50 protein-coding genes (1 of these 50 running past the window's edge) are annotated in these 57,671 nt (G+C 43.1%); all 50 read left to right on the top strand.

Annotation, left to right across the window (positions count from 1 at the left end; all coding sequences use genetic code 11):
* On the top strand, positions 1 to 295 hold the end of the coding sequence (locus tag BLV00_RS14945) for a proline--tRNA ligase (RefSeq protein ID WP_093045776.1). Its footprint begins 1,409 nt before the window's first position; only the last 295 of its 1,704 coding nucleotides appear in the window; the start codon falls outside the window, past its left edge; the stop codon is at positions 293 to 295.
* A gap of 154 nt (positions 296 to 449) precedes the next feature.
* On the top strand, positions 450 to 4,745 hold the full coding sequence (locus tag BLV00_RS14940) for a PolC-type DNA polymerase III (protein WP_093045775.1): 4,296 nt from the start codon (positions 450 to 452) through the stop codon (positions 4,743 to 4,745).
* A gap of 306 nt (positions 4,746 to 5,051) precedes the next feature.
* On the top strand, positions 5,052 to 5,525 hold the full coding sequence (gene rimP, locus BLV00_RS14935; protein ID WP_093045774.1) for a ribosome maturation factor RimP: 474 nt from the start codon (positions 5,052 to 5,054) through the stop codon (positions 5,523 to 5,525).
* Positions 5,526 to 5,540: 15 nt separating this feature from the next.
* Positions 5,541 to 6,665 (top strand): transcription termination factor NusA, encoded by a 1,125-nt coding sequence (nusA, locus tag BLV00_RS14930; protein ID WP_093045773.1) that lies wholly within the window; start codon positions 5,541 to 5,543, stop codon positions 6,663 to 6,665.
* A 12-nt stretch (positions 6,666 to 6,677) separates the two neighbouring features.
* Complete coding sequence (gene rnpM / locus BLV00_RS14925; protein WP_093045772.1) at positions 6,678 to 6,944, top strand: RNase P modulator RnpM; 267 nt, start codon at positions 6,678 to 6,680, stop codon at positions 6,942 to 6,944.
* A 4-nt stretch (positions 6,945 to 6,948) separates the two neighbouring features.
* The gene (locus tag BLV00_RS14920) at positions 6,949 to 7,260 is read left to right on the top strand and encodes a L7Ae/L30e/S12e/Gadd45 family ribosomal protein (protein WP_093045771.1); all 312 of its coding nucleotides are present in this window, start codon (positions 6,949 to 6,951) and stop codon (positions 7,258 to 7,260) included.
* A 4-nt stretch (positions 7,261 to 7,264) separates the two neighbouring features.
* Complete coding sequence (gene infB, locus BLV00_RS14915; protein ID WP_093045770.1) at positions 7,265 to 9,385, top strand: translation initiation factor IF-2; 2,121 nt, start codon at positions 7,265 to 7,267, stop codon at positions 9,383 to 9,385.
* Positions 9,382 to 9,660, top strand: a complete 279-nt coding sequence (locus BLV00_RS14910) for a DUF503 domain-containing protein (protein WP_093045769.1) — start codon at positions 9,382 to 9,384, stop codon at positions 9,658 to 9,660. Before infB ends, BLV00_RS14910 begins: the two co-directional genes overlap by 4 nt.
* Positions 9,661 to 9,689: 29 nt before the next feature.
* The gene (gene rbfA, locus BLV00_RS14905; protein ID WP_093045768.1) at positions 9,690 to 10,043 is read left to right on the top strand and encodes a 30S ribosome-binding factor RbfA; all 354 of its coding nucleotides are present in this window, start codon (positions 9,690 to 9,692) and stop codon (positions 10,041 to 10,043) included.
* 129 nt (positions 10,044 to 10,172) lie between these two features.
* Positions 10,173 to 11,078 (top strand): tRNA pseudouridine(55) synthase TruB, encoded by a 906-nt coding sequence (truB, locus tag BLV00_RS14900; RefSeq protein ID WP_342722837.1) that lies wholly within the window; start codon positions 10,173 to 10,175, stop codon positions 11,076 to 11,078.
* Positions 11,079 to 11,114: 36 nt separating this feature from the next.
* A complete protein-coding gene (locus BLV00_RS14895) occupies positions 11,115 to 12,062 on the top strand; it encodes a bifunctional riboflavin kinase/FAD synthetase (protein ID WP_093045766.1) in 948 nt (315 codons plus the stop codon).
* Between the two features lie 121 nt (positions 12,063 to 12,183).
* Positions 12,184 to 12,453, top strand: coding sequence for a 30S ribosomal protein S15 (gene rpsO / locus BLV00_RS14890; RefSeq protein ID WP_028782826.1), 270 nt, complete (start codon positions 12,184 to 12,186; stop codon positions 12,451 to 12,453).
* Between the two features lie 207 nt (positions 12,454 to 12,660).
* Positions 12,661 to 14,790 carry a polyribonucleotide nucleotidyltransferase gene (pnp, locus tag BLV00_RS14885; RefSeq protein ID WP_093045765.1) on the top strand — a complete coding sequence of 710 codons (2,130 nt, stop codon included), beginning with the start codon at positions 12,661 to 12,663 and terminating at the stop codon, positions 14,788 to 14,790.
* A gap of 108 nt (positions 14,791 to 14,898) precedes the next feature.
* Entirely contained in the window at positions 14,899 to 15,843 is a 945-nt protein-coding gene (locus BLV00_RS14880; protein ID WP_245728984.1) for a polysaccharide deacetylase family protein, read from the top strand.
* A gap of 16 nt (positions 15,844 to 15,859) precedes the next feature.
* Positions 15,860 to 16,099, top strand: a complete 240-nt coding sequence (locus BLV00_RS14875; protein ID WP_176791592.1) for a YlmC/YmxH family sporulation protein — start codon at positions 15,860 to 15,862, stop codon at positions 16,097 to 16,099.
* 818 nt (positions 16,100 to 16,917) lie between these two features.
* On the top strand, positions 16,918 to 17,817 hold the full coding sequence (gene dpaA, locus BLV00_RS14870; protein ID WP_093045764.1) for a dipicolinic acid synthetase subunit A: 900 nt from the start codon (positions 16,918 to 16,920) through the stop codon (positions 17,815 to 17,817).
* Entirely contained in the window at positions 17,814 to 18,413 is a 600-nt protein-coding gene (locus tag BLV00_RS14865) for a dipicolinate synthase subunit B (RefSeq protein WP_093045763.1), read from the top strand. Before dpaA ends, BLV00_RS14865 begins: the two co-directional genes overlap by 4 nt.
* A 100-nt stretch (positions 18,414 to 18,513) precedes the next feature.
* Positions 18,514 to 19,560, top strand: coding sequence for an aspartate-semialdehyde dehydrogenase (gene asd, locus BLV00_RS14860; RefSeq protein ID WP_093045762.1), 1,047 nt, complete (start codon positions 18,514 to 18,516; stop codon positions 19,558 to 19,560).
* A 24-nt stretch (positions 19,561 to 19,584) separates the two neighbouring features.
* Entirely contained in the window at positions 19,585 to 20,802 is a 1,218-nt protein-coding gene (dapG, locus tag BLV00_RS14855; protein ID WP_093045761.1) for an aspartate kinase, read from the top strand.
* A 28-nt stretch (positions 20,803 to 20,830) separates the two neighbouring features.
* On the top strand, positions 20,831 to 21,703 hold the full coding sequence (gene dapA, locus BLV00_RS14850; RefSeq protein WP_093045760.1) for a 4-hydroxy-tetrahydrodipicolinate synthase: 873 nt from the start codon (positions 20,831 to 20,833) through the stop codon (positions 21,701 to 21,703).
* 291 nt (positions 21,704 to 21,994) lie between these two features.
* A complete protein-coding gene (locus BLV00_RS14840) occupies positions 21,995 to 22,741 on the top strand; it encodes a ClpP family protease (RefSeq protein WP_093045758.1) in 747 nt (248 codons plus the stop codon).
* Entirely contained in the window at positions 22,741 to 22,950 is a 210-nt protein-coding gene (locus tag BLV00_RS14835; protein ID WP_093045757.1) for a YlzJ-like family protein, read from the top strand. Before BLV00_RS14840 ends, BLV00_RS14835 begins: the two co-directional genes overlap by 1 nt.
* Positions 22,951 to 23,082: 132 nt before the next feature.
* Complete coding sequence (locus BLV00_RS14830) at positions 23,083 to 25,398, top strand: DNA translocase FtsK (RefSeq protein WP_093045756.1); 2,316 nt, start codon at positions 23,083 to 23,085, stop codon at positions 25,396 to 25,398.
* 256 nt (positions 25,399 to 25,654) lie between these two features.
* Positions 25,655 to 26,380 (top strand): GntR family transcriptional regulator, encoded by a 726-nt coding sequence (locus BLV00_RS14825; RefSeq protein ID WP_093045755.1) that lies wholly within the window; start codon positions 25,655 to 25,657, stop codon positions 26,378 to 26,380.
* Positions 26,381 to 26,506: 126 nt separating this feature from the next.
* On the top strand, positions 26,507 to 27,628 hold the full coding sequence (locus BLV00_RS14820) for a BMP family lipoprotein (protein WP_093045754.1): 1,122 nt from the start codon (positions 26,507 to 26,509) through the stop codon (positions 27,626 to 27,628).
* A gap of 164 nt (positions 27,629 to 27,792) precedes the next feature.
* Positions 27,793 to 29,319, top strand: coding sequence for an ABC transporter ATP-binding protein (locus BLV00_RS14815; protein WP_093045753.1), 1,527 nt, complete (start codon positions 27,793 to 27,795; stop codon positions 29,317 to 29,319).
* Positions 29,319 to 30,365, top strand: coding sequence for an ABC transporter permease (locus BLV00_RS14810; protein WP_093045752.1), 1,047 nt, complete (start codon positions 29,319 to 29,321; stop codon positions 30,363 to 30,365). The genes BLV00_RS14815 and BLV00_RS14810 overlap by 1 nt, the downstream gene beginning before the upstream one ends.
* Position 30,366: 1 nt before the next feature.
* Entirely contained in the window at positions 30,367 to 31,326 is a 960-nt protein-coding gene (locus BLV00_RS14805) for an ABC transporter permease (RefSeq protein WP_093045751.1), read from the top strand.
* 157 nt (positions 31,327 to 31,483) lie between these two features.
* Positions 31,484 to 32,773, top strand: a complete 1,290-nt coding sequence (gene yfmF / locus BLV00_RS14800) for an EF-P 5-aminopentanol modification-associated protein YfmF (protein WP_093045750.1) — start codon at positions 31,484 to 31,486, stop codon at positions 32,771 to 32,773.
* Positions 32,773 to 34,065: an EF-P 5-aminopentanol modification-associated protein YfmH gene (yfmH, locus tag BLV00_RS14795; RefSeq protein WP_093045749.1), complete on the top strand. Its 1,293-nt coding sequence runs from the start codon at positions 32,773 to 32,775 to the stop codon at positions 34,063 to 34,065. The genes yfmF and yfmH overlap by 1 nt, the downstream gene beginning before the upstream one ends.
* Before the next feature lie 7 nt (positions 34,066 to 34,072).
* Positions 34,073 to 34,792: an elongation factor P 5-aminopentanone reductase gene (ymfI, locus tag BLV00_RS14790; protein ID WP_093045748.1), complete on the top strand. Its 720-nt coding sequence runs from the start codon at positions 34,073 to 34,075 to the stop codon at positions 34,790 to 34,792.
* A 98-nt stretch (positions 34,793 to 34,890) separates the two neighbouring features.
* Entirely contained in the window at positions 34,891 to 35,151 is a 261-nt protein-coding gene (locus BLV00_RS14785; protein ID WP_093045747.1) for a DUF3243 domain-containing protein, read from the top strand.
* 221 nt (positions 35,152 to 35,372) lie between these two features.
* Positions 35,373 to 36,164 (top strand): DUF3388 domain-containing protein, encoded by a 792-nt coding sequence (locus BLV00_RS14780; protein WP_093045746.1) that lies wholly within the window; start codon positions 35,373 to 35,375, stop codon positions 36,162 to 36,164.
* A gap of 21 nt (positions 36,165 to 36,185) precedes the next feature.
* Complete coding sequence (locus BLV00_RS14775) at positions 36,186 to 37,106, top strand: helix-turn-helix domain-containing protein (protein WP_176791590.1); 921 nt, start codon at positions 36,186 to 36,188, stop codon at positions 37,104 to 37,106.
* A gap of 115 nt (positions 37,107 to 37,221) precedes the next feature.
* Positions 37,222 to 37,800 carry a CDP-diacylglycerol--glycerol-3-phosphate 3-phosphatidyltransferase gene (gene pgsA, locus BLV00_RS14770; protein ID WP_093045744.1) on the top strand — a complete coding sequence of 193 codons (579 nt, stop codon included), beginning with the start codon at positions 37,222 to 37,224 and terminating at the stop codon, positions 37,798 to 37,800.
* Entirely contained in the window at positions 37,800 to 39,074 is a 1,275-nt protein-coding gene (locus BLV00_RS14765) for a competence/damage-inducible protein A (protein ID WP_093045743.1), read from the top strand. Before pgsA ends, BLV00_RS14765 begins: the two co-directional genes overlap by 1 nt.
* A gap of 136 nt (positions 39,075 to 39,210) precedes the next feature.
* Positions 39,211 to 40,254 carry a recombinase RecA gene (gene recA, locus BLV00_RS14760; protein ID WP_093045742.1) on the top strand — a complete coding sequence of 348 codons (1,044 nt, stop codon included), beginning with the start codon at positions 39,211 to 39,213 and terminating at the stop codon, positions 40,252 to 40,254.
* 319 nt (positions 40,255 to 40,573) lie between these two features.
* The gene (gene rny / locus BLV00_RS14755; protein ID WP_093045741.1) at positions 40,574 to 42,139 is read left to right on the top strand and encodes a ribonuclease Y; all 1,566 of its coding nucleotides are present in this window, start codon (positions 40,574 to 40,576) and stop codon (positions 42,137 to 42,139) included.
* Positions 42,140 to 42,233: 94 nt separating this feature from the next.
* The gene (locus BLV00_RS14750; protein WP_093045740.1) at positions 42,234 to 43,031 is read left to right on the top strand and encodes a TIGR00282 family metallophosphoesterase; all 798 of its coding nucleotides are present in this window, start codon (positions 42,234 to 42,236) and stop codon (positions 43,029 to 43,031) included.
* A gap of 107 nt (positions 43,032 to 43,138) precedes the next feature.
* A complete protein-coding gene (gene spoVS, locus BLV00_RS14745) occupies positions 43,139 to 43,399 on the top strand; it encodes a stage V sporulation protein SpoVS (protein ID WP_028782854.1) in 261 nt (86 codons plus the stop codon).
* A 96-nt stretch (positions 43,400 to 43,495) separates the two neighbouring features.
* Positions 43,496 to 44,419 (top strand): dipeptidase, encoded by a 924-nt coding sequence (locus BLV00_RS14740; RefSeq protein WP_176791587.1) that lies wholly within the window; start codon positions 43,496 to 43,498, stop codon positions 44,417 to 44,419.
* A gap of 227 nt (positions 44,420 to 44,646) precedes the next feature.
* Positions 44,647 to 46,392 (top strand): 2-oxoacid:acceptor oxidoreductase subunit alpha, encoded by a 1,746-nt coding sequence (locus BLV00_RS14735; RefSeq protein ID WP_093045738.1) that lies wholly within the window; start codon positions 44,647 to 44,649, stop codon positions 46,390 to 46,392.
* A complete protein-coding gene (locus BLV00_RS14730; RefSeq protein ID WP_093045737.1) occupies positions 46,393 to 47,259 on the top strand; it encodes a 2-oxoacid:ferredoxin oxidoreductase subunit beta in 867 nt (288 codons plus the stop codon).
* A gap of 223 nt (positions 47,260 to 47,482) precedes the next feature.
* Positions 47,483 to 48,523 (top strand): L-threonine 3-dehydrogenase, encoded by a 1,041-nt coding sequence (gene tdh, locus BLV00_RS14725; RefSeq protein WP_176791584.1) that lies wholly within the window; start codon positions 47,483 to 47,485, stop codon positions 48,521 to 48,523.
* 142 nt (positions 48,524 to 48,665) lie between these two features.
* Entirely contained in the window at positions 48,666 to 49,844 is a 1,179-nt protein-coding gene (locus BLV00_RS14720) for a glycine C-acetyltransferase (protein ID WP_093045735.1), read from the top strand.
* A gap of 147 nt (positions 49,845 to 49,991) precedes the next feature.
* Positions 49,992 to 51,563, top strand: a complete 1,572-nt coding sequence (miaB, locus tag BLV00_RS14715; protein ID WP_093045734.1) for a tRNA (N6-isopentenyl adenosine(37)-C2)-methylthiotransferase MiaB — start codon at positions 49,992 to 49,994, stop codon at positions 51,561 to 51,563.
* A 2-nt stretch (positions 51,564 to 51,565) separates the two neighbouring features.
* Positions 51,566 to 51,991, top strand: coding sequence for a YlbF/YmcA family competence regulator (locus BLV00_RS14710; protein WP_093045733.1), 426 nt, complete (start codon positions 51,566 to 51,568; stop codon positions 51,989 to 51,991).
* 184 nt (positions 51,992 to 52,175) lie between these two features.
* Positions 52,176 to 52,736: an outer spore coat protein CotE gene (locus tag BLV00_RS14705; protein WP_093045732.1), complete on the top strand. Its 561-nt coding sequence runs from the start codon at positions 52,176 to 52,178 to the stop codon at positions 52,734 to 52,736.
* Between the two features lie 157 nt (positions 52,737 to 52,893).
* Entirely contained in the window at positions 52,894 to 55,470 is a 2,577-nt protein-coding gene (gene mutS / locus BLV00_RS14700) for a DNA mismatch repair protein MutS (RefSeq protein WP_093045731.1), read from the top strand.
* A gap of 15 nt (positions 55,471 to 55,485) precedes the next feature.
* Positions 55,486 to 57,345 carry a DNA mismatch repair endonuclease MutL gene (mutL, locus tag BLV00_RS14695; protein WP_093045730.1) on the top strand — a complete coding sequence of 620 codons (1,860 nt, stop codon included), beginning with the start codon at positions 55,486 to 55,488 and terminating at the stop codon, positions 57,343 to 57,345.
* The last annotated feature ends 326 nt before the right edge of the window (positions 57,346 to 57,671 follow it).

Genomic DNA, 57,671 nt, shown 5'->3' with positions numbered 1-57,671 from the left:
TTACCAGGTACATGTATTGACATTGAACCCTAAAAAAGAAGAGCAGGCAGCACTTGGAGAAGAGTTGTACCAGAAGCTTTTAGCTCAAGGGGTTGAGGTTTTATATGATGACCGAAAAGAACGTCCAGGAGTGAAATTTGCAGATAGTGACTTGATCGGTATCCCGCTTCGTGTGACAATTGGAAAACGTGCAGGAGAAGGCATCGTCGAATTTAAAGATAGGGCTACCAAGGAACAAATCGAGCTTGAATCAGATCAGGTTATCGATCATGTGAAACAGTTCCTGAACAAATAAACGCTTCAATTGTATCTTGATTTAACGGATATACCCTTGCTACATTAATTATGCGAGGGTATATTTTATTGTTTGGATGAAGTTGTTATTGGTCTGCCAAAATCGAAGGCTGTAACTCAGCCGCGAGGGCTACGATTTATTGGGAGGAATCATCGTGGGAGTTTCAAGTAGAGAAAAGATGGAGCTGTTGTTAAAGCAAATTCAGTTTCCCGAAGAAATAGCAGAACAGCATTTGAGCAAAAGCTCATTAAAAAAATTGGAAGTATATAAACAGACGAAAACATGGCATTTTCACTTTCAACTGGAGTCTCCGATGCCTCCATCAGTCTATCAATTGTTCATAACTAAATTGCAGGAAGGGTTCCGCCATATCGCTCCTGTGGTGGATTGGACATTCCACACAGAACAGCAAACCATCCAGGAAAGTGACTTGCTGGATTATTGGAAGTGTTTCGTACAGACAGTGCCTCAGTTATCTCCTGCCTACAAGGATCTAGTGTTGGAACAGCAGCCGGAGATAAACGGGAATAAGATTATGTTAACCTGCCGCAACGAAGCAGAAAGTCATGCCGTCCAGAAACGCCTGCATGAACCACTGCTTTCCTTCTGCAAAAAGGTGGGAATTACTCCATGTACAGTTGCGACACAAGTGAAAAGCCAGGAAGAGGAAATCAAAAAGTTTCAGGAAGCGCGGCAAAAAGAAGATCAGTTATTCGTCCAGCAGGCAGTCAAAGAGAAAGAAGAACGGGCTAAGCAGCAGGAGGATAAAGAGCATGAAGGTCCTGTCATGATTGGGTATAACATCCAGGAGGACCCTGATAAGATGTGCGATATTCTTGAAGAAGAACGGAGAAAAATCGTACAAGGTCATGTGTTTGATGCCGAAGTGAAAGAATTACGTTCCGGCCGCCATTTGCTTTTGTTGAAAGTTACGGATTATACGGATTCTTTCTCCATCAAGATGTTCTCTCGCGGTGATGATCATGCCGAACAGTTCAAGGCCATTAAAAAAGGAATGTGGATCAAAGCACGGGGAAGTATCCAAACAGACAATTTCACATCCGAACTGACCATGATGGCGAATGACATCAATGAAGTCAAACCGCTTCAACGCGTCGATGAAGCACCAGAAGGTGAAAAGCGGATAGAGCTGCATGCGCACACTACCATGAGCCAAATGGATGCTCCTGTTGCTCCCGGACGTCTTATTGAAACTGCAGCAAGATGGGGACACGAAGCAATTGCCATTACCGACCATGCGGTTGTGCAAGCCTACCCAGAGGCACATTCGGCAGGAAATAAACACGGCATCAAGATTATTTATGGTGTAGAAGCGAACCTGGTCGATGATGGGGTGCCGATAGCTTATGAAGAACAGGACCGCGACTTGGCCAGCGATACTTATGTAGTATTTGACGTCGAGACGACCGGTTTATCAGCTGTCTATGATAAAATCATTGAACTTGCCGCTGTTAAAGTAAAAGACGGGGATATCATTGATCGTTTTGAATCATTTGCAAACCCGCATCACCCGTTATCACAAACTACTACTGATTTGACGGGAATTACCGATGATATGGTAAAAGATGCTCCAGAAATTGAGGATGTGTTAAAGGAGTTCCATGAATGGACAGGAGATTCCATTTTAGTCGCTCATAACGCAAGCTTTGACATGGGCTTTTTGAATGCCGGTTATAAAAACATAGGTATCGGTAAATCAACATTGCCTGTCATCGATACGCTCGAGCTCGCTCGGCTGCTTGTTCCAGAATTGAAAAATCACCGTTTGAATACGTTATGTAAGTTTTTTGACATTGAACTTACCCAGCATCACCGGGCAATCTATGATGCTGAGGCAACTGGATATTTGCTTTGGAAGTTAATTAAAAAAGCTTTAGAAAGAGGAATCACCAACCATAAGAACTTGAATGATTATATGGGAGAAGGAAACGCGTATCAGCGTTCACGTCCCTTCCATTGCACATTGCTTGCCACCAATCTTACAGGCCTGAAAAATATCTATCGTCTTGTTTCTCATGCTCATGTCGATTATTTTTACCGGGTGCCCAGAATACCGCGTTCTAAATTGACAAAGCTGCGGGAAGGAATCCTTATCGGATCCGGATGCGACAAAGGTGAAGTGTTCGAAACGATGATGCAAAAGTCTGAAGAGGAAGCAGAGAAAACAGCTGAATTTTATGACTATATTGAGATCCAGCCGCCTGGAAACTACTACCACTTGATAGAGAAAGAACTGGTACAGAACGAAGCACAGATTTACGATATTTTAAAAAAGCTGATTGCGATGGCGGATCGTCTTGGCAAAAAAGCGGTGGTAACCGGGAATACTCATTACATCGAACCGCATGAAAAAATGTACCGCCAAATTCTTATTTCTTCCCAAAACGGTAATCCGTTGAATCGCCAGACACTACCGGAAGTCCACTTCAAAACGACCAATGAACTTTTAAAAGAATTCGCTTTTCTTGGACAAGACACAGCTAAGGAAGTAGTGGTGACCAACACGCAGGCAATAGCCAATGAGATAGAAGAAATTTCTCCGGTCAAAGATGACCTGTTCACACCTAATATCGAAGGTGCTGACCAGGAAATCCGTGAAATGTCCTACAATAAAGCAAAAAGTCTTTATGGCGATGTGCTGCCTGAGTTGGTTGAAAAACGGTTGGAAAAAGAATTGGACAGTATTATTGGACACGGGTTTGCCGTCATCTATTTGATTTCACAAAAGCTGGTTAAAAAATCACTGGACGATGGCTACCTTGTCGGTTCGCGTGGTTCTGTCGGTTCCTCTTTCGTAGCAACGATGACCGGAATCACCGAAGTCAATCCATTGCCTCCGCATTATGTCTGTAAACATTGCCGTGACCCGGAATTTTTCACAGACGGTTCCGTCGGAAGCGGGTTTGACCTCCCTGAGAAGGATTGTCCAAAGTGTGGAGAACCGATGAATAAAGATGGGCAGGACATTCCGTTTGAAACTTTCCTTGGTTTCAAAGGAGATAAGGTCCCTGATATCGATTTGAACTTCTCTGGGGAATATCAGCCGCAGGCTCATAATTATACAAAAGTACTTTTCGGAGAAGAAAAAGTGTATCGTGCGGGAACGATCGGTACGATTGCAGAAAAAACGGCTTACGGTTACGTAAAAGGATATGCAGGAGACCACCAATTACAAATTAAAAATGCCGAAGTTGATCGACTCGTCCACGGATGTACCGGGGTGAAGCGTACCTCAGGGCAGCACCCTGGTGGTATCATCGTTGTTCCGGATGATATGGAAATTTACGATTTTACCCCGATACAATATCCGGCGGACGATACGAAATCAGAGTGGCGTACGACTCACTTCGACTTCCATTCCATTCACGACAACCTGCTTAAACTTGATATACTCGGTCACGATGACCCAACCGTCATCCGTATGCTGCAGGATTTGAGTGGCATCGACCAAAAAGAAATCCCCGTCGATGACCCGGAAGTCATGAAGATTTTCAGTGGTCCAGAGACTCTGGGAGTCACCGCCGACGAGATTTTATGTAAAACCGGTACACTTGGTGTTCCGGAATTCGGGACACGCTTTGTCCGTCAGATGCTTGAAGACACGAGGCCGAAGACATTTGCGGAACTAGTCATCATTTCAGGCCTGTCACACGGTACGGATGTATGGCTCGGTAATGCTCAGGAACTGATCAACGATGGCATCTGTACATTACCGGAAGTAATCGGCTGCCGTGACGACATCATGGTTTATTTGATGCACAAGGGGCTTGAGCCATCGCTTGCCTTTAAAATCATGGAATTTGTCCGTAAGGGACGTGGCCTCCAGGACGAATGGATTGAAGAAATGAAGAAACACGGAGTCCCTGACTGGTACATTGATTCCTGTAAGAAAATCAAATACATGTTCCCGAAAGCCCACGCAGCTGCTTATGTATTAATGGCAGTGCGGATCGCCTACTTCAAGGTCCACTACCCGATCTATTTCTATGCTGCTTACTTTACCGTCAGAGCAAGCGATTATGAATTGGAAACGATGGTCAAAGGGGCAGATGCGATCAAGAAGCGCATTGAAGAGATTCTTGCTAAGGGAAATGATGCTTCACCGAAAGAAAAAAGTTTATTGACTGTGCTGGAACTATCTCTGGAAATGTGCCAGCGAGGCTATTCTTTCCAGACAGTCGACCTTTATAAATCAAGTGCTGCCGAGTTCCTCGTCGATGGAAATAAACTGATTCCACCTTTCAATGCCATTGACGGCCTTGGAACGAATGCTGCCATCAACATAGTGAAAGCACGTGAAAATGGCGAATTTTTATCCAAGCAGGACTTGCGAGAGAGAAGCCGGATTTCCAAGACAGTGCTTGAATATTTGGACCAGCAGGGCTGTTTAGAAGGGATGCCGGAAGAAAACCAGCTTTCTTTATTCTGATGGTTAGGAATGGCCTTTCTTGCAATAAATAGGAACGTATGGTATATTTTTATTGGTTAGAAAAGTGATACGAAGGACGGCGAAAGAGTGGGGCAACCCGCTCTTTCGTTTATCTTTACGGTTATTTTTCTGTGTCGAATTGGCTTAGCACCTGTTGCGCACTACATATGCTGTAGTGCCGTATTTTTGTAGAGATACATTACTTGACACTACAGAATTAAATGGAATGAAGAATAGCCCGTCAATCCTGCATGATAGGAATGATTATATTAGAAATACTAAGGGTAAGAAGAAGGAGGGAACGACATGGGTGAAAATGTTATACGCTTGACAGAAGAGCTGGTTCAGCCGGTACTGGAAGACATGAACCTGGAGCTCGTCGATGTTGAATTCAAAAAAGAAGGGAAGAACTGGTTCCTTCGTGTGTTTGTAGATAAAGAAAATGGCGTAGATATCGAGGAATGCGGGTATGTCTCTGAACAGCTTAGTGAAAAGCTGGATGACGTGGATCCGATTGAATTCCCTTATTTTCTCGAAGTAGCCTCACCAGGAGCGGAACGACCGTTGAAAAACAAGGAAGCACTTCAAAAGCATGTCGGCCGCCGCGTTCATGTGAAACTATATGAACCGATAGATGGTGACAAAGAATACGAAGGTGACTTGAAATCCTTTGATAATGATGTCGCTGAAATTGAATTCCGAATTAAAACGAAAACAAAAACAGTTGAAATTCCTTATGATAAAATCGCCAAAGCCCGTCTGGCAGTGAGTTTCAATTAAAGGGGGAGAAGATAGTTGAGCAACGAACTTTTTGATGCAATCCATTATCTAGAAAAGGAAAAAGGCATCGATAAAGATGTATTGATTGATGCACTTGAAGCTGCATTGATTTCTGCTTACAAGAAAAACTTCAATTCAGCTACTAACGTGCGGGTGGATTTGAATGAAGAGGAAGGATCCATGCGGGTATATGCAAGAAAAAAAGTAGTTGAGGAAGTAATGGACCCTCAGCAGGAGGTTTCAACGGAAGAAGCAAAAGAAATCAATCCAAATTATGAGCTGGAAGATGTCATCGAAGTAGAAGTTACACCGAAGGACTTCGGGCGTATCGCAGCCCAGGCAGCTAAACAAGTGGTGACCCAGCGTGTCCGGGAAGCAGAACGTGGTATTATCTATGGCGAATACAGCGACCGCGAAGAAGATGTCATGACGGGGATTATCCAGCGGAAAGATCCACGGTTCATATATGTGAACCTTGGTAAAATCGAAGCACGTCTTCCTGAAGCTGAACAAATGCCGACAGAAACATATGAAATCCACGACCGCCTGAAAGTATTGGTCACAAAAGTGGAAAACACCAATAAAGGTCCGCAGATCTATGTATCACGGACCCACCCGGGCCTTCTGAAGCGCCTGTTTGAAATGGAAGTTCCTGAGATTTTTGACGGAACCGTAGAAGTGAAGTCAGTAGCACGGGAAGCTGGAGACCGTTCTAAAATTTCGGTCTTTGCGGAAGATCCGGAAATTGATCCGGTCGGTTCCTGTGTTGGCCAGCGAGGTCAGCGTGTTCAGGCTATTGTCAATGAATTAAAAGGCGAGAAAATAGATATCGTCCAATGGTCTGAAGATCCGGTAACCTATGTTTCCAACGCCTTGAGCCCTTCCAAAGTGGTGAAAGTGCTTGTGAACGAGGAAGAAAAAGCAACCACCGTCATCGTACCAGATTACCAGCTATCCTTAGCGATCGGTAAACGTGGTCAGAATGCACGTCTTGCTGCCAAATTGACTGGCTGGAAGATCGACATCAAGAGTGAATCAGAGGCTGAAGAAGAAGGCTTATTGGATGATAATGCCGATGATTTAAAAGAAAACGATACAGATGAAGCTTTTTCTGACACAGACGAAGAACGCTTTGAATAAGGAGTGGTAGCTATGGCTGCTTCCAGAAAAGTACCATTACGTAAATGTGTAGTAACGAAGGAAATGAAACCGAAACAGCAGCTGATACGTGTCGTACGCAACAAAGAAGGAGAAGTTTTTGTTGATCCGACTGGAAAGAAAAATGGCAGAGGCGCTTATGTTTCCAAAGACACAAAAGTGATCGAAACAGCCCATGACCAGGATGTTCTCAGCCGGCAGTTGAATACAAAAGTCGATGATTCCATTTACGAAGAACTGAAAGAAATTGCTGGAGATTGACGAAATGCAAAAAGCATTGAATTTACTAGGACTTGCCTTTCGAGCTGGCAAGTGTACACTCGGTGAAGAATCGATTACAAGAGATATCCAGAAAAAAAGAGCTAAACTTGTATGGATAGCGGAAGATACTGGCTACCAGACAAAAAAAAAGCTGATAGACAAATGCAGCTTTTACAATATACCCTACTATCTTGCAGCCGACAGGGATACACTTTCCCAGGCTATTGGTAAGGAGGGGAGAGTCGCGATCGCAGTTCTTGACCAAGGATTTGCGAAAAAGTTGCAATCGCTGCTCGATGAATCTATTCGGGGGTGAACGTATGAGTAAGATGAGAGTATATGAATATGCGAAAAAGAATGAAATGACAAGTAAGAAAGTTATCAATAAATTGGAGGCCTTGAATATTGAGGTATCCAACCATATGTCAACAATTTCAGACGAGACGAAATCTAAGTTGGACCAGGAGTTCGGCTTTGGAAAAAAGGAACAAAAGCCAGAAAAACAGCAGAAAAACGATTCCAACAAAAAGGATGCTCAAAAACAAAACAATATGAATAATCAACCAGGTAAGCAGGGAAACAACAAGAAAAAATCCAATCAAAATAAAAAGAAAAGCAACAATCAGAAGAAGAACCAAAAACAAGAACGAAACCAGCAGCAAAACCAAAAGCCTGCTAAAAAAGGTACTCCGGAGAAGATTTTATTCTCTGGCACGCTTACAGTAGCTGAGTTGGCGGAAAAACTGAACAAAGACACTTCTGAAATCATCAAAAAATTGATGATGTTAGGTGTCATGGCAACGAAAAACCAGGATCTTGATGTTGATGCGATCGAATTGATCTGTTCGGAGTATGGGGTAGAAGTCGAAGAAGAGGTACAAGTCGATGAGACCGATATCGAAAACTACCAGTTCGAGGATGCAGCAGAAGATTTAGAAGAACGCCCTGCAGTGGTCACTATCATGGGGCACGTCGACCATGGTAAAACAACATTACTTGACTCTATTCGTGATACCAAAGTGACTGAAGGAGAAGCAGGCGGCATCACCCAGCACATCGGTGCTTACCAGGTAGAGGAAAATGGCAAGAAAATCACTTTCCTTGATACCCCAGGTCACGCTGCTTTTACCAGCATGCGATCCCGTGGTGCCCAGGTAACAGATATTGCTATCTTAGTTGTAGCAGCAGATGACGGTGTCATGCCACAGACAGTGGAAGCGATCAACCATGCAAAAGCTGCTGATGTACCGATTATCGTAGCTGTCAACAAAATGGATAAAGAAGGCGCAAACCCTAACCGTGTCATGCAGGAACTGATGGAATATGAGTTGATTTCCGAAGATTTCGGCGGCGAGACCATCTTCGTCAAGATGGCTGCAGTCAAGCATGAGGGCATCGATGATTTATTAGAAATGATCGTACTAGTAACGGAAATGGAAGAATTGAAAGCTAACCCGAACCGTCCTGCATATGGTACAGTCATTGAAGCAGAGCTTGATAAAGGCCGCGGCTCCGTAGCTACCTTGCTTGTACAAAATGGTACATTACGTGTCGGTGATGCACTCGTGGTCGGAAATACGTTTGGCAGGGTCCGTGCAATGGTTAATGACCTTGGCCGTCGAGTAAAGTCGGCTGGACCTTCTACTCCAGTAGAAATCACGGGCTTAAATGAAGTTCCACAAGCGGGAGATCGTTTCCTTGCCTTTGAAGATGAGAAGAAAGCCCGTGCAATCGGAGAGGCCCGTCAGCAGAAGCAAATCGAAGCACAACGTAGCGATAGAACGAAAGTAAGTCTTGATGACTTGTTTGAACAGATCAAACAAGGGGATATTAAAGATATCAATCTGATTTTGAAAGCTGACGTTCAAGGTTCAGTTGAAGCTCTTGCTTCTTCTCTGGAAAAGATTGATGTCGAAGGTGTCAAAGTCAACATCATACACACCGGTGTAGGTGCCATCAATGAATCAGATATCAACTTAGCATCTGCATCTAATGGGATTGTGATCGGGTTCAATGTCCGTCCTGACGCCAACGCTAAAAAAGCGGCTGAATCTGAAGACGTAGAAATCCGTTTACACCGCGTCATTTATAAAGTAATGGAAGAAATTGAAGCGGCTATGAAAGGGATGCTTGATCCTGAATATGAAGAAAAAATCATCGGTCAAGTGGAAGTCCGTGAAACATTCAAAGTTTCAAAAATCGGTACGATTGCCGGCGGTTATGTAACAGATGGTAAGATAACAAGAAATTCCGGTGTACGGGTTGTCCGTGACGGCGTCGTCATTTTCGAAGGGGAAATTGATACGTTGAAGCGTTTCAAAGACGACGTGAAAGAAGTAGCACAAAACTATGAGTGTGGTATTACAATCAAAAATTATAATGATATCAAGGAAGGCGACATCATCGAAGCATATGTCATGGAGGAAGTAGAACGTACATGATCCTCAGTGCTGAAGTAGAATGCTTCATCTATGACGCTCAGTCGTTGAAGGAGAAACGTTCTGTCATTAAACGGATTACTACCCGGCTGCAAAACGAATACAACGTTGCTGTAAGTGAACTGGATTACCAGGACTTATGGCAGCGTACTGTAATCGGCATCGTGACGATTTCAAGTGACCGGGTTCAGGCAGAACGGCTGATCCAACAAGCGTTAGCCTTCATTGACTCATTTCCTGAAATTGAAAGGGCAGAGACGACATTGGATTGGTGTTAACCTGCCTTAGCATAGAAGAGGTGGATGACATGAGTGATTTACGTGCCAATCGCGTAGCAGAACAAATGAAGAAAGAGCTTGGAGATATTATCAGCAAAAAGATCAAAGACCCTCGTGTAGGTTTTGTGACGGTCACAGATGTAAGTGTTACCGGTGACCTTCAACAAGCGAAAGTTTATATCTCCGTTTTAGGCGACGATAAACAACAGCAGGATACATTGCTCGGTTTGGCAAAGGCAAAAGGATTCATACGTTCTGAGATAGGAAAAAGAATCCGCCTGCGCAAAACACCAGAAATATCTTTTGAATTCGATGAAGCGATTGAACGAGGCAATCGTATCGAAGAGATACTTCGTGATTTGAATGATACGCATAGCAATTAATCCAGACTAAGACTGTCCTCTTTTTGCCTGCTCTTGTGCCCGAGTATATACAGCTGCTGAATTCCGACTGTATCCGAAAGGGCATAGAGAGGGCTCCGAAGGGAGACGGTCTTTTCTTTTGATTAGGAGGTGTGTAGTTTGGATGGTATACTGCCGGTTTGGAAACCAAAGGGTTGGACTTCCCATGATTGTGTTATGAAGGTGAGAAAAATCCTGCATACCAGGAAAGTCGGCCATACAGGTACCCTTGATCCAGATGTCGAAGGAGTACTTCCATTATGTATCGGGCGTGCTACCAAGATCGTACCGTTTTTGACGGATACAGTGAAAGTCTATGAAGCTGTCGTGACTCTCGGATATGCCACGGATACAGAAGACAGCTCCGGGGAAGTAGTTGAAACCCTGGAAGTGTCCGAGCCGTTTGATGAGAAGGCTGTCAGGGAAATTTTGCACTCCTTTCAAGGAAAGATTAAACAAATTCCCCCGATGTACTCTGCAGTTAAAGTAAAAGGAAAAAAACTTTATGAATATGCAAGAGAAGGGAAAATAGTTGAACGTCCTGTCCGTGAGGTTTATATTCATAATATAGAAAAGCTGGACTCCATACGATATGAGGATGGAAAAGCCAGTTTTCCATTTCAAGTCATTTGTTCCAAAGGCACCTATATCCGAACTTTATGCGTGGACATCGGGAGGGAACTTGGCTACCCTGCCCATATGTCATTTCTTGAACGTACGCGAACAGGTGATATCAGCAAAGAGGATTGTTTCTCATTAGAAGAGATCCAAAAGCTGGCTGACGATGAAGCTTATGACAAACTGTTGCTGCCGCTTGTAAGAGGTTTAAATCATTTGGATGCCTGGCAGGTAGATGAAGAAACACGTGTAAGAATTAAGCATGGACAAGTGCTGCCTTCACCATCTCAAACCTTTACCAGTGATGTTTTTTGTGTCAAATTTCAAGATGAAGTTCTGGCAATCTATCAATTCCATCCGGAAAAACAAGGGAAAGTTAAACCGGTAAGAGTTCTCTGATGGAGGCTTTATCTGTAGTAAAAGTAGGTGAACACCGTGAAAATTACCGAATTGAAATATCCCCATGATTTTGATACCGATGATTTTCCTCCTTCCGCACTAGCGCTCGGATTTTTTGATGGCGTCCACAAAGGCCATCAGAAGCTGATCAATACCGCTGTGGCTAAAGCACGGGAGGATAAGCTTCAAAGTGCTGTGATGACATTTTATCCTCATCCTTCTGTTGTATTGAAAAAACAGGAGCAGCATGCTAAATATATTACACCGCTGCGGGAGAAACAGCAGATATTGGAGCGTCTTGGGGTGGAACAATTGTTCATCGTCAATTTTGATGAATGGTTAGCGGATCTCTTACCCCAGGAATTTGTCGATCAATTTCTTATCCAGTTGAACGTCCGACATGTCATAGCGGGATTCGATTATAGCTATGGGAGGATGGGTAGAGGCAACATGGAGACACTGCCATTTCATTCCCGGGGAAAATTTGACCAGACTGTTATCGAAAAAGTAGAAGATCATGATGAGAAAATCAGTTCGACCCGTATTCGTCATGAACTGAAACAGGGTAATATGCAAGAGGTATCCAGGCTGCTTGATCGTCCCTTTTCTACTTATGGAAGAGTGGTGGAAGGCGATCAACGCGGAAGGACGATTGGATTTCCTACCGCAAATATCCAGTTGCACGAGGACTATTTATTGCCGCGTGTAGGAGTGTATGCCGTCAGTGTCAAACACAACGGACAAGTCTATACTGGGATGGCCAATCTTGGATATAAACCGACCTTTCAGGATGATGCTGAAAAACCAAACCTCGAAGTGTATATTTTTGACTTTTCTGGAGATATTTATAATGATTGGCTGGAAGTCTATTGGCATGCTTTCATTCGAAAGGAAGAAAAGTTCAATGGAGTCGAAGCTCTGATTGAACAACTGAAGCTGGATGAACTGGAAATCCGTCGTTTTTTCTCTGATCACCAGAACTAATCCTTGCATTTTTTATGCAAAAGTTGTACCCTTAAATACGGAACCTTCGCTTGGCAATGCGTTCCTCCAACGCTTGCTAGGGGAAAGGGAATTTTTATAGAAATCTAGGAGGTGTAGCCGTATGGCCATCACACAAGAACGTAAAAACGAAATCATTAATGAGTATAAGACTCATGACAACGACACTGGATCTCCAGAAGTACAAGTTGCTGTATTGACTGAGCAGATCACCAGCTTGAATGAACATTTGCGCACGCATAAGAAAGACCATCATTCTCGCCGTGGTTTGTTGAAAATGGTAGGTAAGCGTCGTAACCTATTGAACTACCTACGTAATAATGACGTTACACGTTACCGCGAGTTGATCAAGAGTCTTGGCTTGCGTCGTTAATGTAAAGACAAAAAGCGGGAGTTTATCCCGCTTTTTCTGTATGTTTGAATACATAAAGATGCAGCCTTTGGTTGCATACTTTTATAAACGCATATCTCTTCAGCTTTTTACTAAAAGCGTAAACATCCAAGATCAACTGCTGAGTAAAGGCGATAAGGAGAGATTGTTTCACTTTATCAGTGAGTATTGAGAGGAGTATAGAAATTTATGGCAGATGAAAAACAAATTTTTTCGATCGAAGTCGGCGGTCGAACCTTCTCCATTGAAGTGGGAGAATTAGCTAAGCAGGCCAATGGTGCTTGCATGGTACGTTATGGCGATACTTCTGTATTGTCCACTGCGACTGGATCAAAGGAACCGAAAGACCTACCTTTCTTTCCGTTGACTGTCAATTATGAAGAACGCCTATATGCTGTCGGGAAAATTCCTGGTGGGTTCATTAAAAGGGAAGGGCGTCCAAGTGATAAAGCAGTTCTTGCTTCCCGTCTAATTGACCGTCCTATCCGTCCAATGTTCCCGGATGGATTTCGTAACGATGTACAAGTTATCAGCACCGTTATGAGTGTTGATCAGGACTGTACATCTGAAATGGCAGCCATGCTTGGTTCATCTTTGTCTCTGGGTATTTCAGATATCCCATTCGCAGGCCCTATTGCCGGAGTTATTGTCGGACGCATCGATGGTGAGTTTGTAATCAACCCGACAACAGAACAACAGGATAAAAGTGATATCAACTTAACGGTTGCTGGAACAAAAGATGCTGTCAACATGGTAGAAGCGGGAGCTTTGGAAGTTCCTGAAGAAGACATGCTGGAAGCAATCATGTTCGGTCACGAAGAAATCAAACGCCTGGTAGCATTCCAGGAAGAAGTTATCGAAGCAGTCGGTAAAGAAAAGATGGAAGTGACCTTGGTTGACCTTGATCAGGAATTAAAGCAGCAGCTGGAAGCTGACGCAAAAGAGACAATGGTTAATGCTATTCAGACACACGAAAAGAAAGCCCGTGAAGCAGCCATCGATACGGCTAAGAAAGATATTATCGCCAGATACGAAGAACAGGAAGCGGATGAAGAAACAATCAAAAAAGTCAAAGCTATTTTGGATGACATGGTGAAGGAAGAAGTACGCCGCTTGATCACCAAGGAAAAAGTACGTCCAGACGGCCGTAGTCCAGAAGAAATCCGTCCATTATCTTCCCGTGTCGGTGTCTTGCCTCGTACACATGGGTCAGGATTGTTCACTCGTGGACAGACACAGGCACTTAGCATTTGTACCCTTGGACCGCTTGGTGACGTTCAGATACTCGATGGTCTGGATCTGGAAGAGTCAAAGCGCTTTATGCACCACTACAACTTCCCGCATTTTTCTGTCGGTGAGACTGGACCGATTCGTGGACCAGGACGTCGTGAAATTGGTCACGGGGCATTAGGCGAGCGAGCGCTTGAAGTGGTTGTACCATCTGAGAAGGATTTCCCATATACAATTCGTCTTGTCTCTGAAGTATTGGAGTCCAATGGTTCTACATCCCAGGCAAGTATTTGCGCGAGTACGTTAGCGATGATGGATGCAGGTGTTCCAATCAAGGCTCCTGTTGCCGGTATCGCGATGGGACTTGTTAAATCCGGAGAAGATTACACAATCTTAAGTGATATCCAGGGCATGGAAGATTTCCTTGGAGACATGGATTTCAAAGTAGCCGGTACAGCCGAAGGTGTCACCGCACTGCAAATGGATATCAAAATCGAAGGGCTTTCCCGTGAAATTTTGGAAGAAGCATTGACCCAGGCGAAAAAAGGTCGTATGCACATTTTAGAAAGCATGCTGGCTACGATTCCTGAATCCCGTCAGGAACTATCCCAATATGCACCTAAGATTTTGACGATGCAGATCAAACCAGACAAAATCCGTGATGTCATTGGACCGAGCGGAAAGCAGATTAACAAAATCATTGAAGACACTGGGGTTAAAATCGATATCGAGCAGGATGGAAAAGTTTTCATCTCTTCCACAGATTCAGAGATGAACTTAAAAGCGAAGCAGATTATTGAAGATATCGTCCGTGAAGTAGAAGTCGGAGAAATTTACGAAGGGAAAGTTAAACGTATCGAGAAATTCGGTGCCTTTGTAGAACTCTTTAAAGGCAAAGACGGTCTGGTCCATATTTCTGAAATGGCAGAAGAACGGATCGGTAAAGTGGAAGATGTCGCAAAAATTGGTGATATCCTGAAGGTCAAGGTTAAAGAAATCGATAACCAAGGCAGGGTCAACCTTTCACGCAAAGCCGTATTGCTTGATGAAAAGAAAAAGCAAGAAGCAGCAAATAATAACGAAGCATAACGAAAAAGAAGCTGGGCAGCCAGTTTCTTTTTTTATAACTTCATTTATTTGTGCAGTTCTACCTCGTCCTCCTTCTCCATAAGTTAATAATAGAGGGGAGGGATAAATGTGAAACCACGCTACATATGGTCAACTGCATTAGCTATTTTAATCACCTTTATTGGATTTTTTGCTATGAACAGTATGTACGGCCTTACTACAAATGTTTATCTCCCGCTCACAGCTTCTATAGAAACAACTCCTCTCTATCAAGAGATCAAAGAAAGACGTACTGAATTCGAAGTTGCTCCGGAGGATGCTTACATTGATCAAGTGTGGAAAAAAACCCCGGGATTGAACGGAAAAAAAGTTAATATTAAAAAATCCTTTGACAAAATGAAAAAAGAAGGGGTTTTTAATGAAAAAAAGTTAGTGTTTGATCCTGTTCGTCCAAAGAAATCACTGGAAGATCTCCCTGCTTCTCCTATTTACCGAGGTCATCCTGATAAGGAAATGGTAACCTTTTTAGTCAATGTATCCTGGGGAGCTGAGCATATTCCTTCCATGTTAAAAACCCTGAAGGAGAAAAAGGTAAAAGCCAATTTTTTCATTGAGGGAAAATTTGCGGAAAAAAATCCTGATTTGGTAAAAATGATCAAAGAAGAGGGACATATAATAGGAAACCATGCATATAACCACCCTGATATGAGTAGAATGAACAGCGGAGAAATTCAGGAACAAATAGAACGAACAAACCAAATCTTAGCCTCGTTGACGGATGAAAATCCAAAATGGTTTGCTCCGCCTTCTGGCAGCTATAATGATGCTGTCATAGAAACTGCCGCAGCATTGAAGATGGAGACTGTACTATGGACAGTCGACACCGTAGATTGGAAAAAGCCCACAAAACAAGTGATGGTCCAACGGGTAGTTTCCAAAATTCACCCCGGAGCCATGGTATTAATGCACCCAACAGCAGTAACAGCTCAGAGTCTCGGGGAAATGATCGAGCAAATAAGTGAAAAAGGATTGAAAATAAATAATATTGAGGCATTGATGAGTGAATCGAGGTAAAAGAAGGAGGCAGATCATGCGATTCAGAAGCCTTAGCGGGAAAGAAATCGTGGATGTAGCCAGTGGCACCAAACTTGGCATCTTAGGTCAGACCGATTTAGAGATAGATGAAAAAACAGGGCAAATTAAATCGTTTGTCATTCCTGAATATAAATGGTTCGGTGTGAAGTCAGGTAACGAGGGTCACCGGATTACCTGGAATGAAATCATCCGGGTCGGGGAAGATATGATTTTGATCCAGCCTAAAAAAGAATAGAGGCACGAATCGTCCATCGATTCGTGCCTCGTTTTTTTGATTTCCGCTTTGTTCATAAGAAGTTTATTCAACTAAAGGGCCGAAAAGTCGAAGACTTGATTTCGAGATGTTTGGTAATGTCTAGGGGGCGTTGGGGAAGGATTCGCTTTCCGCGGGGAAGCCGGCAAGCCTCCTCGAGCTAAAGCTCTGTGGGGTCTTGCCAGTCTATCCTTTCCCGCAGGAGTCTCAACCTTCCCCCACGCCTCTTACCACATAAGATTATCGAAATCGCTCTTAAATTTACTTACCCTAAATTGTTAGGAGAATACTATTACAATGCCAGATTGATCCGTTCTTATTGCTTCAAAAGTATGCCATTCATAACAGAAGTTTCGAGATTTTTACAACCATATGGTGGCTGGAAAAACGGTGAGACTCCTCGAAAATGCTACGCATTTCCTTCGTGCGGTGTTTCTTCAAGATGCTTATTACAAAGTCCTGTGGGATGAACATGGTCGGTGAGATCCCGCAAGGCGAAGCCTGAGGAAGCTCACCACATGCCCACGGAAAGCGATCCGTTTTCCCAACCACCATCATTGCAACCTAAAGTCTCGAAACTGAGTCTTCAGCAAAAGGGAACTTAACTGTTAGATCCAGCAACAGCTCTTAAGATAGCGAATAAAATAAATGATTACGCTGCAGGTTGCTCAGATTAAACGCTGAGCTTTTTTTGATTTACATAATTAAATGACCTGGTAATGATACAAGGAACGAACATACCGCTCCCACATAGGATAGAGGGAGAACATAAAGCACCCATGCAAAAGGAGGTGTCCGGTATGCTGACCGGATGGAATGTGGCAATCCTCGGCGGTGACGCCAGACAGATCGAAATGATACGCAAGCTGAGTGAATGGGATGCTACACTTCACTTAGTTGGATTCGATCAATTGGATTATGGCTTTACCGGAGCAAATCATATCGATATGGATGATGATGAAGTAGAAAAATTTGATGTCGTAATTCTGCCTGTAGCCGGGACAGATGAAAGCGGCAATATTGATAGTATTTTTTCCAACCAAAACATGGTGCTGGATGAAAAATGGGTGGAGCGGACGAAGGAAGGTTGTATTTTCTTAACCGGAATAGCCAATGGTTATTTAACCAAGTTGCTAGAAACCTCTGATCGCTTGTTGATTCCATTGCTCTCCAGAGATGATGTAGCAATTTACAATTCAGTCCCTACCGTAGAAGGCGCGATCATGATGGTCATCCAAAATACAGATTTCACCATTCATTCATCAAGAGTTCATGTACTGGGTCTAGGCAGAGTCGGTATGAGTGTCGCCAGGGCGTTCCAAGGCCTGGGGGCAAAGGTCTTTGTAGGTGTAAGAAAACCAGCTCATTATGCCAGAGTACAGGAAATGGGGCTCGAACCATTTTATTTGAACAGACTGGATGAAGTTGCAGAGAACACAGATATCATGATTAATACGATTCCCGCCCCGATTATAAATGCCTCAGTCATTAGAAAAATGCCTAGTCATACGTTCATTTTGGATCTTGCATCCAAACCTGGGGGCACCGACTTCCGTTATGCCGAAAAACGTGGCATCAAGGCCCTGATTGCTCCAAGTCTGCCTGGTATTGTCGCACCGAAAACTGCTGGCAGGATTTTGGCAAATACTGTTTTACAGATTTTAAAGGATCAACAGAGAAAGGAAGGAAAAACCAAATGAGTCTAGCTGGTAAAACAATTGGTTTCGGATTGACTGGATCACATTGTACGTATGATGCGGTATTTCCAGAGATTAAACGTCTGATAGATATGAAAGCCAACGTGATACCCATTCTTTCTTATACGGTACAAAAAACCGATACGAGGTTTGGAGATGCAGAAGACCACTTGAAAAAGCTGAAAGAGCTGACCGGAGAAGAGTTGATCATGACCATTCCGGATGCGGAACCCTTAGGACCCAAACGTCCGCTTGATTGTATGGTAATCGCCCCACTAACGGGCAACTCGATGAGTAAAATGGCCAATGCTTTGACTGATTCTCCTGTATTGATGGCAGCCAAAGCAACATTAAGAAATGGCGGCCCAGTTGTTCTTGGTATATCAACGAATGATGCGCTTGGTTTGAACGGGGTTAACCTAATGAGGCTGATGGCCACTAAAAATATCTACTTTATTCCATATGGTCAGGATAACCCATATAAAAAACCGAATTCCCTGGTCTCTGATATGACAAAGCTGCCGGAAACCGTTGAAGCAGCCATTGAGGGCAAGCAGAAACAACCCGTACTCATTCAGCGCCATTTCGAAGAAGCTTAGATATGATTAACATTGTCTCCCCTTAATATGATAGAATACAAGAATAGTGACTCTATTTCAGAGAATTTACAATTATTCAAACGAGAAAGGGGACACAGATATGAGTCAAACTAAACAATACAATGTAGCAGTAGTAGGTGCCACAGGCGCTGTAGGACAGAAAATGATCGAAACATTAGCGGATAGAGACTTTCCAATCAAAAGTCTGAAGCTTCTTTCTTCCTCCCGTTCAGCGGGAAAGAAAATAAAATATAAAGGGGAAGAAATCACGGTAGAAGAAGCAACGCCTGAAAGCTTTGAAGGAATTGATATTGCTTTGTTTTCCGCCGGGGGATCCATTTCCAAGAAACTCGCTCCTGAAGCAGTAAAAAGAGGAGCTGTTGTTGTAGATAACACAAGTGCATACCGTATGGATCCAGAAGTACCGCTAGTCGTGCCTGAAGTAAACAAAGAAGACATCAAGGAACATAAAGGGATCATTGCCAACCCGAATTGCTCTACCATCCAAATGGTAGCCGCGCTTGAACCGATTAAAAAGGCTTTTGGATTAAAGCGTATCATCGTTTCCACTTACCAGGCTGTATCAGGTTCCGGTACGGAGGCAATCGATGAATTACGTGAGCAATCTCAGTCTTTTCTTGATGGAGAAGATATGAAAGCAGAAATCCTGCCAGTAAAAGGCGACAAAAAACATTTTCCTATCGCATTCAATGCTTTACCGCAAATTGATACCTTCGAGGAAAATGGTTACACCTTTGAAGAAATGAAAATGATCAATGAAACAAAAAAAATCATGCATGCAGAAGATTTATCAGTGTCGGCAACTTGTGTAAGACTTCCGATTTTCACATCTCATGCGGAAAGTGTATATATTGAAACAGAGAAAGATGGTTTATCAGTCAAAGACCTTCATCAATCCCTTACAAATGCTCCTGGTATTGTTTTAGAAGACGATCCGGCAACCCAAACGTATCCTACTCCATTGAGCGCTGCCGAAAAGCGGGAAGTGTTTGTAGGCAGGGTACGTAAGGACTTGGACCAACCAAATGGGTTCCATCTTTGGGTAGTCTCTGATAATCTATTAAAGGGAGCGGCTTGGAATTCTGTACAAATCGCAGAACAACTAGTTGCTAATGATTGGTTGTAATTTCTTAGTTGATGGGGTGTCAACATGAAAGTAGTTGTACAAAAATTTGGTGGAACATCTGTAAGAGATACAGCAGGTAGAAAAAAAGCGATCGAACATATCCAGACAGCAATTGAGCAAGGTTTTAAGGTGGTTGTCACCGTTTCTGCAATGGGCAGGAAGGGTGATCCTTACGCCACCGATACGTTGCTTGACCTCGTGGATTTTCCCGCCTCTAATATTTCTTCCCGTGAACGTGATTTATTAATGTCATGCGGAGAAACAATTTCATCTGTAGTTTTTTCCAATGAGTTGAAACGGGCAGGTATCCATGCGATCGCCTTGACTGGCGGTCAGGCTGGATTCATAACAAATGGAGATTTTACAAAAGCTAAGATTACCAAAATGGATTCCACACGAGTGGAAGAAGAATTGAACTCCCATGATGTGGTAGTGGTTGCCGGTTTCCAGGGGAGATCGGAAGAGAATGAAATCACTACTATAGGCCGCGGAGGCAGTGACACGACAGCCGCAGCACTGGGAGCGGCTCTTCAGGCCGATTTTGTAGACATTTTTACAGACGTGGAAGGCATCATGACAGCGGACCCCCGAATTGTGGATTCCGCACGTGCCCTTAATAAGGTTACTTATAATGATATTTGTAATCTCGCTTATCAGGGAGCGAAAGTCATTCATCCAAGAGCAGTTGAAATTGCCATGCAGGCAGAAGTGCCGATTCGTGTACGGTCAACTTATTCCCTCGATGAAGGTACGCTCGTAACTTCCTCCAGGGAATCAGAAGCCGGAAAAGATATTCCAGATCGGTTAGTAACGGGTATCGCTCACATTTCAGGTATCACTCAAATCAGAGTACTTGCAAAAGAAGAACCATACCAGCTGCAATCCGAAGTATTCAAATCAATGGCAGAAGCTGGGATATCGGTAGATTTCATTAACATTTCTCCAAGTGGAGTAGTTTATACGATAGAAGATTTATACACGAACCGAGCTGTGGAAATTTTGGAAAACCTGGGTTATACACCTGAGGTGATCCGTAATTGTGCCAAAGTATCGACAGTAGGTGCCGGTATGACCGGTGTTCCAGGTGTAACTGCGAAAATCGTTCATACCTTGACAGAAGCGGGAGTACAGATATTACAATCTGCCGACTCCCATACGACAATATGGGTATTGATCCCGCAGGATGACTTAGTCACGGCTGTCAATGCCTTGCACAACGTTTTTGAACTTGACACTGAATAACAGTGAGTGAGAAGGGAGAAAGTGCAAGATGAATTTCGGCAGAGTATTGACAGCAATGGTCACTCCATTTGATAACAAAGGTAATATTGATTTTGAAAAGACGACTAAACTTGTCAATTATTTAATCAATAATGGATCAGATGGGCTGGTCGTTGCAGGAACTACAGGCGAGTCTCCAACCTTGACATCAGAAGAAAAAGCAGCACTATGGAAGCATACGGTGGAGGTCGTTGATAAACGTGTGCCTGTAATTGCTGGCAGTGGCAGCAATAATACACATGCTTCCATTGAGTTGACCAGAAAAGCGGAAAATGCCGGTGTAGATGCTGTCATGCTAGTGACTCCTTATTACAATAAGCCGAACCAGCATGGGCTTTATGAACATTTTAAGAGTATTGCCTATGAAACGAAACTCCCTATAATGTTATATAATGTTCCAGGTCGCTCCATTGTACCGATAGCAGCGGAAACTGTTATCGCGCTCTCAAAAGTACCGAATATCGTTTCATTAAAAGATGCAAGTAAAGATTTTGAAGCAATTTCAGAAGTGATCGAGCGGACACCTGAGAATTTTACCGTATATGGGGGAGAGGATAGTCTGACCTTGCCGATTCGATCTGTCGGTGCTTCAGGTATCGTCTCGGTTTCTTCCCATGTGATTGGAAAAGAAATGCAGGAGATGCTTGAAAAGTTTGAACAGGGTGATGTGAAAGGTGCTGCTAAGGTACATCGTCAGCTTATTCCAATAATGAGTGAATTATTCAAAGCACCTTCCCCAGCACCTGTGAAAACAGCATTACAAATAAAAGGAATCGATGTTGGAGGAGTAAGACTTCCTCTTGTGCCATTGACTACTGAAGAGCGGGAACGGTTAGTCAAGATGCTCCATGTTTCCGTTTAAAACAAAACTTGGGTATGTATAATAGGAAAAGCAGCAATTACCATTATGGTATATGCTGCTTTTTCATTTGCCTGGAGAGGATTAGTTTTTGATTGGTTTGATACACTATGGCACTCTCCATAAAGCAACCCCTTATCCAGCTCATTTATGTCATTTGTTTCATTCTTAATCTTTAACAGTTTTACTTGCTGACAAACAAAATCCACAACAACATTTTCTAAAGCCTTTTTTAGGGATTGTATTGGATGATTATGTCTGGTTCATACTAATCATAAAGAAAGGGGTATGATCATGACAGATTTTAATAATCAACCGCAACAACCTCAAAAAGAACAGCCTGGAGAGCAGCCGAAGAAATCAGAACTGGTGGAAAAAATCCAACAGCTTGGGCAATCAAACGTCCCCCAGGCTCCCGATTCTAATATTCATGTTCTGCCTATAATTGGACAAGTGGAAGGGCACATGCAGCTTCCTCCACAAAATAAAACAACAAAATATGAACATTTGATTCCGCAGCTGGTCGCTATCGAACAGAATCCGAAGATCGAAGGTTTAGTAGTATTGCTTAACACAGTAGGGGGAGATGTGGAAGCAGGACTTGCTATATCCGAAATGATTGCTTCGCTTTCCAAACCGACTGCATCGATTGTACTCGGGGGAGGGCATTCCATCGGGGTACCGATTGCTGTTTCTACGGATCATTCATTTATCACAGAGACAGCAACAATGACCATTCACCCTATCCGGATGACCGGCCTGGTGATTGGAGTGCCTCAGACCTTCGAATATATGGATAAGATGCAGGATCGCGTAGTAAATTTCGTAACCCAGCATTCCAACATCAGTGAGGATAAATTCAAGGAATTAATGTTTGCAAAAGGTAACCTTACCAGGGACATCGGGACAAATGTGGTAGGGCAAGACGCTGTTGATTACGGGCTGATCGATGCTGTAGGTGGAGTGAAAGAAGCAATGGAAAAATTGAATGAAGAGATTGATAAAAGAAAACCTGACGATGATGAGCAGGTGATCCAGTAATGGTACTTTATACGCCTTTAAGTGAAGTAGACATTTTTCCAGCCGATCAAACTGCATACGATAATACTGTCATCACCAATTATAATCAGACACCCATTAAAGCTTTGAAGTTAGAAAACGGAAGCTATCAGATTATCCAAGTATTATCGACAGATCCTTCTATTTACTTACACCCGGACTATCAGCCGGGAATGCAATTTAACGCTTAAACAGACACCAAACACATGCTTGCCTGTGCTATAATGAAACTAACTTTAAACGAACAGGGATGTCGCTCACAATGGATTATTCATTTGCGCCGGCATCCTTGTCTTTTCATTATGAAAGATAGAGGTGACAGCATGGCAAAAAAGAGAAACAAAAAGAAACAGGCCAAGTTGAAAAAACAATTGAAAGTTGAATTGCTTGGTCTCTTATTCATATTGCTTGCAGTGTTCGGGAGTGGTGCAAGTGCGATCAGTGATGGAGCCATACCCGGTGGCCTGGAGCATATATTTCAATTTTTCTTCGGGGTGTGGTATTTTGTAGCATCGGTCTTTCTCCTGGTACTGGGTTTATTTTTAATGATCAAAAGAAAATGGCCGGTATTCTTACATAAGCGAATGGTGGGATTTTATATCATCTTTCTTTCCACGATTCTTTTTACACATATTCAGTCGTTTGAAAGTATTCTGGCAGGTTCTGTCCAGCCATCGATTTTAAAAACGACATGGGAGCATTATTTTGCCTATTTGGATGGCAGTCTGCCATTCTCCATTATTGGCGGCGGAATGACCGGAGCCGTATTATTTGCGCTTACGTATTTTCTCTTTTCAGCAGCAGGGGCTAAGATATTATCGGTGTTTGGGATTATCATCGGAATTATTTTTCTTACTGAATGGTCGCTTGGCAGCTGGTTGGAAAGTGTGTTCAGCAAGTTCCTTTCATTTATTCGTAATCAGTGGGACGCTATCAAATCCAACCGGGTGACAAAAGAGAAAGCGCCGAAGAAGAAAGACAAACAGAAGAAACAAAAAGCGGATAAAGAGGAAATCCCGGAAGAAACCGAACCGGAAGTTGCAGGAATTTCTGATAATGAAGAGCCGATTATCCAGGATTTCACAGATATTGCTTATTCTTCCGAAATGAAAAAGCAGCAAGATCAAGCCGAACCAGCTGCTAAAATTGAAACAGACGAAAAAGATGATGATCAGCTGACCCAGTCATTGCCGATGACAGAGGTAGAGAACAAAGATTATCAATTACCGAGCATGGACTTGTTAGCAGAGCCTACGCATAACTCCCAGTCGCAGGAGCGCTCTCAAATCCAGGCCACGGTAAGGAAGCTGGAAAAGACCTTCCATAGTTTTGGAGTAAAAGCCAAAGTTACCAAAGTCCATGTCGGACCAGCTGTTACGAAATATGAAGTATATCCTGATGTCGGGGTGAAAGTAAGTAAAATTGTCAATTTACATGATGATCTTGCCTTAGCCTTGGCAGCAAAAGATATTCGGATTGAAGCTCCGATTCCAGGAAAATCTGCCGTCGGAATCGAAGTACCGAACACGGAAGTAGCGATGGTTTCCTTACGGGAGGTTTTAGAATCCAATTACGCCAAGCAGGGCCAGAAACTTGGATTTGCACTCGGACGTGATATTTCCGGGGATGCCGTAATAGGGGAACTGAATAAAATGCCCCACCTGCTTGTAGCAGGTGCTACAGGCAGCGGGAAAAGTGTATGTATCAATGGCATTATTACCAGTATATTGATGCGCGCAAAACCACATGAAGTAAAAATGATGATGATCGATCCGAAAAAAGTGGAATTGAATGTCTACAATGGCATTCCTCACTTGCTGTCTCCTGTGGTGACGGATCCAAAAAAAGCGGCAAGGGCATTGAAAAAAGTAGTGGCTGAAATGGAACGCCGTTACGATCTATTTTCGGATACAGGGACAAGAAATATTGAAGGCTATAACGAATATATCAAAAAGCAGAACCAGGACACGGAGGATACACAGCCGCAGCTTCCCTACATCGTCGTCCTGGTTGACGAGCTGGCTGACTTGATGATGGTTGCCTCGAATGATGTGGAAGATGCCATCACCCGTCTTGCGCAAATGGCACGTGCAGCCGGCATCCATTTGATTATCGCTACCCAGCGTCCTTCGGTTGATGTTATTACGGGAATTATTAAAGCCAATATTCCATCAAGGATTGCGTTCAGCGTTTCTTCCCAAACAGATTCAAGGACGATCCTTGATTCTGGCGGTGCAGAAAAGCTGCTTGGCAGAGGAGATATGTTGTTCATGCCGGTAGGCGCTTCGAAACCGACACGGGTACAGGGCGCGTTCTTGTCGGATGAAGAAGTTGAACGAATCGTCAATTTCTGTGTTGAGCAGCAACGGGCACAATACCAGGAGGAAATGATTCCAGAAGAAGAAAGCGAAGTAAAGCAGGAAGTAGATGATGACCTTTATCCAGAAGCGGTCCAGTTAGTCATTGAAATGCAAAGTGCAAGTGTATCCATGCTTCAAAGACGATTCCGGGTCGGTTATACGAGAGCGGCCAGATTGATTGATGCTATGGAAGACAATGGAATCGTTGGCCCTTATGAGGGCAGTAAACCGAGGACTGTGCTGGTATCACAAACCAGCGAAGAACAGCAAAGCTCGTAAACGTTTTGCTTATTCACACACAAAATCCTATGCCTGTTTAAACTGGGCATAGGATTTTTTTACAGTAGATTATAAAAAGGTTCAGGGTGAAAATAGCCCTAATTAATCACACTAATTCAAAAAGTTGTGTCTTATTTAGTAAAAATGAGAAAACACTATTTATTTATGACTAGTTTAGTGGTATATTATTGTCTGACAAGATGTGTCGAACGTCAGATGTCAGATCTCATACGTTAGGAAAATTGGAGGGAACTCTATGTCAATAAGACAGGACACCCGTCATTTGTATTTACAAGTGATCGAACAGGTGAAACGGGATATAGAAAACGGTATCTATAAAGAAAAAGAAAAACTGCCATCTGAATTTCAACTCTCCAAAAAGCTGGGGGTTTCCCGAGCAACATTACGGGAAGCTTTAAGAATCCTTGAAGAAGAAAACATTGTAACACGACGACATGGTGTAGGCACCTTTGTCAATCCTAAACCAGTGTTTTCCTCAGGTATTGAAGAGTTGATCAGTGTTACAGCAATGATTCAGAAATCAGGTATGACTCCTGGGACCCAATTTCTTTCGACAGATTTCATTGAACCTACAGATGAAGACAAATCACGCTTCGACCCCATTAATATACATAGTTTAGCACAAATCGAGCGGGTAAGGACTGCTGATTCTCAGCCAGTGGTTTATTGTATTGATAAACTTCCCGATGGGCTTATACCTGTTAAAGATGTGTTGGAGAGAGATTCCATTTTTGACAGTTTGGAAGAGTATGCCAACAAGCGTGTAAGTTATGCTGTCACTTATATCGAACCAATCGGATATCATGATCGTATTTCCCCTATTTTAGAATGTGAACCTGAACAATCGTTGCTTCTTCTTAAGCAGATGCATTATACGGAATTAGATGAACCTGTGTTGTATTCATCAAACTACTTCCGGGCAGACAAGTTCAGTTTCCATGTTTTACGAAAAAGAGTGTAAGCGATTTCAAAAAGAGTCTGGCTGGATTAGACACTTTGGGGGGTGATGAACGGCAATCGAGTAAATTATGAAAGCGGTTTAGGAAGATTTTTTGCTGATTTTATTACTATTAGGGGGTAATTTATTTTGAAAAATCGTCGTTTTCTATTAGTTTTTTCTTTATTGCTGGCGATTGGTATGATTCTAGGTGCTTGTGGCTCATCTGAAGGCGGTTCCAACGAATCAGAAGGCAGTGGCAGTGATGGTGGTAACGGGAATAGTGAAGAAGCTTCTGAGGGTGATTTCTCAGTTGCGATGGTTACGGACGTAGGGGGAATTGATGATAAATCATTTAACCAATCCGCATGGGAAGGTTTGCAAGCTTTTGGTGAAGAGAATGGCATGGAAAAAGGACAAGGCATCGATTATGCCCAATCCGCCAGTGATGCAGATTATAACACGAACTTGAACCGTTTGGTTCGCAGTGATTATAACTTGATTTTCGGAATTGGCTTTTTGCTTGCCCCAGCAATCGAAGAAGTTGCAGATCAAAATCCAGAAACGAATTTCAGCATTGTTGACTCCGTGGTTGAAAAAGATAACGTGGCGAGCATTGTATTTAAAGAACACCAAGGGTCTTTCCTGGTTGGTGTGGCAGCTGCTATGAAGACAGAATCTGATCAAGTAGGCTTTATCGGTGGTGTAGACAGTGATTTGATCAACAAATTCGAAGCTGGCTTCCGTGCTGGTGTCAAATCTGTCAATCCGGACATTGAAGTGAAAGTTCAATATGCAGGCGCATTCGATGCTCCCGATGATGGTAAGGCTATCGCTTCTAACATGTATTCCCAAGGTGTAGATGTAATTTATCACGCTTCAGGTGGTACAGGAAACGGTGTGTTTGCCCAAGCTAAAGACCTTAAGCAAAACGATCCAGACCGTAATGTTTGGGTTATCGGTGTTGACCGTGACCAGCACGAAGAAGGTCAAATCGGTGATATGAACGTTACATTGACTTCAATGGTCAAGCGTGTGGATATCGCAGTACAAGATATTTCCACAAAAGCGATGAACGGCGAATTCCCTGGTGGAGAAGTTGTAGAATACGGACTTGAAGATGATGCTATCAGTGTCGCTACTTCGAATGAAGAGGCAATGACTGATGAAATCAAAACTGCTGTTGAAGATTGGAAACAAAAAATCGTCGACGGTGATGTAGAAGTACCAAGCACACAAGATGAAGCAAAATCATTTGAAGATTCCCTTTAAGTTTGCATGGAAAGGTTGGAGCCCCAGCCTTTCCTTCTCTTACATAAAAAACATCAAATGAAAAGCAGGCAGCCCTTTTCATTTGATGTTTTTAAAGAAAGAAATCTATTAACTTATCTATCTATTACAATGGTTTACGTTCGATAAAGAAAGTGGGGGAAACCATGGATTATGTTATTGAAATGTTAGACATTCGAAAAGAATTTCCTGGTATCGTCGCAAATGATAATATCACGCTCCAAGTGCAAAAAGGTGAAATACATGCTTTGTTAGGGGAAAACGGTGCAGGTAAATCTACGTTGATGAATGTTCTTTTTGGCCTGTATCAACCAGAAAAAGGCGAAATTAAAGTACGCGGCGAAAAAGTTAAAATCAGTGATCCAAATGTTGCCAATCGGCTTGGGATCGGGATGGTCCATCAGCACTTCATGTTAGTCGACAAGTTTACGGTCACTGAAAATATCATTTTAGGAAGCGAACCCAAAAAGAAGGGTACCGTTGACCTTAAGAAAGCGGAAAAAGAAGTGGAGCGGCTGTCTGAGCTTTACGGTCTGAAAGTTGATCCCAGAGCGAAAATCCGTGATATTTCTGTCGGGATGCAACAGCGTGTCGAGATTTTAAAAACTTTATACCGTGGTGCGGAAATATTGATTTTTGATGAGCCAACTGCTGTGTTGACACCCCAGGAGATCAAAGAACTTATTGAAATCATGCGTGCGTTGATAAGAGAAGGTAAATCTATCATTCTCATCACTCATAAACTGAAAGAAATCATGCAGGTCTGTGATCGATGCACAGTTATCCGAAAAGGAAAGGGGATTGGCACCGTTGATGTAGCTGCTACCAATCCCACCGAACTGGCTTCCTTGATGGTTGGCCGTGAAGTCACTTTTTCCACGGATAAAACACCTGCTAATCCAAAAGATGTAACACTATCTGTCAAGGATTTAACGGTGAAAGATGCCAGGCAGGTAGAGATGGTTAAAAACCTGAGTCTCGATGTCAAAGCTGGAGAAATCGTAGGTCTGGCCGGTGTAGATGGCAATGGCCAATCGGAATTGATTGAGGCGATCACAGGTCTAAGAAAATCGTCGAGTGGCTCCATTCATTTAAATGGGAAGCCAATTACCAATTTGACACCACGGAAAGTCACAGATGCAGGTATTTCGCATATTCCGCAAGACCGCCACCGGTTCGGTTTAGTACTGGATTTTCCAGTTGGAGAGAACATGGTGCTTCAAACTTATAATAAAAAACCATTTTCAAAAAATGGGATCCTGAATTACAAAGAAATCTACAAAAAAGCCGAGTCATTGATTAAAGAATACGATGTGCGCACACCTTCTGTTTACACCAAAGCCAGAGCATTGTCAGGAGGGAACCAGCAGAAAGCGATCATCGGCAGGGAAGTGGATCGTTCTCCTGATTTAATCATTGCAGCTCAACCGACCAGGGGACTGGACGTAGGTGCCATTGAGTTCATTCACAAAAAACTGATTGAAGAACGGGATAAAGGACGCGCCGTATTGCTGCTATCATTTGAACTTGATGAGATTATGAACTTGAGCGATCGGATTGCAGTAATGTTTGATGGAAAAATCGTATCAGAAGTGAAGCCAGAAGAAACGACAGAACAAGAACTCGGTCTGCTTATGGCTGGCAGTAAACAGCAGAAAGCTGGTGAGCAGTAATGTTTTCAAATCGTTTAGTTAATATACTAATTCCTATTGTATCCGTCTTTCTCGGTCTTTTAGTGGGTGCATTCATCATGCTTGGCTTTGGTTACAACCCATTACTTGGGTATTTATCCTTATGGAACGGAGCTTTTGGGGACTCCTATTTCTTTGGAGAAACCCTGAGGCAAGTCACCCCGTATATTCTTTCGGGATTAGCTGTAGCATTCGCATTCCGGACTGGCTTGTTCAACATCGGGGTAGAAGGTCAGGTCATCGTTGGCTGGTTAGCCTCTGTCTGGGTTGGTCTGGCGATTGATGCACCGATGATCATCCATCTGCCCTTAGCTGTATTAGCGGCAGCTTTAGCCGGTGCGGCCTGGGGGTTTTTACCAGGTTTGTTAAAAGCGAAGCTTGGGGTCCATGAAGTTATTGTCACAATCATGATGAACTACATCGCCTTATATACTTCCAATGCTTTGGTACGGAATGTCATAAGTGATGGGAAAGACCGTACGGAACGAGTGCCTGAGACGGCATCATTGACATCAGAATGGCTGGCGTCTCTTACGCAATATTCCAGATTGCACTTCGGTCTATTGATTGCTTTATTTGCAGCTGCAGTCATGTGGTTTTTACTGAATAAGACAGCAAGGGGCTATGAGCTTCGGGCGGTCGGTTTCAATCAGGATGCTTCCAGATATGCGGGAATGAATGTCGGACGCAACATTATTTTATCGATGGTCATCTCAGGTGCTTTTGCAGGACTTGCAGGTGCGATGGAAGGTATCGGCACATTCGGCTACCAATCTGTAAAGGGCGGTTTTACCAATATCGGATTTGATGGTATCGCCGTAGCCTTGCTCGGTGGCAACGCTGCAATAGGTGTCGTGCTGGCAGCCTTCTTATTCGGTACTTTGAAGATCGGAGCACTGAACATGCCGACAGGCGCTGGGGTGCCGACTGAGTTGGTGGATATTGTCATTGCGATGATCATTTTCTTTGTCGCTTCCAGTTATATGATCCGCTGGTTCCTGTTGAAAATTAAAAAGGAGGGGAAATAAAATGGGGTTCTTAGATATTCTGCAATCAATCATCGGCCCGGCTATTTTCTTTTCAGCCCCTCTGATTCTTACCGCCATCGGTGGTGTATTTAGTGAAAGGTCCGGCGTCGTAAATATCGGGCTGGAAGGTCTTATGGTTATGGGAGCCTTTGTCGGTATTGTTTTCAATCTTACTTTCATCGGAACATTCGGTTCCTGGACGCCCTGGATATCTATTTTTGTAGCAATGATAATCTCTGCGATTTTCGCTATCATCCATGCCATTGCATCGGTGACTTTTCGCGCTGATCAGGTAGTCAGCGGGGTAGCCATCAACTTTTTAGCCTTGGGGCTAGGGTTGTTTTTGACAAAGCAATGGTATGGAAAAGGACAGACAGATATGGTAGACAGGCCTTTTTATACCACAGACGTACCTTTCTTGTCTGATATCCCGGTCATTGGAGAGTTGTTTTTCTCAGGAATGTACCTGACTTCTTATTTAGCAATAGCAGTCGCTATCCTGGGTTGGTATGTATTATACAAAACCCCATTTGGATTGCGTCTTCGCTCGGTGGGAGAGCATCCGATGGCTGCTGATACAAACGGTATCAATGTCACAAAAATGCGTTATATCGCTGTCATGATCTCAGGCGCGATGGCCGGTCTCGGGGGTTCGGTATTCGCACTTACGATTGCACTCAATTTTTCTCATTCTACAATCGTAGGCCAAGGGTTCATGTCATTAGCTGCCGTCATTTTTGGTAAATGGCATCCCCTGGGAGCAATGGGGGCGGCGTTATTCTTCGGTTTTGCCCAAAGCCTGAGTATTATCAGTTCAGGTGTTCCATTGCTGCAGGATGTTCCGCAGGTCTTCTTATTGATTGCACCTTATGTGTTGACGATATTAGCTCTGGCAGGAGTCATCGGTCGAGCAGAAGCACCAAAAGCAATTGGTACACCATACATCAAAGGGAGCCGCTAAATCAAAAATTCACCCGGGTTTTAAAGACCGGGTGAATTTTTTTTACATTTCGGAAGTAATCACGTAGGATAATAAATGGAATGAATTTTTTTGAATGGATAAATATAGATTGAATTGTAAAAATAAGAGAAGCAGATCGAATGAGGAGGACTGGATTATGAAGATAACTAAAGAAAAGATGTTAGAAAAGAAAGGGTATCGGTTACATATCCTTCCCAGTAAGAAATATAAAACCATTAACATAGTAGCAAAATTTAAATCTGACTTAAAAAAAGACTGGATGACAAAGCGAGCATTGCTGCCGATGGTGCTGCAGAAAGCGACGCAAAACCATTCCAGCCCACGCCAGCTTCAATCCGCATTAGAAAACCTGTATGGTACTATCCTGAGCAGTGATGGGACCAAAAAAGGTGAGAATCACGTCATCAGTTTTCGAATGGAAGTTGCCAACGAAGCTTATTTAAATGACCAGACGCCATTACTGGAAGAAGCTCTTCATCTTCTCCATGATGTCCTCTTCAACCCGAAAACTGAAAACGGCGCCTTCGATGAGAAAATATTCAACCGTGAAAAACAGACGCTGGAGCAAAAGATCACTTCCATCAAAGATGACAAAATGAGCTATGCGAATATGCGTCTCATCGATAATATGTGCAAGGAGGAGCCATATTCCTATCATGTCCACGGTTATCCGGAAGATTTGGAAAAATTAACTGCTGCTGACTTATATGAATATTACCAAACCTTCATCACGACCGATTTGTTGGATGTATATGTAATCGGGGACTTTGACGAAAGTGAAACGGAGCGGTTGATGGATAAATATTTTACAAGGGAGCAGTCCAGCAACGATACAAACATAACACAGAACTCAACTACGCCAAACATTGACGAATCACAGGAAATCATCGAGCAAGATGAGCTGAACCAGGGTAAACTTCACCTGGGCTTCCGTACGCATACGACATTTGGTGATGAAGATTATTATGCTTTGCAGATTTTTAATGGACTTTTCGGTGGGTTCCCAAGCTCCAAGTTATTCATGAATGTACGGGAAAAGCACAGTCTTGCTTACTATGCTGCATCGAGATTTGAAAGCCATAAAGGTTTGCTGCTTGTGTTCAGCGGTATCGCTCCTAATGATTACGACCAGGCAAAAACGATCATTCTCGAGCAAGTGGAAGCGATGCGAAAAGGTGAGTTTAGCGAAGAAGAAGTGGAACAAACGAAGGAATTAGTGATCAATCAACTATTAGAAACGATGGACAGCGCACAAGGTTTAATTGAAATCCTCTATCATCAAGTATTATCGGGTCATATGATTGAAGCCGAAGAGCTTGTTAATAATATCCGCTACGTTTCGAAGCAAGAGGTTATCGATATGGCCGCTAAGATTGAATTAGACACCATTTACTTCTTGACAAGCAAAGAAGGGGGAGCACAATAATGAAGGAACTCGTCTACGATCAGCTGAAAGAAAAAATATATACAGAGACGTTAGATAACGGGCTGAAGGTCTTTTTATTAAGTAAACCGGATATGGTAAAAACATTCGGTATCTTTGCTACGGACTATGGTTCAATCGATCAGACTTTCACTCCGATCGGTAAAAATGAAAAAGTAAGTGTCCCTGAAGGCATTGCTCACTTTCTAGAGCATAAACTATTCGAAAAGGAAGACAGGGACGTTTTTCAGGATTTCACCAAGCAAGGTGCTTCCGCCAATGCTTTTACATCATTTACAAAAACAGCCTACCTATTCTCTGCCACGAGCAATATTGAAAAGAATGTGGAAACGTTGCTGAACTTTGTGCAAGATCCTTTCTTTTCTGATCAATCGGTAGAAAAAGAAAAAGGTATCATTGCCCAAGAAATTAAAATGTATGATGATCAGCCAGATTGGCGCGCGTTTTTCGGTACAATCCAAAGCCTTTTCCATGAACACCCTGTGCGTGTGGATATTGCCGGTACGGTAGAGTCGATTGAAGAAATCACTAAAGAAGATCTTTATACGTGTTATGAAACTTTTTATCATCCATCCAATATGACTTTGTTCATAGCGGGGAATTTCAACCCTGAAGAAATGATGAAGCAGGTCAAGGATAACCAGAACGCGAAAGAATTTGCAGATACACCATCCATCCAACGGTCTTATCCTGAAGAGCCGGAAACGGTAGCAACATCCTATGGAAAAATAGAGATGCCTGTAACTACATCTAAATGCATGGTCGGCATTAAAGAGAAAGTCGCAGGGTTATCCGGGAGAGAACTTTTGAAAGCAGAACTCTTATCCAGCATGATTTTAAGCCACTATTTTTCAAAGAGTGGGGAATTTTATGAAGAGTTGTATGAAAACGATTTGATTGATGACAGCTTCCATTACGAAACAGACCTTGACCGCCAATTTGGTTTTACCATTTTAGGTGGTGATTCAAGGAAGCCGGATGAACTGGCAGAACGGGTAAAAGAAATGCTTCATCAATTGAAAGAACGGGAAATTGCCGAGGAAGATTTCGACCGTATGAAAAAGAAAAAAATTGGTCAGTTTTTACGAGCGATGAATTCAATGGAGTTCATCGCTAATCAGTTCTCCCATTATCACTTGCTTGGTATCGATTTATTCGAAGTGCTTCCTGAAATTGAGTCGTTGACTACAAAGGATGCAAATGAATTTTTGAAAGACTGGATTAATGAAGAACGAATCGCAGTTTTCCAGGTAATCCCACAGCAAGCTGGCTGAGCAGGATATGAGCAATAACATATTGATTATGGGTGCAAGTGGAGATATCGGGAGTGCCATTACCAGCGTCTTATCCGATCAGGGTAAACGTGTGTTCCTACAGTATCACTCAAATGAAAAATCTATCACACAGCTGAAAAATTCCCTTCCAAAAGAGAATTGGCTGGGAGCTGTAAAAGCGAACTTGGAGACTTCGGCCGGCATCCATGATTTTCTGGAAAACATTCCAGTCCATATCGATGGCGTAGTGTTTGCGGGAGGCCGGGCTTTGTTAGGGTTGTTTCAAGATATGACCGAAACGGAGATGGATCAACTTTTCCACCTTCATGTCAAAACACCCTGGCTGGTTACCAGGCACCTTCTCCCAAGTATGATCAGGCAGAGGTATGGCCGGATTATACTTCTCTCTTCCATTTGGGGAGATATAGGGGCCAGCATGGAGGTTCTATACAGTTCTGTAAAAGGGGCTCAAAACAGCTTTGTGAAAGCCCTGGCAAAAGAAACTGCCAGAAGCGGCATTGCAGTGAATGGGGTCAGTCCTGGATTCATCGATACAAAAATGAATGAGGCTTTCAATACTGAAGAACGCGCCTCATTATTAGACGAAATCCCTTCCGGGCGAGCAGGAACACCGGAAGAAGTGGCGAAAGTAGTTGGATTTTTGTTAAGTGAAGATGCGAGCTATATCAATGGAGAAATCATCAAAGTCAACGGAGCCTGGAGCTAAGCCGGTCATAATTTTTTTCCTCCTGTTCCTTCTTTCGCGTATAATATTTCCCATTTTTCTTAAACTAAGGGTGTATTTTAAACAAAGGAGGAAACAGTATGTCTGTACTTGACAACTTTGATTCGTGGAAAGATTTCTTAGGCGATCGCCTTCACCAAGCGGAAGGACAAGGGATCAATCAAAACGCCGTATCTGATCTTGCTTATGAAATCGGTGGTTATCTGGCTAAGCAGGTCGATGCAAAGAATGATCAAGAAGCAATCCTTCGCGATCTATGGAATGTGGCTGACAAAGAGGAACAGCATGCCATTGCAAATATGATGGTGAAATTAGTTCAAGATCAAGGTACCCAACGCTAATAGAAAATCTCCATCTGAAAGTCGCGCTGTTGCATCAGCGCGGCTTTTGTCTGATTATGTCGATATTCCCATCAACAAGGTTTGCAATAGGACTAATTGTGGAACTCTCCAAAATATATAAACACTCCTTTTCTAATATATGAAAATCATTTATTATAAAAGAAGGGTTGAAGCTCGATTTTTTGCTGGTACATAACATTTGATTCCAGAGGAGTTGTAGTATGGAGAAAAAAGAGTGGTATCTGGAATATGAAATTCAATATAATCGCCCAGGACTATTAGGGGACATTTCTTCTTTATTAGGGATGCTGGCGATTAATATCATTACGATTAACGGTGTCGAAAATTCGCATCGCGGTATGCTTTTGCTGTGTAAAAATGAGGAGCAGATCGACCGATTGAAATCTGTTGTAAAAACCATGGACACCATCAAAATCACGAAATTGAGACGCCCTAAACTTCGTGACACCCTGGCAGTGCGTCATGGCCGGTATATTCATAGTGATGTAGACGACCGGAAGACATTCCGGTTTATTCGTGAGGACTTGGGTTTACTGGTTGATTTTTTGGCAGAACTATTTATGAAAGACGGCCATAAGCTCGTCGGAATCAGAGGAATGCCTCGGGTCGGCAAAACGGAATCCATTGTCGCTTCCAGTGTATGTGCAAACAAACGCTGGTTGTTCGTATCCAGTACACTTTTGAAACAAACGATCCGAAGCCAGTTGATTGAAGATGAGTATAGCGAAGATACATTATATATCATAGATGGAATCGTTTCGACTCGAAGAGCCAATGAAAAGCATTGGCAGTTAGTACGGGAAATTATGAGACTGCCAGCCACCAAAGTTGTAGAACACCCAGATATTTTTGTGCAGGAGTCCGAATATAAAATGGAGGATTTCGACTATATCATCGAATTAAGAAATACAGAAGACGAAGAAATAACTTATGAGACAGTAGAAAAACCGGAACTTTCACCAAACGATGGTTTTTCCATGTTTGATTTTTAATAGTAATGGATGGTGTTATACATGGAGCTCGGTACTCGCTTGAGGGAAGCGCGAGAGTCAAAAGGCTTTTCGTTAGAAGATATTCAACAAGTCACTAAAATACAAAAACGTTATCTTCAGGCTATAGAAAAAGGGGATCATAGTGTGCTGCCCGGGACATTTTACGCCAGGGCATTCATCCGGGAATATGCAGCAGCAGTTGGACTTAGCCCTGATGAAATTATGGAGGAGTATAAAAATGAGCTCCCCGCATCCCCGGAGGAAAGTGCAGTCAGCTACAATCGCATGCAGCGTTCCAAAGAAGAGGCATCTCCTTCAAATGGAGGTTTTTCGAGAATTTTTCCTACTATCATTACAATCATTTTAATAGGAATTATTATTTTTGCTGCCTATTTTTTCCTTTCTAAACTCGATTCAGGAAAAGATAATGACTCGAGCCAGCAGAGAGACAGTGGTGATGAAATCATCGTCGAGGATTCTACTGGAGAAAATAATTCCACAGATGAAAATAGCGAAGAAAATAAACAAGGTGCAGATGCCAAGGATGAGGGAGAATCAAAAGAAACAGCTACACAAGAAGACGATTCTGACAAGAAAGATGAAAAAGCAGAAGAAATATCAGCAGAAGTAACTGAGACCGGTTCTGGCGGTTTCCCGCAGCATACCGTAGAAGTGTCTCAAACAGAAGAACTTGGGCTGACGATTGAGCTGAAAGAGACCAGCTATTTAGAAGTAAAGAAGGGTCCCGATGGGGAAACCTTGATTCCTAGCATTGAATATGGAAAAGATGATTCTCCGATCACCTTAGATATAAGCGGTGAAAAGCAGATTTACATCAAATCTGGCTATGTCCCGGCTACTACGATAAAGCTCAATGGGAAAAAAATTGAATTCCCGGTGGATAAAATGCAGCAAAAGTTTCTCATCAAAGTAGCTGAATGAACGATTCTATAGAAGCTGTTCCAAAGGAACGCAAGGGGGTCCCATACGACCCCTGTAACATTTCTTTATGGAACAGCTTTAATCATGCAGGAAGCCATTTAGGAGTGTGTTAACAATGAATATACCAAATCGAATTACCATTTCACGAATTTTGTTGATTCCTATTTTTATCGTCCTTATGAGTGTGCCTTTTAATTGGGGGGATATCGCTATGGGGGAACGTGAGCTTCCGGTCTCCCACCTGGCAGCTGCTATCCTTTTTATAATCGCTTCAACTACAGATTGGATCGACGGCTATTACGCCAGAAAACACAATTTAGTCACGAATCTTGGTAAATTTCTTGATCCGCTTGCTGATAAATTGCTCGTGTCTGCCGCTTTGATTTTATTAGTGGAGCAAGGGCTGGCGCCAGGCTGGATTGTCATCACCATTATCAGCAGGGAATTTGCTGTCACAGGGTTGCGCCTTGTTGCTGCTGGGGAAGGTATCGTCCTTGCAGCGAGTAATATGGGGAAATGGAAGACAACCCTGCAAATTGTTGCTATCTCCGCGTTACTGCTTCATAACTGGCCGTTTGCTTATATTGGATTTCCATTTGGAATTATCACTTTATACGCAGCAATGATCATCACGGTTATTTCCGGCTATGATTATTTCGCCAAAAACTGGCATGTGATGAGGGATTCAAAATAATGAAGACAGTAAAAGCAGAAATTATCGGTGTCGGAACGGAGTTATTACTTGGGCAAATCGCTAATACAAATGCGCAATGGATATCCGCCCAGTTGGCGGCTCAAGGTATTCATGTTTATTTCCATGGTGTGGTCGGTGATAATTTCAACCGGTGTGTCGAAACATTCGAAGCAGCTCAGCGCCGCTCTGATTTGGTAATCGTAACTGGCGGCTTAGGCCCCACGGAAGATGACATGACAAGAGATGCAGCAAATGAACTTTTTGGCCAGACGTTGTTGGAGGATGCGGAAAGTTTAAAGCGTGTCGAACATTTTTATCAAAAAAACAACCGGATCATGTCTCCAAATAATCGCAAACAGGCACTTGTGTTCGAACATGCAAGGGTCTTGCAAAATCATGAAGGGATGGCTCCTGGGATGATTGTGGAGCATGAAGGGGTGCTATGGATATTCCTTCCTGGTGTCCCATCTGAAATGAAGCACCTGATGGAAAAGCATGCAATGCCTTATTTATATGATTATTATGATTTAAGCACGGAAATAGTATCTGAGATGCTGCGATTTATCGGAATCGGAGAATCACAACTGGAGCATGAGCTTCAACATATGATCAGCAGCCAGACGAACCCTACAATCGCCCCTTTAGCATCTGAAGGAGAAGTCGGATTAAGATTGACCGCAAAAGGGGAAACAAAACAAGAAGCAGGAACTATGATTGCTTCCCTTAAAAATCGCATACTGGCTAAAGTCGGAAACTATTATTATGGTTCGGGTGAAGTAACCATTCAGCAAAAAGTGATTGGACTTTTAAAGGAACAGCAGTTAACGATAGCTGCTGCAGAAAGCTTAACGGGTGGCCGGTTCACCGATCAGATGATCAGTGTCCCCGGTGCTTCCAGTGTCTGTGAGGGAAGTTTGGTGACGTACACACCTGCGATGAAAGAAAGTCTGCTGGGCGTACCTGGCGATCTCATCAATGAGTTTGGGACCATCAGTGAAGAATGTGCCCGGTCTATGGCGGAGAACGTCCAGCGGTTGACTAGAAGTAATATCGGCATCAGTTTCACAGGTGTAGCAGGACCAGACGCAAGCGAAGGTAAGGATCCTGGTACTGTTTTCATCTCACTTCGAATCAATAAGGAACAAGAACTGGTCAAGAAATTCCATTTTAATGGAGGCAGAGAGACTGTACGTAACCGGGCGGTGAAAAAAGGGTATGAATTACTCTTCCATAAGTTGAAAAAAGATTTTTCAAGTCCTGTTCCTGGGCGATAATTCTTGTTTCCACTAGGTATAAACCAAAAGTCAGCTGGTGCAATTTATAAAAAAAGGGAACATCTATTCGCTTTTTAGTTGGCAAATCGTTCAAAACAAGTTATCATAAGGATAGCAAAGCTGAAAGGGGAATATTATGAGTGATCGTAAACAAGCGTTAGACATGGCGCTTAAACAAATTGAGAAACAATTCGGAAAAGGCTCTGTTATGAAGTTAGGTGAACAAGCCGAACAAAAGGTAAATACAGTGCCTAGTGGATCCTTGGCACTTGATGTAGCCCTGGGTGTCGGCGGATATCCGCGCGGGCGTGTCGTTGAAATATATGGACCGGAATCATCCGGTAAAACAACTGTTGCACTTCATGCGATTGCAGAAGCTCAACGGAATGGCGGACAAGCAGCATTTATCGATGCCGAGCATGCATTGGATCCTGTCTATGCACGGAATCTCGGTGTTAATGTAGATGAACTCTTGTTATCCCAGCCGGATACAGGAGAGCAGGCTTTGGAAATTGCAGAAGCACTTGTACGTAGTGGTGCTGTCGACATGGTGGTTGTCGATTCTGTAGCAGCCCTGGTGCCTAAAGCGGAAATCGAAGGGGAAATGGGAGACTCACACGTCGGCCTGCAGGCACGACTGATGTCCCAGGCTTTGCGTAAGCTTTCTGGTGCTATCAACAAATCGAAGACTACAGCTATCTTCATCAACCAAATCCGTGAAAAAGTCGGAGTCATGTTCGGTAATCCTGAAACTACTCCGGGCGGCCGGGCATTGAAATTCTATTCTTCTGTACGCCTTGAAGTACGCCGGGCTGAAACTTTGAAGCAGGGCAACGACATGGTCGGGAATAAAACCCGCATCAAAGTTGTCAAAAACAAGGTAGCTCCTCCATTCAAGCAAGCGGAAGTGGATATCATGTATGGTCAAGGTATTTCAAGTGAAGGTGAATTGATTGATATCGGTTCTGACCTTGATATCGTCCAGAAAAGCGGTTCCTGGTATTCCTATAACGATGAACGTTTGGGACAAGGCCGTGAAAACGCGAAGCAATTCCTGAAAGAAAACCCTGATGTCTATCAAGCTATCAATGATCAGATCCGTAAGCACTACGGTATGTATGAAGGACAGGATGACGCAGAAACATCAAAGGGAGCGAATCAGGAATCGTTAGACGTATAAATCGTTAGGAAAGCAGCGTATACCATAAGCGCTGCTTTTTTATATGAAATGATTACAGCCTGTCCAGCTCCTGCGTACAGGAGCCACGACCGGCTCTGGAACCGGGAATTTTCTTCCAAGCAACGTTGAAACATAGTGGTATCAGCATCTATCAAGAAGATATATTTGACGATTCCTTGACATTACCATTACACAAGCTTAAAATTAACGTGTATCATTTTCATTTTTTTATACACCTAACAAACAAATTTTGTCTGAAAATGAAACGTATGTACATGCCGACAAATTGTACAATTTCATAGCAAGAGGAGGTGAAATCATGGATAATTTGGTATCCCTGCTCATCTTCATTTTGCTTGCCCTGATCGTCGGTATTGTTGTTGGTTATCTCATTCGGAAATCCATTGCGGAAGCGAAGATTTCAAGTGCTGAAGAATTGGCAAAACAGATTGTTGACGAAGGTCGTCGTAATGCGGAAGCTGCTAAAAAAGAAGCACTTCTGGAAGCGAAAGACGAAAATCATAAGTTTCGCCAGGAAGCAGAAGACGAAATTCGCGAACGCCGTATGGAGTTACAAAAGTCAGAAAATCGTTTAATGCAGAAAGAAGAAAACCTTGACCGTAAAAGCGAAACGCAAGATAAGCGTGAGCTTACGCTCGAGAAAAAAGAGGAAACTCTTGCCGAAAGACAACAACAAATTGAAGAAATGGAAAGCAAAGTGAAAGCTATGCTGCAAGAGCAACAAACTGAGCTTGAACGCATTTCCGGCTTAACTTCAGACCAGGCTAAACAGATCATTTTAGAACGTGTTGAACAAGAAGTTTCTCATGAATCTGCTCTCTTGATCAAAGAAGCAGAGAATCGTGCCAAAGAGGAAGCGGATAAGAAGGCGAAAAGCATTCTTTCACTTGCTATGCAGCGTTGTGCCGCTGATCATGTAGCGGAAACGACGGTATCGGTTGTAAACCTTCCAAATGATGAAATGAAAGGACGGATCATCGGTCGTGAAGGTCGAAATATCCGAACCCTGGAGACATTGACTGGAATCGATTTGATTATAGATGATACGCCGGAAGCTGTCATTTTATCAGGTTTTGACCCGATTCGCAGAGAAACTGCCCGGATAGCATTAGAAAAATTAGTACAGGATGGAAGGATTCATCCTGCTCGTATCGAAGAGATGGTCGACAAATCTCGTCGCGAAGTGGATGAATATATTAGAGAAGTCGGTGAACAAACTACTTTTGAAGTAGGTGTCCACGGCTTACATCCTGACTTGGTAAAAATCCTTGGCCGTTTAAAATATCGTACAAGCTATGGTCAAAATGTTTTAAAACACTCCATGGAAGTAGCGTATCTCTCAGGACTGCTTGCAGCAGAGCTGGGGGAAGACGAAACATTAGCCCGCCGTGCCGGCCTTCTGCATGATATCGGAAAAGCGATCGATCATGAAATTGAAGGCAGTCACGTAGAAATCGGTAAAGAGCTGGCAGTCAAGTATAAGGAAAATGAGGTTGTCATCAATGCTATTGCTTCCCACCATGGGGATGAAGAACCGACATCGATTATTTCCGTACTTGTAGCTGCTGCTGACGCTTTATCCGCAGCACGCCCAGGTGCTCGAAGCGAAACTCTGGAAAACTACATCAAACGCTTGGAGAAACTGGAAGAGATTTGTGAAGCTCATGAAGGAGTGGAAAAATCTTTTGCCATCCAGGCAGGTCGTGAAGTCCGGATTATGGTGAAGCCAGACGAAATCGATGATGTTACAGCTACAAAAGTAGCACGCAGCATCCGCAAACAGATTGAGGATGAGCTTGACTATCCTGGTCATATTAAGGTTACCGTCATTCGTGAAACACGATCAGTAGAATACGCTAAATAAAGTGGCCCTAACCGGCCACTTTATTTTTGTGTTTTGACATTGATGGCAGCCTATGTGAAACTGAATCTGAATATAGTGCAGAAAGGATAAGTTTATGAAAATACTATTTATTGGTGATGTTGTTGGTTCACCTGGAAGAGACATGGTACAAGAATACCTGCCGAAATTAAAAGCGAAATACCAGCCTGCAGTAACGATTATTAATGGGGAAAATTCTGCTTCAGGCAAAGGAATAAATGAAAAAATATACCGCAGTTTCCTGGAATGGGGCGCGAATGCTGTCACATTAGGGAACCACGCTTGGGATAAGAAAGAAATCTTTGATTTTATTGACGATGCCACTTATATGGTTCGTCCGGCTAACTATCCGGAAGGGACGCCGGGCAAAGGGATCACCTTTGTAAAAACGAATCATGGAGAAGTGGCAGTACTTAATCTGCAGGGACGAACTTTTTTGTCGCCTAACGACGATCCTTTTCGCAAAGTGGATGAATTGATAAAAGAAGCCAAGAAACGAACGAATATCATATTCCTCGACTTCCATGCGGAGACCACGAGTGAAAAGCAGGCGATGGGATGGTATGTAGATGGAAGAGTCAGCATCAATGTCGGTACGCATACCCATGTGCAAACAGCCGATGAACGCATACTTCCAGGGGGTACGGGCTATATCACAGACGTAGGTATGACTGGACCGTATGATGGAATTCTCGGAATGGATCGAGAAGCCGTAATCAAACGTTTTCTTACAAATCTTCCGGTACGTTTTGAAGTCCCTAAAAAGGGAAGAAAACAACTAAGCGCAGTCTTGGCGGATGTAGAGGAAAGTACCGGAAAGGCTAGGAAATTACAACGGATCATGATAAACGACGACCATCCTTTCTTCGGCTGATTATTTGAACTTTTCAAAAAATTCCTTCATAATGGAAAGGAATAATCTTCATCTCCAAGAATATAGTAGTTATGGAACAACTATAGTTTATGAAGGAGGAGCTAGTAATGGAAATATTAAAAGTCTCAGCTAAATCCAGTCCGAATTCAGTAGCAGGAGCTCTAGCAAACGTCTTAAGGGAACGTGGCTCAGCGGAGATTCAGGCGATTGGCGCTGGCGCCTTGAACCAGGCCGTCAAAGCAGTGGCTATCGCCAGAGGTTTCGTCGCACCAAGTGGTGTGGATCTTATTTGTATTCCAGCATTCACAGATATCATGATTGATAATGAAGAGCGTACTGCAATAAAGTTGATTGTTGAACCTAGATAGGCGACAGGCTCTTCCTATGAAAATTTATGATGGACAAGATCAGCCGTGCTTGTAGGAGCACGGCTTAAATTTTTGGCTTGGAAAGGAAGAAAGCTTTTGATTATAGATGCGCATTGTGATGTATTATGGAAGCTTTGGGAAAAGAAAGTAGATTTTTATGATAGCGAAGCATTACGGTTTAATTATTTGAAATGGAAACAGAGTGATGTAAAGGTTCAGTGTTTTGCCATTTTCGTTCCCGAAGAAATAACAGAAGAAGCACAATTCAGCGTAGCACTCGAAATGGTATCCATCTTTTTCGAACAAATTATCGAACCATATGATGATGTACGTTTCGTAGCAAACAGACAGGATTTAATGAAATTGCAGCCGGAAGAAAAAGGAGCAATTTTGACATTGGAAGGATGTCACGCGATTGGTTCAGATATTAACAAGTTGAAGACGCTTATACGCCTTGGTGTGAGGATTGTCGGCCTGACCTGGAATCAAGCCAATTCGGTTTGCGACGGGATTGAAGAAGAACGGGGGGCGGGATTGTCTTCCTTTGGTCGCAAGGTGGTTGAATATTTGAATCAGGAACAGATTTGGACCGACTTATCTCATATTTCCTATCAAGGTTTTTGGGATGTACTTTCTATTTGTGATTATCCAATGGCTTCCCATTCGAATGTCTACCACCTGTCTCCCCATAAGCGAAACCTCGACGATACCCAGTTGAAAGCATTGATCGATTGTAATAGCTGGATCGGAATCACCTTTGTTCCGGAATTCATCAATGGAAATCATCATGCATTCATGCAGGAAATCGTGCCTCACGTGGAGTACATAATAGCTATGGGTGGAGAAAATGTGATCGGTTTCGGATCCGACTTTGAAGGTACAGACGACTTAGTGACCGGTTTAGCGGAGGTAACAGATTATAAGTTTCTGATTAATGAACTTTGTCACAGTCAAACGAAGGAAACTATGCAAAAATTGATGTGTAAGAATTTTGTCGATAAATTCCCCCGGCAAAGATGATGCAGGAGCTTGTTCAATTTAGCGGATTCGCTTGAAAATTACTACTTGAAGGGATATGATTTATATACATATATCACTTGCATCGTAGCAGGCAATCTATATAGCTTTTCTGCATATTGCCGGGCTGGTCCCTATGCTTCACAAGATTTTTTTTTGGTAAGGTATTCTATTATCCTATGTATCTAGATAGGAGAAGATCCATGGACAAATTAAAAGGGGTGTAGTAGATGGTTGAACAACTTTCCTGGAAAGTTGGCGGGCAGCAAGGGGAAGGGATTGAAAGTACTGGAGAGATTTTCGCCATTACTTTAAATCGTCTTGGTTATTATCTCTATGGCTATCGTCATTTTTCCTCTCGTATCAAGGGTGGACATACGAATAATAAGATCCGGGTTTCAACAGAAAAAGTGAGATCGATTGCCGATGATTTGGATATACTTGTCGCATTTGATCAGGAAACGATCGATGTCAATGCGCACGAATTACATAGTAAAGGAATAGTACTGGCAGACGCTAAATTCAATCCGACTCTGCCAGAAGGAGTAGACGTTACTCTTTATTCGGTGCCTTTTACAGAAATTGCAACTGATCTTGGCACTTCACTAATGAAGAATATGGTCGCAGTCGGAGCATCAAGCGCCATTATGAATCTTAAGTGTGAAGTTTTCCGCGATGTTGTAGAAGAGATTTTCTCCCGTAAAGGTGAACAAGTCGTCGCTAAGAATATGGAAGCCATTGTTAAGGGAGCCGAGTACGTCCGGGAACAAGATAAAGGAAATCTTCACCAGATGGAACTGGCAGAAGCGGATGGAAAAAAGCGGATGTTCATGATCGGGAACGATGCAATCGCTATGGGATTTTTAGCGGGCGGGTGCCGTTTTATGGCCGCATATCCGATTACCCCTGCTTCTGAAATCATGGAATATATGATTAAGAAGCTGCCGGAATTCGGTGGGACAGTAATCCAGACTGAGGATGAAATTGCTGCTGCCACGATGTCCATTGGAGCTAATTATGCAGGGGTACGTACCATAACAGCCTCCGCAGGTCCTGGTTTGTCGTTGATGATGGAGTCGATCGGCTTAGCGGGGATTACAGAGACTCCGCTCGTGATCGTGGATACCCAGCGTGGAGGACCAAGTACAGGGCTTCCTACTAAACAAGAGCAGTCCGATTTAATGGCGATGATTTATGGGACCCACGGGGAAATCCCGAAGGTGGTAATGGCACCAAGTACAGTGCAGGAAGCTTTTAATGACGCTGTGGAAGCGTTGAATATAGCAGAAGAATATCAAGTACCAGTCATTTTATTATCAGATTTACAGCTTTCCCTTGGAAAGCAGACAGTTGAACCGTTGGAATATGACAATATCGAAGTGCGCCGTGGCAAGCTGGATGAACATCCAGACCTTCCTGAACTGGATAAAGGAGAATATTTTAAACGTTATCAAGTCACCGAAGATGGCGTGTCGCCTCGGATTCTGCCAGGAACTAAAAACGGTATATTCCATGTCACCGGTGTAGAGCATGACGAAACAGGTAAACCTAGTGAACTTGCATCAAACCGAAAAAATCAGATGGATAAACGGCTGCGTAAACTGAAGAAGCTTCCGGAAGTTTTCCCTACACCCGTCCAGATAGATGCCAGGTATGAAGAAGCGGATGTTCTATTTGTAGGGTTCAATTCAACACGGGGGGCAATCGAAGAGGCGAAAGGAAGGCTGGAGGAGGAAGGATATAAAGTGAACCATGCCCATATCCGTTTGATTCATCCATTCCCGGCCAAGGAAGTCAAAGCTCTTGTTGATCAAGCTAAGAAGGTAATCGTCGTAGAGAATAATGCAACTGCCCAGTTGGCTAATATAATCAAGATGAATGTCGGCAGTCAGGAAAAGATGGAAAGTATCCTCCAATATGACGGTACGCCATTCCTGCCAGGCCAAATTCATCAGCGAAGCAAGGAGTTGTTATAAATGGCGACATTCAAAGAGTTCCGTAATAAGGTGAAACCAAACTGGTGTCCAGGGTGTGGCGACTTTTCTGTCCAGGCATCCATTCAACGAGCGGCGGCTAATGTAGGCCTGGAGCCTGAAGATTTAGCGGTGATATCAGGGATAGGTTGTTCCGGTCGTATTTCCGGCTATATCAATTCTTATGGCTTCCATGGAATTCACGGACGCGTCCTGCCAATTGCCCAGGGTGTTAAGATGGCTAACAAAAATTTGAAAGTTATCGCTTCTGGAGGCGACGGTGACGGATTTGCGATTGGAATGGGCCATACTGTCCATGCGATTCGCAGAAACCTTGATATCACGTACATCGTAATGGATAACCAGATTTATGGTTTGACTAAAGGGCAGACTTCCCCGCGAAGTGAAAAAGGCTTTAAAACGAAGAGTACACCGGAAGGTTCCATCGAATCTGCGGTCAATGTCATGGAAATGGCTTTATCCGCTGGTGCAACATTTGTAGCACAAAGCTTTTCCAGTGATTTGAAAGAACTGACTTCCTTGATTGAACAAGGCATTAACCATGAAGGTTTTTCTTTGATCAATGTATTCAGCCCATGTGTCACTTATAATAAAGTCAATACCTATGATTGGTTTAAAGAAAATCTTGTCAGTTTAGATGATATCGAAGGATATGACAGCTCTGATCGTAAAAAAGCGATGGCTACTTTGATGGAACATAACAGTCTGGTAAAAGGTCTGATCTATCAAAATACAGAGCAAAAGTCTTATCAGGATTTGATTCATGGCTATGCAGACCATGCATTGAAAGACAGTGAACTTAATCTCGATAAAGGAAAGTTCGATAACCTGGTTAAAGAATTCATGTAAGAGAAGAAGTCCGATCAGCACTGGCTGATCGGATTTTTTATTGAGATTTTAAGTTTTACAATTGGTAATTTGCGCTTATAAAAGAGGCAGAAGTACTGCCGCCTATCCACGGTGTTCAATTGTCCTTTGTATGTGAACAGAGTCATTTGCGTAATTTTCAACTCATGATAAAATAGTGATATATCTAGTTTCATGAGATTGAAAGAGAATGGGAGTGTTCGTAGTGGGTGGAACAATGAAAGCTATTGTGAAGCATCACCGTGGAGTAGGAGCGGAACTGCAGGAGGTAGAGATTCCTGCGATCAAAGAAAACGAAGTGCTGATAAAAGTGAAAGCGACATCGATTTGTGGGACAGATGTCCATATTTACAACTGGGATGAATGGTCTGCCAGCAGGGTCAATCCGCCATATGTGTTTGGACATGAGTTTGCCGGTGAAATAGTTGAGGTAGGAAGCAAGGTAACAACTTTTCAGGAAGGTGACTATGTAAGTGCGGAAACTCACTTAGTTTGCGGTCATTGCCCACAATGTTTGACAGGAAAATACCATATTTGTGAAAATACACAGATCATCGGGGTAGATACACAAGGCTGTTTTGCAGAGTATGTTGCCCTTCCAGCTGATAATCTATGGAAAAATCCGGCTGATATGCCGACAGATATCGCTTCCGTACAGGAGCCGATGGGAAATGCAGTCCATACTGTATTAAATGGGGATGTGGCTGGAAAATCAGTAGCAATCATCGGATGTGGGCCGATCGGATTGATGGCTGTAGGAGTGGCCAAAGCAGCCGGTGCATCCCAGGTGCTGGCTTTTGATTTAAATGAATATCGTCTTGGTTTAGCTGCTCAAATGGGGGCCACTACTTTAATCAATTCAGCTGAAGAAGACCCGGTAGAAAAAGCGAAGGCTTTGACAGGCGGACACGGTGTCGATGTCGTATGTGAGATGAGCGGGCATCCCGTCGCCATGGATCAAGGCTTCAAAATGATTACTAATGGGGGTAGAATGTCCATTCTCAGCCTCCCGACCAAACCCGTCACGATTGATGTGACGAATGACATCGTATTCAAAGGGATTGAAGTCCAGGGGATTACCGGTCGTAAAATGTACGAAACCTGGCAGCAAGTGTCCCGTCTTTTACATTCGAAACAAGTGGATTTGACGCCAATGATCACACATCATCTGCCACTGGAAGATTTTGAAGAAGGCTTCCGACTTATGAACGAAGGAAAATGCGGGAAAGTAGTCTTACATCCCTGAAGGTTATGGCTGCTTGTTGAAAAATAACCAGTAAATAAGGGATACTATAAATAGAGACTTGATTGTATATGGGGGGGAGACCTTCCTCCTTTGTACATACTATGCAAGGGAACATTTATCCATTATTCAAGGAGGCGTGTTTATGAAAGGGTTTGAATACTTACAAAAAGAATTAGATGAAATGAAAGATCAGGGAACATTCCGGGAGTTGATCCCATTAGAATCACCGCAAGGATCACGAGTGAAGATCAAAGGCAAAGAAGTGATTCAACTTTCTTCTAATAACTACCTTGGTTTGACTTCTCATCCAAAGATGAAGGAAGCGGCAGAAAAAGCGGTCCGTGAATATGGAGCAGGAACGGGATCTGTCAGGACGATCGCCGGGACTCTTGAAATGCATGAAGCATATGAACGGAAACTGGCTAAATTCAAACATACCGAAGCTGCACTTGTATTCCAGTCAGGCTTCACTACGAACCAGGGTGTTCTATCTTCTATTTTGACGGATGAGGATGTTGTGATCTCCGATGAGCTCAATCATGCTTCCATCATCGATGGTATCCGATTGACAAAGGCCGGCCGTAAAATCTATAAGCATGTCGACATGACTTCTTTAGAAGAAAAATTAAAAGAATCAAGTGATTACCGGACACGTCTTGTCGTCACCGATGGGGTTTTCTCAATGGATGGCAACATCGCCCCGCTTCCGGAAATTGTCGAGCTGGCTGAAAAATATGATGCTCTCGTGATGGTCGATGATGCCCACGCCAGTGGTGTGTTAGGGGAAAATGGCCGCGGCACAGTCAATCACTTCGGTTTAGACGGACGGGTACACATCCAGGTAGGTACCTTAAGTAAAGCCATCGGCGTACTTGGTGGGTATGTGGCAAGCAGCCAGACACTGAAAGAATACCTGATCCATAAAGGTCGTCCTTTCTTGTTTAGTACCTCTCATCCGCCAGCAGTTACAGCTGCTTGCGACACTGCCATTGATGTACTTTTAGAAGAACCAGAATTGATTCAAAAACTATGGGATAATACCAAGTTCTTCAAAGACGGTTTAAAGTCACTTGGCTTTGATACAGGGATTAGTGAAACGCCTGTTACACCAGTGATGGTCGGCGATGATTCTTTGACTCATAAGTTTTCAGATGAATTGTTTAATGAAGGAGTCTTCGCCCAAGGAATCGTATTCCCGACGGTACAGCGAGGTAAAGGCCGGGTACGTACCATTGTTACAGCCGAGCATTCGAAAGAGGAATTGCAGGAAGCACTGGACGCATTTGAACGTGCTGGCAAAAAATTGAATATTATCTCCTAAGTTTCAAGGAGGCTGGTCGTCGTTGTATGGCGATCAGCCTTTCTCTATGGGACAACGCTTATATTTGTTGGTTGCTGCTCTTAAAATTTGCAGCTAAAGTTGATATAATGAGAAAGTTAGATATGTTATGCGAAAGGAGCACTGTTGATGAATGAACAACAGCGTAAACAGATGAGTCAAATTCGTGAAGCTAATCCAGCGGACGTAAAATCCGACCAGGACAATCTTTCACGAATCAAAGAGAAGAAAAGTGAAGACTTCATCAAATATTTTGAGACAAGCTATCAGCCTCCTTCTTTGAAAGACGCGAAAAAGCGAGGCAAGGAAGACGTAGAAGTTCATTATGACTTTACTATACCTGAAGAAATGATTGGTCTCGGAAGTGGCAAGAAATTCATGATCCGTACTTATGGATGCCAGATGAACGAACATGACACCGAAATCATGGCAGGCATTTTAGAGGAGATGGGCTATGTTTCTACGAATGAAACAAAAGAAGCCGATATCATATTATTGAATACTTGCGCGATCAGGGAGAATGCGGAAAACAAAGTGTTCGGTGAAATCGGTCACTTGAAACCCTTGAAAACCGAGAATCCTGACTTGATCATCGGGGTCTGTGGTTGTATGTCCCAGGAAGAATCGGTAGTCAATCGAATCTTGCAAAAACACCAATTTGTCGACTTGATTTTCGGTACACATAATATCCACCGGCTTCCGCAGCTCGTCAAGGAAGCCATGTTTGGTAAGGAAATGGTGGTAGAAGTGTGGTCGAAGGAAGGAGATATCATCGAAAACCTTCCTCGTTCCCGTAAAGGAAAAATCAAAGCATGGGTGAATATCATGTACGGCTGTGACAAATTCTGTACCTATTGTATTGTTCCGTATACCAGAGGGAAAGAGAGAAGCCGTCTGCCGGAGGATATCATTCAGGAAGTAAGGCATCTGGCCGCCCAGGGTTACAAGGAAATCACCCTGCTTGGTCAAAACGTCAATGCCTATGGAAAAGATCTGGACATGGATTACGGTTTAGGAGATTTAATGAACGACATTCATAAAATTGATATTCCACGGGTCCGGTTCACGACTTCCCATCCGCGTGATTTTGATGACCGACTGATTGAAGTGTTAGCGCAAGGCGGAAACCTGCTTGATCATATCCATCTTCCTGTCCAGTCAGGAAGCTCCGACGTCTTGAAAATTATGGCACGTAAGTACACCAGGGAAAGCTATTTGGAGCTTGTTGATAAAATCCGTACGGCTATGCCAAACGCTACCTTGACCACGGATATTATTGTAGGCTTCCCGAATGAAACAGATGAACAGTTTGAAGAGACATTGAGTTTAGTTGAAGAAGTCGGATTCGAAGCGGCTTATACGTTCATTTATTCTCCTCGTGAAGGCACGCCAGCTGCCCGTATGAAAGATAACGTACCAATGGAAGTGAAAAAAGAACGGCTGCAACGTTTGAACGAATTGGTCAACAAGCAGTCAGCAGAGGCGATGAAGAAATACGAAGGGCAAATTGTCGACGTATTAGTAGAAGGGGAAAGTAAGAAAAACCCTGATGTGCTGGCTGGATATACAGAAAGAAACAAACTGGTCAACTTTATTGGACCAAAATCAGCGATTGGTGAAATCGTCAAAGTGAAAATAAATAATGCTAAGACATGGTCTCTTGATGGAGAAATGGTCGAAGAAGCAGCAGAGGTGAACTGAAAATGGCCGAATATACTCGTAAACAAGTAGTGGAAGAAGCGCAGAAACTGGCTAAGATGATGGCAAATATTGAAGAAATCGATCGTTTTAAACAGCTGGAAGCAAAAATCAATGAAAATAAAAAAGTACAGGAATACATTTCCCGTATTAAAGCATTACAAAAACAGGCGGTCAATTTTCAGGCATATGGGAAAACTGAAGCCCAGCAAAAAGTGGAAAAGGAAATTGATCGGCTGCAGGCAGAATTGGATGCCATTCCGGTAGTGGAAGAGTTCAAAAGTTCTCAAACAATTATCAATGATGTTCTGCAAATGGTATCCAACACGATTGCCCGCGAAGTGACAAATGAAGTCATCCGCTCCACTGGAGGAGATGTTTTGAAAGGGGAAACAGGCTCTAAAGTCAGTAATTCCGCCTGTAACCACTAAGTTTTTGTGATACCATTGAACGAGAATTCTCGTTCAATGGTATTTTTTTCGTACAATTATCTGGGCTCTTGCATAGAATGAACTAAAACCTTATACAAATCCTTCTTGATGGGAAAGGCATGTGCACATTTCGCCCAATTCAAGCATAGGATGTTGTGTATGATAAAGGGAGGTTTTAGGTGAGATGTCATTCTTTGACCAAGAATACCGTGAGATCTTCACGAAGGCTGTTTGTGGTAAAGGGAAGAAATTCACCCAATCAACACACTTGATTTCGCCCCCCCACCGTCCATCAAGTATCTTAGGTTGCTGGGTGATCAACCATGTCTATCACGCCAAGAAAAAAGGAGATCATGTGGAAGTACATGGCCACTATGATGCGAACGTCTGGTTTTCGTACAATGATAATACGAAAACGGAGGTCGTAACAGAAAGAATCGACTATTGCGACCATGTGCCGCTGTACATCAAAGATGAAAATTGCATCGACGATGATTTAGAAGTCTTTGCAAAAGCGACACAACAACCGAACTGCCTGGAAGCCAACATCACTAGCAATGGGCAAAAGATTTCGGTTGAAGTAGAGCGGGAATTCTACGTGGATGTAATTGGGGAAACAAAGCTTTGTGTCCGTGTCAATCCGAAGGGCTGTAAGCATGATGATGATTTTGATTTTGGTGACTTATCTGATGATGATTTTTCAGAGATCGACCCGGATTTTCTCGGAAGAAAAGAAGAAGAATAAAGACTGCTTGATAATCCTTGCTAAGCATAGCGGGGATTATTTTTTTATTTATACGGGATTGGGAAACAAGTGCTCTTGAAAACACAACCATTCAAGGAGAGTTTGCATCTATGCTATAATAATAAAAGTGACTAAAGTACGTTTTGGGGGATATTAAATGAAGCAATACACACCAATGATGGAGCAATACTTGACGATCAAAGCACAGCATAAGGATGCTTTTTTATTTTTCAGGCTCGGTGATTTTTATGAAATGTTTTTTGATGATGCTTTGGAGGCATCTAGGGAACTGGAAATCACCTTGACCAGCAGGGATGGAGGAGATGAAAGGATTCCGATGTGTGGAGTCCCTTATCATTCCGCAGCAAATTACATAAAAACGCTGATAGAAAAAGGCTATAAAGTAGCTATCTGTGAACAAGTAGAAGATCCGAAAATGGCAAAAGGCGTAGTCAAACGGGAAGTAGTCCAACTGATTACCCCAGGAACCGTAATGGAAGGTAATATGCTGGATGAAAAGGAAAATAATTACCTGGCAAGCGTGACTTCTTTTGAAGATGGCAGCTATACGGTAGCCTATAATGACCTGACTACTGGAGAAAACAGCATTGCTCTGATCACGGATGGTTGGGATGCTGTATTAAGTGAGCTGTATAACCGTCCAGTCAAGGAAGTCGTCATTGCATCCGACCTTCCGGAATCACATGAAAGTGATTTGAATGAACGGTTGGCTTACACGATTTCTTACCAGGATGAGGTCAACACTGACGATGCGTTTGCCCCTTTGCTGGCCGAGCTCCAGCAAGAGAAATATAAAACCGGGTTCGGAAGATTACTCAATTACATCCAGCACACCCAAAAGCGATCGCTGGATCATCTTCAGCCTGTGCAGAAAATTGAACTGAAGCAGTATATGACCCTGGATATGTATTCGAAACGCAATCTCGAGCTGATGGAGACATTGCGGAAGCAGGGTAAGAAAGGGAGTTTGCTATGGGTGGTAGATGATACAGTCACTTCCATGGGTGCGCGGTTATTGAAAAAATGGCTGGAACGTCCCCTGTTGAATCGAAAAGGAATGGAAGAACGCCATGAACAGGTCTCCGGATTCCTTGAGCAATTTTTTGAACGGGAAGAACTGAGAGAACAATTGAAATCTGTCTATGACCTTGAACGTCTTTCCGGAAGAATTGCTTTTGGAAACGTGAACGCTAGAGACTTGCTGCAATTGAAACAATCACTAGGGAAGATTCCAGAGATAAAGGTAACCCTCGAAAAATTTTCTCATCCAAGCATTAAAAACCTACATCATTCCCTTGATCCGCTTCATTCCTTATCCGAGTTGTTAGAAGAAAGTATTCATGAGGATCCGCCTCTTACCATTAAGGAAGGAGGAATCATCAAAGATGGTTTCAATAACCAGCTTGATGATTACCGTGATGCAGCTAGAAACGGAAAACAATGGATTGCAGAGCTTGAACGGAAAGAGCGGGAAGAGACGAAAATCAAGTCATTGAAGGTGGGCTACAATCGTGTGTTCGGTTATTACATTGAAGTGACGAAAGCCAATCTTCATTTACTGCCGGAAGGGAAATATGAACGGAAGCAGACACTGACGAACGCAGAACGATACATTACACCTGAATTGAAGGATAAGGAAACGCTGATTTTAGAAGCACAAGAAAAAAGTGTGGAACTGGAGTATGAATTATTTCTCACCATCCGGGAAAAGGTGAAAAATTATATTGAAGACTTGCAGCTGCTCGCCGGACAAATCAGTAAAATTGATGTGTTGCAGGGGTTTGCTTCCGTGTCGGAAAAAAATGATTATGTACAGCCCAATTTCAATGAGACACGCCTGATTGATATCAAACAAGGAAGACATCCCGTCGTGGAAAAAGTGATGAAAGATGCTTCCTTTGTTCCAAATGATGTTTATATGGATGACGAATCAGATGTCTTGTTGATCACTGGACCAAACATGTCTGGTAAAAGTACGTATATGAGACAGCTTGCCTTAACAGCTATCATGGGACAAGTGGGCTGTTTTGTGCCGTGTGAACAGGCTAATCTTCCAATCTTTGATCAGATTTTTACTAGAATCGGAGCTGCTGACGACCTTGTTTCCGGTCAAAGCACCTTCATGGTAGAAATGCTGGAAGCCAGGCATGCGCTTGCCAATGCTACCGAAAACAGCTTGATTCTCCTGGATGAAATCGGCCGGGGTACAAGCACTTATGATGGAATGGCCCTTGCCCAGGCAATTGTTGAGTACATTCATGAGGAAATTAAAGCGAAAACACTCTTTTCTACCCATTACCATGAGTTGACGGAATTGGAAGATAGTCTGGAACGTTTGAAAAACATCCATGTCCGGGCTGAAGAATATCAAGGGAATGTTGTTTTCCTGCACCAAATTCAAAATGGAGCAGCAGATGAAAGCTATGGCATCCATGTAGCCAAGCTTGCGGAATTGCCAGATTCCTTGATTGCAAGAGCGACAGATTTATTGAAAGAATTTGAAACAGGGCCAAAATATGAAGTCCCTGTCAATCAAGCAGACGAAGAACAGCTGACCTTTTTTCAGGAAGAAGTACGTGAGACTAACAATAAAAAAACGCAAGCAACAGAAAGCAAATTGATTGATCAGCTCACGAACCTTAATTTGATGGAAATGACACCGATGGAAGCGATGAATCATCTTTACCAGCTACAAAAACAAGTGAAACGATAAGGAAGGGGGATCACCATGGGAAAAATCAAACTCATGCCTGACAATCTGGCCAATAAAATTGCCGCAGGGGAAGTTGTAGAACGTCCTGCATCAGTAATTAAAGAATTGGTAGAAAACAGCATCGATGCCAACAGTAAATCAATCAAGGTAGAGTTGGCGGAAGCGGGACTTGAGCAAATCAAAATAAAAGATGATGGGGACGGAATGGTGGAAGAAGATTGTGACCATGCTTTCTTTCGGCATGCCACCAGTAAAATCCAGGATGAAAATGATCTTTTCCATGTTAAAACCCTTGGGTTCCGCGGAGAAGCATTAGCGAGTATCGCAGCAGTCAGCCGTCTATCCATTCAGACGTCTACAGGCGAAGGAGCCGGTACAAGATTAGAGCTGGAAGGCGGAAAATTGGTCAATAAAACAAAAAGCGATGCCCGCCAAGGCACAGAAATCATCGTCAATGATATCTTCTTCAATACGCCTGCTAGGTTGAAGTATATGAAAACCATCCATACCGAGCTCGGGCATATCACTGATGTCTTGAACCGGATGGCTCTGGCTCACCCTGATGTGAAATTCGTCTGCTTTCATAATGGCAAGCAGCTTTTCCAAACCTCAGGACGTGGGGACTTGCTTCAAGTGATCGCACAAATCTATGGAATGGCGACAGCCAGAAAAATGATCTCGGTAGAATCATCGTCTAAAGATTTTCATGTGTCAGGGTATATTGCCAAACCCGAAGTAACCCGTGCATCACGTAATTATATTTCCACTATCATCAATGGCCGCTATATCCGTAACATTACGTTGAACAAAGCGGTGATGCAAGGCTATCATACCTTGCTCCCGATCGGCAGGAATCCATTGGTTGTACTCACTATAGAAATGGACCCCATTCTCGTCGATGTCAATGTTCACCCGGCGAAGCTTGAAGTCCGTTTCAGTAAAGAACAAGAACTATTTGAATTGATTAAAACTACCATTCAATCTGCTTTTCGAAAAGAAACGTTGATACCAGAAGCACCGGAGCAAAAACGTCCTGTTAAAAAAGAACATTCTACCCAGGCGGCGTTTCAATTTTATGAAGAGCGTGAGCAGGAAGCGCACCAGCAAAGAGAAAATTCCATCGATCATTTACTTCAGTCTGCTGCCGGTCCACAAGAAAGCAACCCATCTCAAACAAAAGAACAGGTGGAATTTACAGAGACACAGAATGAAGTCATCAAAGAAATACAAAAACTTGACCAGACTTCAGAATCACCAGTGACTACAGAAGAAGAAAAGGGAAGCGAATTGGAAAGAGTACCGGCGATGTATCCGATTGGGCAGCTGCACGGCACGTATATATTGGCACAAAACGAAAAAGGTCTTTATATCGTTGACCAGCATGCCGCCCAGGAACGTATCAAGTATGAATTTTTTACCGAAAGATTAGGAGTCGTCGAAAATGAAGTACAGGAGCTGCTTGTACCGATCACCTTTGATTTTTCCAAGAAGGAAGCACTTCGGATTGAAGAGCATGCGGAGGAATTAAAAAAAGTGGGCATCTTCTTTGAGCCTTTCGGAGAAAACAGTTTTATTATTCGGTCGCATCCTAATTGGTTCCCTAAAGGATTCGAAGTGGAAGTTATCGAGGAGATGGTGGAGCAGATCATGTCTGATGAACGTATTGATCTCAAAAAGCTTCGTGAAGAAGCAGCCACCCTCATGTCCTGCAAGCGGTCGATTAAAGCCAATCATTATTTGAATCAGCAGGATATGTTCCGATTGCTTGAAGATTTAAGAAAATCGACTGACCCTTTCACCTGTCCTCATGGGCGGCCTATTATCGTCCATTTTTCAGAATATGAAATGGAGAAGATGTTCAAACGAGTCATGTAACTGCAGCAAACTGAAGAACTGTACAGTTCTTCAGTTTTTTTATTGCAGGCACACCATTAATAATTAGCCAAGTCTTATGCTAAAATAGCAAGGTGTCTAAAAATAGGCTCTGTTAAATTTCCATGTTGATTTTACAGTAAAGCTCCCTTTGCTGAAGACTCAGTTTCGAGATAAACTGTTTCCGTTACGGTGGTGAGCGGTTGGAGGTCCGGGAAAAAAACTCGCTTTCCTTGGGAGTACGGTGAGCTTCCTCGGGCTGAAGCCCTGCGGGATCTCACCATGTACTTTAATCCCATAGGAGTCTCGCAATTTCCCGGACCTCCTTG

The sequence above is a fragment of the Thalassobacillus cyri genome, from assembly GCF_900107755.1.
GTDB lineage: Bacteria > Bacillota > Bacilli > Bacillales > Halobacillaceae > Thalassobacillus > Thalassobacillus cyri.
This window is presented reverse-complemented; position numbering and strand designations above follow the sequence as displayed.

What these genes read in the sequence shown, in the direction of transcription:
- BLV00_RS14840 (WP_093045758.1), top strand. Translation starts at nt 21,995, where the DNA reads ATGACAGATTTTAATAATCAACCGCAACAACCTCAAAAAGAACAGCCT.
- BLV00_RS14775 (WP_176791590.1), top strand. Translation starts at nt 36,186, where the DNA reads ATGGAGCTCGGTACTCGCTTGAGGGAAGCGCGAGAGTCAAAAGGCTTT.
- BLV00_RS14835 (WP_093045757.1), top strand. Translation starts at nt 22,741, where the DNA reads ATGGTACTTTATACGCCTTTAAGTGAAGTAGACATTTTTCCAGCCGAT.
- BLV00_RS14830 (WP_093045756.1), top strand. Translation starts at nt 23,083, where the DNA reads ATGGCAAAAAAGAGAAACAAAAAGAAACAGGCCAAGTTGAAAAAACAA.
- BLV00_RS14785 (WP_093045747.1), top strand. Translation starts at nt 34,891, where the DNA reads ATGTCTGTACTTGACAACTTTGATTCGTGGAAAGATTTCTTAGGCGAT.
- BLV00_RS14875 (WP_176791592.1), top strand. Translation starts at nt 15,860, where the DNA reads ATGCGATTCAGAAGCCTTAGCGGGAAAGAAATCGTGGATGTAGCCAGT.
- BLV00_RS14710 (WP_093045733.1), top strand. Translation starts at nt 51,566, where the DNA reads ATGGCCGAATATACTCGTAAACAAGTAGTGGAAGAAGCGCAGAAACTG.
- BLV00_RS14765 (WP_093045743.1), top strand. Translation starts at nt 37,800, where the DNA reads ATGAAGACAGTAAAAGCAGAAATTATCGGTGTCGGAACGGAGTTATTA.
- yfmF (WP_093045750.1), top strand. Translation starts at nt 31,484, where the DNA reads ATGAAGATAACTAAAGAAAAGATGTTAGAAAAGAAAGGGTATCGGTTA.
- rnpM (WP_093045772.1), top strand. Translation starts at nt 6,678, where the DNA reads ATGGCTGCTTCCAGAAAAGTACCATTACGTAAATGTGTAGTAACGAAG.
- dpaA (WP_093045764.1), top strand. Translation starts at nt 16,918, where the DNA reads ATGCTGACCGGATGGAATGTGGCAATCCTCGGCGGTGACGCCAGACAG.
- dapA (WP_093045760.1), top strand. Translation starts at nt 20,831, where the DNA reads ATGAATTTCGGCAGAGTATTGACAGCAATGGTCACTCCATTTGATAAC.
- BLV00_RS14750 (WP_093045740.1), top strand. Translation starts at nt 42,234, where the DNA reads ATGAAAATACTATTTATTGGTGATGTTGTTGGTTCACCTGGAAGAGAC.
- pnp (WP_093045765.1), top strand. Translation starts at nt 12,661, where the DNA reads ATGGCAGATGAAAAACAAATTTTTTCGATCGAAGTCGGCGGTCGAACC.
- rbfA (WP_093045768.1), top strand. Translation starts at nt 9,690, where the DNA reads ATGAGTGATTTACGTGCCAATCGCGTAGCAGAACAAATGAAGAAAGAG.
- BLV00_RS14780 (WP_093045746.1), top strand. Translation starts at nt 35,373, where the DNA reads ATGGAGAAAAAAGAGTGGTATCTGGAATATGAAATTCAATATAATCGC.
- rny (WP_093045741.1), top strand. Translation starts at nt 40,574, where the DNA reads ATGGATAATTTGGTATCCCTGCTCATCTTCATTTTGCTTGCCCTGATC.
- BLV00_RS14720 (WP_093045735.1), top strand. Translation starts at nt 48,666, where the DNA reads ATGAAAGGGTTTGAATACTTACAAAAAGAATTAGATGAAATGAAAGAT.
- recA (WP_093045742.1), top strand. Translation starts at nt 39,211, where the DNA reads ATGAGTGATCGTAAACAAGCGTTAGACATGGCGCTTAAACAAATTGAG.
- BLV00_RS14865 (WP_093045763.1), top strand. Translation starts at nt 17,814, where the DNA reads ATGAGTCTAGCTGGTAAAACAATTGGTTTCGGATTGACTGGATCACAT.
- spoVS (WP_028782854.1), top strand. Translation starts at nt 43,139, where the DNA reads ATGGAAATATTAAAAGTCTCAGCTAAATCCAGTCCGAATTCAGTAGCA.
- BLV00_RS14825 (WP_093045755.1), top strand. Translation starts at nt 25,655, where the DNA reads ATGTCAATAAGACAGGACACCCGTCATTTGTATTTACAAGTGATCGAA.
- BLV00_RS14705 (WP_093045732.1), top strand. Translation starts at nt 52,176, where the DNA reads ATGTCATTCTTTGACCAAGAATACCGTGAGATCTTCACGAAGGCTGTT.
- rimP (WP_093045774.1), top strand. Translation starts at nt 5,052, where the DNA reads ATGGGTGAAAATGTTATACGCTTGACAGAAGAGCTGGTTCAGCCGGTA.
- BLV00_RS14815 (WP_093045753.1), top strand. Translation starts at nt 27,793, where the DNA reads ATGGATTATGTTATTGAAATGTTAGACATTCGAAAAGAATTTCCTGGT.
- asd (WP_093045762.1), top strand. Translation starts at nt 18,514, where the DNA reads ATGAGTCAAACTAAACAATACAATGTAGCAGTAGTAGGTGCCACAGGC.
- rpsO (WP_028782826.1), top strand. Translation starts at nt 12,184, where the DNA reads ATGGCCATCACACAAGAACGTAAAAACGAAATCATTAATGAGTATAAG.
- mutL (WP_093045730.1), top strand. Translation starts at nt 55,486, where the DNA reads ATGGGAAAAATCAAACTCATGCCTGACAATCTGGCCAATAAAATTGCC.
- dapG (WP_093045761.1), top strand. Translation starts at nt 19,585, where the DNA reads ATGAAAGTAGTTGTACAAAAATTTGGTGGAACATCTGTAAGAGATACA.
- BLV00_RS14730 (WP_093045737.1), top strand. Translation starts at nt 46,393, where the DNA reads ATGGCGACATTCAAAGAGTTCCGTAATAAGGTGAAACCAAACTGGTGT.
- BLV00_RS14920 (WP_093045771.1), top strand. Translation starts at nt 6,949, where the DNA reads ATGCAAAAAGCATTGAATTTACTAGGACTTGCCTTTCGAGCTGGCAAG.
- BLV00_RS14805 (WP_093045751.1), top strand. Translation starts at nt 30,367, where the DNA reads ATGGGGTTCTTAGATATTCTGCAATCAATCATCGGCCCGGCTATTTTC.
- BLV00_RS14810 (WP_093045752.1), top strand. Translation starts at nt 29,319, where the DNA reads ATGTTTTCAAATCGTTTAGTTAATATACTAATTCCTATTGTATCCGTC.
- miaB (WP_093045734.1), top strand. Translation starts at nt 49,992, where the DNA reads ATGAATGAACAACAGCGTAAACAGATGAGTCAAATTCGTGAAGCTAAT.
- ymfI (WP_093045748.1), top strand. Translation starts at nt 34,073, where the DNA reads ATGAGCAATAACATATTGATTATGGGTGCAAGTGGAGATATCGGGAGT.
- pgsA (WP_093045744.1), top strand. Translation starts at nt 37,222, where the DNA reads ATGAATATACCAAATCGAATTACCATTTCACGAATTTTGTTGATTCCT.
- BLV00_RS14910 (WP_093045769.1), top strand. Translation starts at nt 9,382, where the DNA reads ATGATCCTCAGTGCTGAAGTAGAATGCTTCATCTATGACGCTCAGTCG.
- BLV00_RS14735 (WP_093045738.1), top strand. Translation starts at nt 44,647, where the DNA reads ATGGTTGAACAACTTTCCTGGAAAGTTGGCGGGCAGCAAGGGGAAGGG.
- yfmH (WP_093045749.1), top strand. Translation starts at nt 32,773, where the DNA reads ATGAAGGAACTCGTCTACGATCAGCTGAAAGAAAAAATATATACAGAG.
- mutS (WP_093045731.1), top strand. Translation starts at nt 52,894, where the DNA reads ATGAAGCAATACACACCAATGATGGAGCAATACTTGACGATCAAAGCA.
- infB (WP_093045770.1), top strand. Translation starts at nt 7,265, where the DNA reads ATGAGTAAGATGAGAGTATATGAATATGCGAAAAAGAATGAAATGACA.